The organism is Saccharopolyspora endophytica (assembly GCF_018070075.1).
Lineage (GTDB): Bacteria > Actinomycetota > Actinomycetes > Mycobacteriales > Pseudonocardiaceae > Saccharopolyspora > Saccharopolyspora endophytica.
In genome coordinates this window covers 169,611-227,281 of record NZ_JAGPXE010000012.1, presented here as the reverse complement: position 1 = coordinate 227,281, position 57,671 = coordinate 169,611, and the positions used below count along the sequence as shown (strand labels likewise).

The window sequence follows — 57,671 nt, the reverse complement described above, 5'->3', positions numbered from 1 at the left end:
TTCGTCAACGCCCAGCTGCCCTTCGACGTCATGTGCGTCGAACGCACCCGCGCCTTCTTCGCCGCCTTCGGAGAGCACATCGACTACGCCGAAGCCGAGCGCCGCGAGAGCCGGCGCATGGAAGCCATGCAACGCGCCTGGGGGCTCTTCGACGACGCCCTCGACTGCCTCGACTGGATGCGCGCCAGCGGACTCCGCCTCGCCGCCGTCACCAACGCCCCCAGCGCGTACCAGCGCAAGAAGCTCGCCGCCGTCGGGCTCGCCGACGCCTTCGACGCCGTCGTCATCTCCGGCGAGATCGGCGTCGCCAAGCCGGACCCGCGGATCTTCCACACCGCCTGCGAGCGACTCGGCCTCCAAGCCCACGAAGTCGCCCACGTCGGCGACAGGCTCACCACCGACGCCGAAGGAGCCGCGCGCGCCGGCCTCAGCGGCATCTGGCTCAACCGCGATCAGATCCCCGCACCCCGCGGCACCGCCGAACACGCCGTCGCCACCATCACGAGCCTCCGCGAACTCCCCGAACTGCTCGTCACCGAGATCGCCGCACCCCACTTCGCCGACCTCGTCGGCCAGACCCCCTGAACCGGGTCGCCACCTGCGAGAACATCCAAAGAGGGGGGTGCTGGAAAGGCCCCTCAACGGGTGGTCTAATATATTCACCAACGCGGCGGACAGAAGTCCGGAAGCCGAACTCCCCAGCGGAGATCGGAATTCGGGACAACTGGCCGTTCAGCACCATGGGGTATGGTGTAATCGGCAGCACGACTGATTCTGGTTCAGTTAGTCTAGGTTCGAGTCCTGGTACCCCAGCGAGCAGATCACTCCGGTGATCTCTCAAACGCGGTCCCGTCGTCTAGCGGCCTAGGACGCCGCCCTCTCAAGGCGGTAGCGCGGGTTCAAATCCCGTCGGGACTACAACGCAGAAGGGCCCCGGATGTTCATCCGGGGCCCTTCTCCTTTGGTCAGAGCCTGTTCTGCAGGCCTTCCGCTGCTGCCAGCAGGTCGGCCGCCCAGCGGGCGCCCGGCCTGCGGCCCATGCGGTCGATCGGGCCCGAGACCGAGATCGCCGCGACCACCGCGCCCTGGTTGTCCCGCACCGGCGCCGAGACGCTCGCCACGCCCGCCTCGCGCTCCGCCACGCTCTGCGCCCACCCCCTGCGGCGCACCTCCAGCAACGTGCGCTCCCCGAAAACCGCCTCCGCGAGCACCGCGCGCTGCGTCGCCGGGTCCGCCCACGAAGCCAGGACCTTCGCGCCCGACCCCGCCGTCATCGACAGAGCCGTTCCCACCGGGACCGTGTCCCGCAAACCGCTCGGCGGCTCCGCCGTCGCTATGCACAAGCGCTGCATGCCGTCGCGGCGGTACAGTTGAACGCTTTCACCCGTGACATCCCGGAGTTTGGGCAGCACCGTGGACGCCGCCTCCAACAGCGGATCCACCGCGCCGCCGGCCAGCTCCGCCAACGCCGCGCCAGGCCGCCACCGGCCGTCCGAACCGCGGCGCAACAGGCGATGCGTCTCCAGACCCACCGCCAACCGGTGCGCAGTCGCCCGGGGCAGACCCGTGCGGCCGCACAGTTCCGCCAGGCCGCACGGCTCCTGAGCCACCGCCTGCAGAACGGCCACTGCCTTGTCCAACACTCCGATGCCGCTATGCTGTCCCACGTACCGATACTAACTTCCCGGCATCTGGGAAGTCCACTCTGTGGGAGAGACCCCTTTCCTCGGGTCTCGGCGCGCTCGACTGGGAGCAGTGATGGGAAAAACGCTCGCGGAGAAGGTGTGGGACGCGCACATCGTGCGCCAAGGTGAAGGGCACGAGCCCGACCTGCTCTACATCGATCTCCACCTGGTGCACGAAGTCACCAGCCCGCAGGCCTTCGAAGGGCTCCGGCTGGCCGGCCGCGAAGTGCGGCGCCCCGACCTGACGATCGCCACCGAAGACCACAACGTCCCCACCGTCGGCCTCGATCTGCCGATCGCCGACCCGGTGTCGCGGACCCAGGTCGAAACGCTGCGCAAGAACTGCGCGGAGTTCGGCATCCGGCTGCACCCCATGGGTGACGCCGAGCAGGGCATCGTCCACGTCGTGGGCCCGCAGCTCGGCCTCACCCAGCCCGGCACCACCGTCGTCTGCGGTGACAGCCACACCTCCACGCACGGCGCGTTCGGCGCGCTGGCCTTCGGGATCGGCACCTCCGAGGTGGAGCACGTGCTGGCCACCCAGACGTTGCCGCTGAGGCCGTTCAAGACCATGGCCATCAACATCGAGGGCTCGCTGCGCCCGGGCGTGACGAGCAAGGACGTCATCCTCGCCGTCATCGCCAAGATCGGCACCGGCGGTGGCCAGGGCTACGTGCTGGAGTACCGCGGCGAGGCCGTGCGCCAGCTGTCGATGGAAGCCCGCATGACCATCTGCAACATGTCGATCGAAGCCGGTGCGCGGGCGGGCATGATCGCGCCCGACGACACGACTTTCGACTACCTCCAGGGGCGCCCGCACGCCCCCGAGGGCGCCGACTGGGACGCCGCCGTCGAGTACTGGAAGACGCTGCGCACCGACGACGACGCCACCTTCGACGCGGAAGTCACCCTCAACGCCGACGAACTCACCCCGTTCGTCACCTGGGGCACCAACCCCGGCCAGGGCCTGCCGCTGGGCGAGAACGTGCCCGACCCGGAGGCCATCGTCGACGAGGGCGAGCGCTTCGCCGCCGAAAAGGCGTTGGCCTACATGGGCTTGACCGCGGGCATGCCGCTGCGCGAGGTGCGCGTGGACACCGTCTTCCTGGGCTCCTGCACCAACGGCCGCCTGGAGGACCTGCGGGCCGCCGCTGAGGTCATCAAGGGCCGCAAGGTCGCGGGCGACACCCGGATGCTCGTGGTGCCCGGCTCGATGAAGGTGCGACTGCAGGCCGAGAGCGAAGGGCTGCACGAGGTTTTCACCGCCGCCGGAGCGGAATGGCGTTCGGCCGGTTGTTCGATGTGCCTGGGCATGAACCCGGACCAGCTGGACCCGGGCGAGCGCAGCGCCTCGACCTCCAACCGCAACTTCGAGGGCAGGCAGGGCAAGGGCGGTCGTACCCACCTGGTTTCGCCGCTGGTGGCCGCGGCCACGGCGGTGCGCGGGACGCTCTCCTCGCCCGAGGACCTCGACTGACCACCCCTCCCGAGCTCTCTACCACCAGGAGCAGTGACGATGGAACCGTTCAAGACGCACACCGGGGTCGGCGTCCCGCTGCGCCGGTCCAACGTGGACACCGACCAGATCATCCCCGCCGTGTACCTCAAGCGGGTCTCCCGCACGGGCTTCGAGGACGCGCTGTTCGCCGCCTGGCGCGGTGACGAGGAGTTCATCCTCAATCAGGAACCCTTCTCCTCCGGCAGCGTGCTGGTCGCCGGACCCGACTTCGGCACCGGGTCCTCCCGCGAGCACGCGGTGTGGGCGCTGAAGGACTACGGCTTCCGAGTGGTCATCTCGAGCCGTTTCGCGGACATCTTCCGCGGCAATTCGGGCAAGCAGGGCCTGCTGGCCGCCCAGTGCGAGCAGTCCGATGTGGAGCTGCTCTGGAAGCTGCTGGAGACCGAGCCGGGTACCGCTGTCACGGTGGATCTTCAGGAGCTCACCGTCCAGGCCAAGGACCTCACGGTGCCCTTCAGCATCGATGACTACACCCGCTGGCGGCTGCTGGAAGGGCTCGACGACATCGGTTTGACCCTGCGCCACGCCGAGACGATCGACACTTTTGAGGCTGGGCGCCAGAGTTTCAAGCCCGCCACCCTGCCTGCCCGCAAGGGCTGAGGCTTCCCCCGCGTCGGGACGGGTTTTTCCTTTCACAGCAGGAGAAATCCGTCCCGATCGGGACAACTGAACAGTTGCTCCAAGCACTGCGCGGACCCCGTTGCCCGGACTCGAATGCCCGCGCCCCAACGAAAAAATGGGGCGTGGCGAATGGCATTTGTTGTTCCGGGGCTTTACCGTTGACATTGAGTCGGCCCAACGGGGCCGTTGTTGTGTCCTGGGAGGGACTGAAGTGAACAAGGCCCAACTGATCGAGGCTCTGGCAGAACGCCTCGGAGACAAGAAGACCGCCAGCCAGGCCGTTGAAGACGTCGTCGACATCATCGTTCGCAACGTCAACAAAGGCGAGAAGGTCAACATCACCGGTTTTGGCGTTTTCGAGAAGCGCGCTCGCGCGGCTCGCGTCGCCCGAAACCCGCGTACCGGTGAGAGCGTGAAGGTCAAGAAGACCAACGTTCCCGCGTTCCGCGCCGGCACCCAGTTCAAGGAAGTCGTCGGCGGCCAGCGGAAGCTCCCGCGCGCGACGACCTCCGGCAAGGCTGCCACCACGCGCGGCGTGACCACGCGCACCGCCTCGGCGAGCAAGACCACGACCGCTCGCAAGGCCACCACCACGCGTGCCGCGGCCACCAAGACCGCCACCCGCACCACGGCGAAGGCCGCCCCCGCCAAGGCTTCGACGGCCAAGGCCACCAAGGCGAGCACCGCCAAGGCCGGCACCACGAAGGCTGCGCCGAAGCGGGCCACCACCACCAAGGCCAGCACGGCCAAGGCGACCCCGGCGAAGTCGTCCACCACCAAGCGGGCCAGCACCGCCAAGGCCAGCACGACCAAGGCGGCGCCGAAGTCCACCGCGAAGACGACTCGCCCGGCCACCAAGAAGGCCACGACGACGCGCAAGTCCACCAAGAAGTGATCGCTCGCTTCGACTGCGAGCTTCAGTGGGCCGAGCGGGCGGCGGCATAGCCCCCTTCCCGGGGTCGTGCCGCCGCCCGCTCAATGCTTTGGGAAAAGGCGAAAACCCGCCGCCTCACGCGCGGCGGGTCGCTTTCCTCCTCCGGTCGTTCCCGCGTGCGGGCGCTTCAGAAGCCCGCAGAGCGCCGGAACGCGGTCGGCCGAGCCCCTGCGGCCGAGGCGCCTGCGACGGCGCTGTGCGGCGCGATCAGCGCCCCGCAGGGGTTCTTCGCGCCCGGGCCAGCGGATCCGGAAGGTAGTCCGCCGCCGCGAGGCGCAGTCCGGGCTCCTTGCCGTCATCGGTGCGCTCGTCCGGCCGGAAGGACAACGTCCACACGCTGCCCTTGCGCGAGGCCACCTCGTCCAGCCGCAGCCCGGCCGAATCGGCCAGCCGCGCCACCAGATCCGGGATGACGCCTCCCTGGCTGGACACCACGCTGGTGCCGCCCTCGGCCGCCACCTCCAGCAGCGCCCGCACGCCCGCCTGCGGATCGGCTGAATAGACCTCTTCGGAGAACAGCGGTTCGCTCACGATGTCGATTCCGCCGTCACCGGCCACCGGGGCCACGGTTTGTTCGCAGCGCACGCGCGGAGCCGAATAGATCCGGGAAGGTGCGAACAACGGCAACAGGGAATGCAATGCGTCCCGTTGTTTGCGGCCCGCTTCGCTGAGCGGACGAAGAGCGTCATCTCCGGACCATTCGGATCGTTTGCCCGCTTTCGCGTGGCGAACCAGCAATACTGTCGCGGTTTCCTCGCGGGACTCGTCAAATGCGTCGAGGACTCGCGCATCGTGCGGATAGCTCAACTCCGCACGCGCCTGCTCCAACGGCAGCCAGCGGAGTTCGTCCACTTCGTCGTTGGGCGTGAACTCGCCGGCTCGCAGGCGTGCGGAGAAGTAATCGACGATCTTCGGCGCGGACTCGCCCGAGCGGGTCGGGACCGCGTAGCGCACCTGCGCGAGCGGGCGCCCGAGCGCGGACGAAAACCCGGTCTCCTCGGCGACCTCGCGCACCGCCGCCTGCGCGGGCAGCTCACCGGGGTCGAGCTTTCCCTTGGGCAGCGACCAGTCGTCGTACCGGGGGCGGTGCACCAGCGCCACCTCAGGGCCCTGGTCGCCGGGCCGCCACAGCACAGCTCCCGCCGCGCGCACGAGCGCGGGCACCTCGACCGCTTCGGCAACCGGGATGTTGTCGGTCACGCTCTACTTCCTCAACAAGCCTGGGAACGGTTTTCCTAAGACACCTTGGCGCCGTGGCCGGACAGCATCTCGGTCTGGTGGTCGCGGACCTGCTCGCCGCTGCGCGGAGAGGCTTCCCAGTCTCCCTTGGCGTTGAGCACCCAGCAGCGCGTCGAGGGGTGCAGCGCGGAATCCAGCATCGCGTCCATCTGGGCGGTCAGCTTCGCGTCGGTGACGCGGACCTGGACCTCGATGCGGCGGTCCAGGTTGCGGTGCATCATGTCGGCGCTGCCCAGCCAGTGCTCCTCGATGCCGACGAAGTGGAACACCCGCGAGTGCTCCAGGAACCGCCCGAGGATCGACCGCACCTCGATGTTCTCGCTGAGACCGTCCACGCCCGCCTTGAGGGCGCAGATGCCGCGCACCACGACCTGCACCGGCACACCGGCCAGCGAGGCGCGGTAGAGGGCGTCGATGATCTGCTCGTCGACCAGCGAGTTCACCTTCATCCGGACACCGCAGCTCAAACCCTGCCTGGCGCGCTCGATCTCGGCCTCGACCCGCTCCACGATCCCGTTGCGGATGCCCTGCGGCGACACCAGGATGCGGCGGTAGTCGCCGTGCCGGGCGTAGCCGGTGAGCACGTTGAACAGGTCGGTGAGGTCGGCGCCGATCTCCGGGGACGCCGTCAGCAGGCCCAGGTCCTCGTAGATGCGCGCGGTCTTGGGGTTGTAGTTGCCGGTGCCCAGGTGGCAGTAGCGGCGGATCGTCGAACCCTCCTGGCGCACCACGAGCGAGGTCTTGCAGTGCGTCTTCAGCCCGACCAGGCCGTAGACGACGTGCACGCCCGAGCGCTCCAGGGTGCGCGCCCACTGGATGTTGGCCTGCTCGTCGAAGCGCGCCTTGAGCTCCACCAGGGCCACGACCTGCTTGCCGGCCTCGGCGGCGTCGATGAGCGCGTTGACGATCGGCGAGTCACCCGAGGTGCGGTACAGGGTCTGCTTGATCGCCAGCACGTGCGGGTCGGCCGCCGCCTGCTCGATGAAGCGCTGCACCGAGGTGGAGAACGAGTCGTAGGGGTGGTGCACCAGCACGTCGCCCTCGCGCAGCGTGGAGAAGATGCTCTTGGGCGTCTGGCCCTCGGCGAACGCCGGGTGCGTGGCGGGGACGAACGGGGAGTTCTTGAGGTCCGGCCGTTGCAGCTTGTCCAGCTGGAACAGGCAGGACAGGTCGAGCAGGCCCTTGACCTCCACCACGTCGTGCTGGTCGACCTCCAGCTCGCGCAGCAGGAGTTCGAGCATGTTCTCGCTCATGGTGTCGGTGACTTCCAGGCGCACCGGCGGACCGAAGCGGCGGCGCGCGAGCTCGCGCTCCATCGCCTGCAGCAGGTCCTCGTCGCGGTCCTCCTCGACCTCCAGGTCGGCGTTGCGGGTGACGCGGAAGATGTGGTGCTCGGAGACGCGCATGCCCGGGAACAGCTTGCTCAGGTGCGCGGCGATGAGCTCTTCCAGCGGCAGGAACGTCGCGAGCTCGTTCTCCCGGTCGGCCTCCACCCGGATCAGCCGCGGCACGTTGTCGGGGACCTTCACGCGTGCGAAGCGACGCAAACCGGCATCGGGGTCGGTCACCGTCACCGCGAGGTTCAGCGAAAGCCCGGAGATGTAGGGGAACGGGTGCGCCGGGTCGACCGCCAGCGGTGTGAGCACCGGGAAGATGTGGTCCTCGAAGTAGCGGGTGAGCTTGGCCTGGTCGTCCGAGGCGAGCTCGTCCCAGTCGAGGATGCGGATGCCGTGGGCGTCGAGCTCCGGCAGCAGCTCGTCGACGAAGACCCGGCCGAGCTTCTCCATCAGGTCCTGGTTGCGCGCGGCTATGCGGACCAGCTGCTCGTGCGGGGTGAGCCCGTCGGCGCTGCGCACCGACAGCCCGGTCTCCTCGCGGCGCTTCAGCCCGGCGACGCGCACCATGTAGAACTCGTCCAGGTTGGACGCGAAGATCGCCATGAACTTCGCCCGCTCCAGCACCGGCTGCGACTGGTCCTCGGCGAAGGCCAGCACGCGCGCGTTGAAGTCCAGCCAGGACAGCTCCCGGTTGAGGTACCGGTCCTCGGGCAGGTCCGTCGTGGCCGCAGCCCTGGTCACAGCAGGCGGCGCCGAGGGAACCCGCGCACCGCTGGTGACCGCGGGCAGGGGCCCGGTCGTCTCGTTGCCGGCGGTGTTGCGGCGAGCAGGACGCGGTGCGCGGCTCGCTGCCGCCTTGCCTGCGGACGAGGTGCGTTTGGCGGGCCGCTTCGGCGACCGGTCGCTGTTCGTGCTCACCGAGCCATTGTCACTCAAAAAACCGTTTCAGATCGAGCAACGAGGCCGTTGATCTGATGTTCGTCCGAACACAGCGGAACCTCGTGTGACGTGCGGAAGGGAACTTCTCTGCCACCCGGGTGACCGGAAGGGGCCCTTCCTGCGGGCCGTGGCGGGAGGAGGGGAACTTTCCTGCCACCCGGCGCGAGCGGCTGCTCCGGCGTGCGCAGGGGAACCTTCCTGTCACCGGCGTCGGCGGTGGGCCTGACGTGCGCAGGGGAACCTTCCGCTCACTCGCCCAGGCCGAGCCGAGCGCTGGTGCGGGGGCCGAGTCCGACGGCTTTCGCCGAGGCCAGGTCGGCTTCGGTGTCGACGTCGCGGCGCAGCGACTCCCACGGTCCGGCGAGGGTTTTGGCGCCCGACTCGCCGTGGGCCTCGGCGGAGCCCGGGCCGAAGCGGGGGTCCAGCGGCCGGTCGGGTTCGGCCAGCAGGAGGGTCGTGCCGTCTCCCGAGAGGTCCGGGCAGTACGAGCGGTCGGTTCCCGCGGCGCGCAGGGCCCAGCCGAGTTCGCCGGAGCGCAGCGCGGGCAGGTCCGCCTGCAGCGCGCCGACGCGGAACGTGCCCCGGGCGCGCAGCACCTCGTCGCCGTGGCGCAGCGCGGCGTTGAGCCCGTCGGCCGGGTCGTCGGGCAGCACCTCGACGCCGAGACCGGTGAACGCCGCGGTCAGCGCGGGATCGGAGGAGACCACCACCACGCACGCGACGCCGCGGGCGCGACGTGCTGCGGCGACGGTGTCCATCGCCATCGCCGTGACCAGCTCGAAGTGCCCGGCCGATCCGCGGCCTGCCAGCAGCCGGGATTTGGCGCGAGTCAGCGGCTTGAGCGGTACCAGCAGGTGCACCCCGTCGATGTCGGGCGTGTTCTCGGTGGTCACGGGAACCATCTTGCGTCAACGTCCGCCGATGCGGTGGAGGGCTTCCCAAGTGCCGCCTGGTTGACGAGGCTGTGGCCGGGGCCGGGTAATTTGACTGGCGCTCGAGATCTGGAGGAGAAAGCCGTGGCGGAATCGAGAAACCTCCGACGCCGGCGGAGGACGACCAGCGAGAAGGCACACGGGATGGGCATCTTCTGGCTGGGCCTGGCCCGCTGGGTGTTCTACCCGCTGACGCACTTGCTTGCGCGCGTCCGCGTGCGCGGGGCGCACAACATCCCGGCTGAGGGTGGTGCGCTGCTCGTGCTCAACCACGTTTCCCACCTCGACCCGATCTTCGACGCGGTCACCGTCCACCGCGCGGCCCGGGTGCCGCGCTTCATGGCCAAGAACAGCCTGTGGAACGTGCCGGTGCTCAGGAACGTGCTGGTGGGCGTCGAGCAGATCCCGGTCTACCGGGGCACCGCGGACGCGCAGAGGAGCCTGCGCGACGCGCACGCGGGCCTGGAGAACGGCAAGGTCCTGGTGATCTACCCGGACGGCACGATCACCAAGGACCCCGACGGCTGGCCGATGATGCCGAAGGTGGGTGTGGCCCGGCTGGCGCTGGCCAACGACATCCCCGTCATCCCGGCCGCCCGCTTCGGCACCCGCGAGATCTACGACCACTACAACAAGAAGTTCCGGCCCTTCCCGCGCAAGACCGTGAACTACGTCATCGGTGAGCCGCTGGACCTGTCGGCCTACCGCAGCGAGAACCCCGATGTGGAGACGATCCGCGAGGTCACGAACCTGGCGATGAGCCGGGTTCGGGAGCTTCTCGGCGAGATCCGCGAAGAGCAGCCGCCCGCCGAGTTCTACGCCCCGGCTCGCAAGAAGAAGGGCACCGATGGCGCAGCCTGAGCGGATCGCGGTGCTGGGCGCCGGATCCTGGGGGACCACGTTCGCGAAGGTCCTCGCCGACGCGGGCAACGACGTCTGCCTGTGGGCCCGGCGTCCGCAGGTGGCGGCGGAGATCAACGAGACCCGCTGCAACGACTCCTACCTGCCCGGCATCACCCTGCCGGAGCGGTTGCGCGCCACCGACGACGCCGCCGAGGCGGTGCACGCCGCGGAATTCGTGGTGCTGGCCGTGCCCAGCCAGACGCTGCGCGAGAACCTCGCCGGGTGGCAGCCGCTGCTGCCCCAGGACGTGACGCTGGTGAGCCTGGCCAAGGGCGTCGAGCTGAGCACGCTCAAGCGGATGAGCCAGGTCATCGGCGAGGTCGCCGACGTGCCGATGGAACGGGTCGCGGTGGTGTCCGGGCCGAACCTGGCCAAGGAGATCGCCGCCGGTCAGCCCACCGCGACGGTGGTGGCCTGCTCCGACGAGGAGCGGGCGGTGGCGTTGCAGAAGGCGTGCTTCACGCGGTACTTCCGCCCCTACACCAACACCGACCTGGTGGGCATCGAGATCTCCGGGGCCTGCAAGAACGTCATCGCGCTGGCCTGCGGCATCGCGGCCGGGCTCGGTTTCGGGCACAACACGATGTCGTCGCTGATCACGCGCGGTCTGGCCGAGACGACGCGGCTCGGCGTCGCGCTGGGCGCGGACCCGATGACCTTCGCCGGGCTGGCCGGTCTGGGCGACCTGGTGGCGACCTGCGCGTCCCCGCTGTCGCGCAACCGGACCTTCGGCGAGCGGTTGGGCAGGGGAGAGACGGTGGTCCAAGCGCAGGAGGCTGCCCACGGCCAGGTGTCGGAGGGCGTGAAATCCTGCTCGTCGATCCGTCAGCTGGCAGCCCGGCACGGCGTGGAGATGCCCATCACCGACGTGGTGCACCGGGTGTGCCACGAAGGGCTGGAGCCGGGGCCTGCCGCTGCGGAGTTGTTGGGACGCGAGCGCAAGGCGGAGTGATCCGGTCCGCGCGCTCGCGTCGATCGCGAGTGCGGGAGTGACCACAGTGGATCTTGGGGATTTCGGCGACGGAACGCGCGTGGTGCACGGCGGGCACCCGGAACCGGAGGCGGGAGCGCCGCTGCTGCCCGGACCGGTGTTCGCCGCGCCGTACCACCTCGGGGAGACCGGTCCCAGCGGTGATTTCTACGGCCGCGCGGGCAATCCCACCTGGCGCGGGCTGGAATCGGCGATCGGCGAGCTCGACGGCGGGCACTGCGTGCTGCTGCCCTCGGGCATGGCCGCGATCAGCACCGTGCTGCGTTCGGTGCTGCGGGCCGGCGACAAGCTGGTGCTGCCCTCGGACGGCTACTACGCGTCGCGGCAGCTCGTCAGCGACGAGCTGACCGAGCTGGGCCTGGACGTGCGCGAGATCCCCACGCCCGGCCCGTGGACCGACGACGTCTTCGAGGGCGCTCGGCTGGTGCTGCTGGAAACGCCGTCGAACCCGGGCGGGGACGTCTGCGACATCGCCGAGCTGGCCGAGCGCGCCCACGCGGCCGGCGCGCTGCTGGCGGTCGACAACACGACCGCGACCCCGCTGGGCCAGCGTCCCCTGGATCTGGGCGCGGACATCGTCATCGCCAGCGACACCAAGGCCCTGTCCGGGCACAGCGACATCCTGCTGGGGCACGTGTCGGTCCGCGACGAGGAGCTCTTGAACCGCCTGGTGCGCGCGCGTTCGCTGTCCGGTGCGATCCCCGGGCCGTTCGAGACGTGGCTGGCGCACCGCAGCATGGGAACTCTCGACCTGCGGCTGTCCCGGCAGGCCGAGAACGCCGCCGCGCTCGTCGACGCCCTCGCCGACCACCCGGCGGTGACCGGTCTGCGCTGGCCGGGCTGGTCGCAGGACCCGGCGCACGAGCTGGCGAGCCGGCAGATGCGCCGCTTCGGCGGGGTGTTCCGCTTCGAGCTCGCCGACGCCGACGCGGTCCAGTCCTTCATCGCGAAGAGCCGGTTGGTCGTCGCGGCCACCAGCTTCGGCGGCCTGCACAGCACGGCCGACCGCCGCGCCCAGTGGGGCGACCCGGTCCCGGAGGGCTTCCTCCGCTTCTCAGCAGGCTGCGAGAACCCCGACGACCTGGTCCACGACGTCCTCCAAGCCCTCTCCTGACCGACTCCCGTCCCACTTCCCGCCCCACCCCACCGTCCCGACAACTCCCGTCCCACCGGCACCTCACCCCGGTCGCGGGAGGGACGGATTACTCCGGTATTCCGGGTCCTGATTACGGCGGTATTCCGGGTTCCCGGACCGGACACCGCTGTGATCGGGACCCGGATTACCGCCGTAATCGGGGTGGGGACCCGGATTACCGCCGCAATCGGGTTCCGGAATACGGCCGTAATCGGGTCGCCTCACTCCAACGGGTGTGAAGTGGGTCGCGGGTCGTGGGGGTGGGAGCGGGAGGTGGTTGACGGCGGGGTGGGGGACTGGTTGAGTGCGTGGCGTGTTGAAGCGCGCGTTCATCGGTCGACGGGGTCACATCGACCTGCACCGCGTCGCCAGCGCGCTCTGTTCGTGTTCTTCGTGTTGATCGATCTCATCCGCTTCCCGGGTTGATCGCGGCGTCCTCGCGCGCCTGCGCCCCGGGGTTCGCTCACGATCTCCGAAGGACTTCACCGTGTTCGCCGTTCCGCCCAACACCCTTGCCGCGCCCGCTGACCTGAGCATCGCGCACCCGGCCCGCATCGCCCGCGAGTTCGCCGCCAACCGCGAATCCTGGGCGCACCTGCTGCGCTACGACGCCGAGGAGCGCTGGGCCGGGCTGCTCGCCCGCACCGACGCCTACGAGGCGTGGCTGCTGAGCTGGCTGCCCGGCCAGCACACCGACCTGCACGACCACGGCGGCGCCACCGGCGCTTTCACCGTCGTGCAGGGGAATCTGACCGAACGGGTCGCCCGTCCCGGCAACTCCGAGGTGCTGCACTCGCTGACCACCGGCCAGTCCCGGGTCTTCGGCCCGAACTACGCCCACCAGGTCAGCAACCTCGGCGTCGATCCGGCGGTGACCATCCACGTCTACCGCCCGCAGCGGGCGAACCGCACGATCCGCGGCTGATCCGCTCAGGACCGCCGCAGAACGTGTTCGGGCACGGGCAGTTCCGCGATCAGGTCCGCTGAAGGCACCGGTGCGCCCCAGCTCCGGTGCAGCGGGAGCACGCCAGCCCACGCCTCGTTCGCCTCGACGTCCTCGGCGTCGTCGCCCGGGTCGCCGGTGCGGATCTTCACCGCGGCCTCGGTGAGGTCCAGCGCCAGGACGGCGGTGGCGGCGAGCTCCTTCTTGGTGGGCCGGCGCGCGTAGTCCCACGATCCCGGCGCGAGCTGCTCGGTGATCACCCGCAGCCCTTCCCACCGCTCGTCGGGGTCCTCGACGTGCCGGATGCGTCCGTGGATCACCGCCGACCGGTAGTTGATCGAGTGGTGCATCATCGACCGCGAGTAGACGACGCCGTCCACGTGGGTCACCGACACGCACACCTCACCGGCGTCCCGGAGGCTGCGCGCCCCGGTCGATCCGTGCAGGTAGAGAGTGTCGCCGCGACGCCCGTATCCGGTGGGCAGCACGCGCGGCGCACCGTCGACGACCACCGCCAGGTGGCAGACCAGTCCGGAGTCGAGGGTGGCGTGGAGTTCGCCGCGGTCGGTGCGCGCCCGCTTGGAGCCTCGGCGGATGGTGGATCGTTCGGTGGGGGAGAGCTGCGAAGTCACGTCACCAGCCTCACCTGAGAAGTGGCATCATCGAAGTGCCAATCAGGGAGAATTCCGAAATGCCACATGACGTGCCCGCGGCCAGCTCACCGCTGCTGGAACTGGCCATCGACCTGCACCGGGACGGCGATCTGCCGCTCGCGGTGCAACTGGCCGACGCGTTGCGGCACGCGGCGACCATCGGCCAGCTGCGCGGCGGCGACCGGTTGCCCTCGACGCGCGCGCTGGCCCGGCACCTGGCCGTCAGCCGCACCGTGACCGCCGCCGCCTACGAGCAGCTGCACGCCGAGGGCTGGATCGTCGGGCGGCGCGGCTCGGGCACCTACGTCACCACCAGCCCGCCGGGCGCGCGCAGCGACGCCGTGGCGCCGCAGGTCCTGCAGCGCCCGCACTCCGAACGCCCGATGGTGCAGCTGTTCGCGGGCGTGCCCTGGGCGGACGGGCTCGACCGCGCCGCGTGGCGCCGGGCCTGGCGCGCCGCCGCCGACACCGCCCCGGACCTGCGTCCGCAGCGCGCCGGACTGCTCAGCTACCGCGAGGCCGTCGTGGAACACCTGCTGCGGCACCGCGGTCTGGTCGTCGGCGGCTGGACCGCTGAGAACGTGCTCGCCACCGGCGGCACCAGCACCGCGCTGGGCGAGCTCGCCGCGGCGGTGCTGCCGCGCGGGGCGAAGGTCGCCATCGAGGAACCCGGCTATCAGCGCGCGGTCGGTGCGCTCAAGGCCGCGGGCATCGAGGTCGTGCCCGCGCCCGTCGACCACTCCGGTCTGGTCGTCGAAGACGTCCCGAGCGGGGTCGCGGCCGTCTACTGCTCGCCCGCGCACCAGTTCCCGATCGGCGGGCGGCTGCCCGCGGAACGCCGCATCGCGCTCATCGAGCGCGCCCGGGACGAGGGCTGGCTCATCGTCGAGGACGACTACGACGGCGAACTGCGCTACGACGTCGCCCCGCTGCCGGTCCTGGCCTCGATGGCCCCGGACGTCGTGGTGCACCTGGGCACCACCAGCAAGATCCTCACCCCCACGCTCGGCGTAGGCTGGATGCTGGCGGCCGAGAGGATCACCACCGCCGTCCAGCGGCACCGCGAGCGCATCGGTCAGGGGCCGGCCCTGGCGGGACAGCGGGTGCTGGTGGAACTCGCCCGCCACGGCGATCTCGGCAGGCACCTGAGGCGGCTGCGGCGCGAGCTCTCCCAGCGCCGCGCGATCGTCGTGGACTCCCTGACCGCCGAGGGGATCTCGGTGTTCGGCGACCGCGCGGGCGCGCACGTCGTGGTGCCCCTGCCCGACGCCGAGGCGGAGCAGCGCGTCGTCGACGAAGGCGCCGAGGAAGGTCTCGTGCTCGACGGTCTGCGACGCCACCACGACGGCCCGCAGCGCTGGTGCGGACTGGCGCTCGGCTACGCCGCCTGCACCCGCGACGAGCTCGAATCCGCGCTGCCGGTCGTGGCCAGGTTGTGCCGAAGATCGGACGGCTGATGCCCGATACCGCATCGTGTCGCTAGCGGGAGGGCTTCGTAAAACGACCGGAGCGCAGCCGAGGTATGGTCCGGCGCATGACTTCGCGCAAGACCCGGGTGGCCGTCGTCTTCGGCGGGCGCAGCACCGAGCACGGCATCTCCTGCGTGTCCGGCGGTAGCGTGCTCGCCCACCTGGACCAGGACCGTTTCGAGATCGTGCCGGTCGGCATCACCCAGGAAGGCGCCTGGGTGCTCGGCACCGACGACCCGAAGCAGCTGGAGATCCGGGATCGCAAGGAACCCCAGGTCGTCTCCGGCACCGCGCTTGCCCTGCCGGGCGACCCGACCCGCCAGGAGCTCGTGCTGCTCGAACCCGGGAAGGGCGGCGAGGTCCTCTCCGGCGTCGACGCCGTCTTCCCGGTGCTGCACGGCGCCTTCGGCGAGGACGGCACCATCCAGGGCCTGCTGGAGATGGCCGACGTGCCCTACGTGGGTCCGGGCGTGCTCTCCAGCGCGGTGTCGATGGACAAGGAGTACACCAAGAAGCTGCTCGCGGCCGAAGGCATCGAGGTCGGCACCTACGAGGTGCTGCGCCGGGGCCAGGAGACGCTGACCGAGGCGCAGCGCGACCGGCTGACCCTGCCGGTGTTCGTCAAGCCCGCGCGCGCCGGTTCGTCGCTGGGCATCACCAAGGTCACCGACTGGGCCGACCTGGACGACGCGATCGCCGAAGCCCGCCGCACGGACCCGAAGGTCATCATCGAGACCGGTGTGGTCGGGCGCGAGATCGAGTGCGGCGTCCTGGAGTTCCCCGACGGCCGCGTCGAGGCGTCGCAGCCCGCCGAGCTGCGGGTCACCGGTGAGAGCGACTGGTACGACTACGAGTCGAAGTACCTCGACGACGTCACCGAGTTCGACCTGCCCGCCAAGATCAGCGACGAGCACACCGCCGAGCTGCGCGACATGGCGGTGCGCGCCTTCGCCGCGCTGGAGTGCCAGGGACTCGCCCGCGTCGACTTCTTCCTGTCCGACGAGGGCAAGCTGATCATCAACGAGGTCAACACGATGCCGGGCTTCACCCCGATCTCGCTGTACCCGCGGATGTGGGCGCACAGCGGCATCGACTACCCAGCGCTGCTGACCACGCTGGTCGACACGGCGCTGGCGCGAGGCACCGGCCTGCGCTGAGCCAGACGTGAGAAGGCCGTCCACCACTTCGGTGAGGGACGGCCTTTCTCGTGTCCTGAGCTGGTCCCGAACTTCCACTGAAATCGCGTCACCACCGGGGTCCGGTCCCTGATCTCCACTGAAATCGCGTCACCACCGGGGCCAGGTCCCTGATTTCCACTGAAATCGGGTTCCCGAGTTCCCCTGAAATTGGGTTCCGACCGGGGCGGGTCCCGGACTTCCACTGAAATCGGGGTCCTGATTTCCACTGAAATCCGGGACCAGGCGTGCGGAGGCTGCGGAGCGGTCGGGGTCTGCCTCCCGCTCCGGCGGGTGAGGTCCTACGGGAAGACGGGCTGCTTGGGGAGTTTCCCGCCGATCAGCTTCGACAGGTCCTGCAGCGGGCCCGTTCCGATGTCGGCCGGGGCGCTCAGCGCCACGTAGACCGGCCGGTCCACGGCCAGCCACGAGGAATCGCCGCCCTGGTTGATCTCCAGCCAGCTGACCCCGGAGACGTCCATCAGCTGCGAGGTCGGGGTCAGCTCGGCGGGCGCGTCGATGCCGCAGCGCACGGTCACCGGGTCGTGCTCGGCGTCGCCCCAGGCGACGGTCGCCGCCGGTGCGGGCTCGGCCAGGGGCCTGCGCGGCACCTGGGCACCACCGATCGACAGCTGCGCGGGCAGCGCGGACATCACCGCCGCGCACTCCGGGGACTGCGCCTCGGGTGCCGGGATCGGGGCCGCCGCCAGCGGACCCGTGCGCCGGGCGGCCTCGGCGGCCGCGGTCTCCTGCCGGAGCCGGTGCTCGCCGTACCAGCCGTAGACGCCGACACCGGCCACGCCCACGGCCAGCAGCACGCCGAGCGCGATCGCGATGATCAGAACCGGCCTGGGAACGCCGGAATCCTCGTGCTCAACCACGCCGCCCATCACAGCACCACGCCGCGACCCGGCCCGAACAGGGGTTCCTCAGAGGTGAACCACCGGACACGTCAGCGTGCGCGTGATGCCCTCGACGTTCTGGATCCTCGCGACGACCATCTTGCCGAGCAGGTCGACGTTCTCGGCCTCGGCGCGCACGATGACGTCGTAGGGACCGGTGACGTCCTCGGCGCTGATGACGCCTTCGGACCCTGCGATCTCGCCGGCGACGGCGGCTGCCTTGCCGACCTCTGTCTGGATGAGGATGTATGCCTGTACCACGGCGTGCCCCTTCGTCTAGCCCATGTGCTCGGGGTAGGAAACTGGCAGAAAGCTACCCCATCTGACCGAGCTGATGCTCAAGGAAGGAAGGTCCCAGTTGGGTCCTGACTCGTCCCAGGAACCACAGACCATTTCCCAGGTGGGTGAGTTCAATCTCATCGATCGAGTGACAGCTGGTCGTCATCAGTCGCCGGGCACGCTCCTCGGCCCGGGTGACGACGCCGCCGTGCTGGCCGCTCCCGACGGTCGCGTGGTGGCCAGCACCGATGTGCTGGTGGAACAAGTCCACTTCCGCTTCGACTGGTCCACACCGCACCAGGTGGGCCGCAAAGCGGTCGCGGTGAACCTCTCCGACATCAATGCCATGGGCGCGGTGCCCACGGGTCTGCTGGTCGGCCTCGGCTGCCCGCCCGACACGCCCGCGACCGTGGTCGACGAGCTCGCCGACGGCATGTGGGAAGAGGCGCAGCAGGCCGGGATCGGGATCGTCGGCGGCGACATGGTGTCGTCGCCGTCACTGACGATCTCGATCACAGCCCTCGGCGACCTGCAGGGCAGGGAACCCGTCACCCGCTCCGGCGCGCGTCCGGGGGACGTCGTCGCGGTGGCGGGCAGGCTCGGCTGGTCGGCGGCGGGGTTAGCCGTCCTGGGGCGAGGATTCCGCTCCCCGGTCGCCGTCGTCGGCGCGCACCGCGTGCCCGAACCGCCCTACGGCGCCGGACCGCAGGCCGCCGTCGCCGGGGCCACGTCCATGGTGGACACCTCCGACGGGCTGCTGGCGGACCTGGGCCACATCGCCGCTGCCTCGAAGGTCGCCATCGACCTCCGCCTGGAGCAGGTCGAGATCCCGCAGCGGCTCACCGAGGTCGCCTCCGCGCTGGGGGCCGACGCGCGCCACTGGGTGCTCACCGGCGGTGAGGACCAGGCCCTGATCGCGACCTTCCCCGCCAACCGCCCGCTGCCGCCGGACTTCCGCGAGATCGGCGTGGTCGCGGAGGGTTCGGGCGTGACCATCGACGGCAAGGACTACGAAGGCCCCACCGGCTGGGAGCACTGGCGGTAGGGGCGAAAAAAGGAGGACGCCCCCGGATGAACCAGGGGGCGTCCTCGCATGTGGTGGGTTCGGCGCAGTCAGCTCGCCGGGGCCGCCGCGGGGGCGTCCTGCATCAGCGGCTTCCTCGCGGTCTCCTTCATGAGCAGGATCGGCACCAAGGCGATCAGTGCCGCGCCCATCAGGTAGAAGGCGGGGAAGTAGCTGTTGCCGGTGTTGGTCACGACGGCGTCGTTGACCAGTGGCGCAGTGCCACCGAAGACGGCAGTGGAGATGTTATAGCCGACCGAGAAGGCCGCGTAGCGGACCTTGGTCGGGAACATCGCCGGCAGCGTCGCGGCCAGCGGCCCGATCAGCTGCACGTGACCGACGGCCAGCAGCGCCAGCCCGAGGATGGTGGTCAGCACCGTTCCCTGACCGATCAGCCAGAACGCGGGGATCGGCAGCACCAGGAAGCAGATGGCCGCCGAGATGAACAGCGGTTTCCGGCCGATGCGGTCCGACAGCGCGCCGACGGGCGTGATGATGCACATCATGAACGCGACCGTCAGCAGCAGCGGGACCAGCACCTGGTGCTCCTGCCCGTCGGGCACGTTGAGCGTGTCCGAGAGGTAGGTCTCCATGTAGGTCAGGATCGTGTAGTTGGCGACGTTGATCAGGATCACGATGCCCATGAGGATCAGCAGCTGGCGCCACCACTCGCGGACCAGATCCCGCAGCGGGGACTTGGCGACCTGGTGGGTGTTCTCCAGCTGCTTGAACGCCGGGGTGTCCTCCAGCTTGGACCGCAGGTACAGACCGACGCCGCCGAGCGGACCGGCGATCAGGAACGGAATGCGCCAGCCCCACGTCTCCATGGAAGTGCTGTCCAGCGTGAGGATCAGGATGGTCGGCACCAGCGCGCCGAGTCCGAATCCGACGAGGGTGCCGAATTCGAGCCAGCTGCCCCAGAAGCCGCGCTTGCGGTCGGGGGCGTACTCGGCGATGTAGGTCGCCGCACCTCCGTATTCGCCACCGGTGGAGAAGCCCTGCAACAACCGGCACAGCAGCAACAGCATCGGCGCGAAGATGCCGATGGTGCCGTAGGTCGGCAGCAGACCGATGACGAACGTCGAGCCCGACATCAGCAGAATCGTCACCGCGAGGACCTTCTGCCTGCCGATCCGGTCGCCGAGCGGGCCGAAGAACAGGCTGCCCAGCGGGCGGAACAGGAAGGAGATGGCGAAGACGCCGAACGCGGAGACGGTCTCCCACGGACCGGGGAAGAACTGGTGGCCGACATAGGCGGCCACGTACGCGTAGACGCCGAAGTCGTACCACTCCGTGCAGTTACCGATTGCGGCTGCGCCGACCGCTCGACGCAGCAACGACTTCTGCTCGGACTCTGATTCGGCGGTTTCCTGAGAAGTCATGAGATGCGGCCCACCTCCGGGTGTTGTCTCCACGGCCGTGGTCGTTTTGGAACTTCGCCAGAACCTAGCCGAGTGGCCAGGGGGAGGCCACCAAAAGCGCGACATCGAGCATTCCCACGTTATTTGCTTTATGCGCCACCGCACGTTCGAAGTGCCGAAACCTGCTCCCGGAGTGTCACTGATGTGACGAGTGCATTTCCGCGATGACGGGCGAAAATGGCTCTTTCGGAGTAGTTCCGATTACGCATGTGGGCAAGGTCGCGATCACCGTTACTTCATCGGTATGTGACGTGTGCCACTGACGAGTGGTTGTGGGGCTGTGCGTGAGGCCCACGATGCCGATCGCTAACCTGCTCGGCATGGCAGCACGTCCCCTGCACGAAACCGTTGAAGCCGGCTGGGCGGAGGCGCTCGCGCCGGTCGCGGATCAGATCGCGTCGATGGGCGCCTTCCTGCGTTCCGAGGTCGCCGAGGGCCGCACCTACCTGCCGGCGCCGGAGAACGTGCTGCGCGCTTTCCAGCAGCCGTTCCACGACGTGCGCGTGCTCATCGTCGGCCAGGACCCGTACCCGACGCCCGGTCATCCGGTGGGGCTGAGCTTCTCGGTCGCCCAGGGCGTCGCGCCGCCGCGCAGCCTGGTCAACATCTTCCGCGAGTACAGCGAGGACCTCGGTCACCCGAAGCCCTCCAGCGGGGACCTCACGCCCTGGACCGAGCGCGGCGTGCTGCTGCTCAACCGCGCCCTCACGGTCAGCCCCGGCAAACCCGGCTCGCACCGCGGCAAGGGCTGGGAGCAGGTCACCGCGCAGGCGATCAAGGCCCTGGCCGCTCGCGACGAGCCGCTGGTGGCGATCCTGTGGGGACGCGACGCCCGCGACCTGCGGCCGCTCATGCCCGGCGTGGAGTGCGTCGAGTCGCCCCACCCGAGCCCGATGTCGGCCGACCGCGGGTTCTTCGGATCGAAGCCCTTCAGCCGGACCAACGAGATCCTGCAGCGCAAGGGCTGGGAACCCATCGACTGGAAGCTGCCCTGAGCTCGTCAGTGGTCCTGCTGCTCAGCGGTGCGGGTGGCGGAACCTCAGACGCCTTCTGGCTCCGGGATCCGATGTCCACTACACGGCGCTGCGGCTGTCCTCCCCAGAAGACGTCTGAGAACCCGCGGCGGTGCCGGTTGCTCAGGTGGGGCGCGGATGAAGCGCCTGCGGCGCTTGCCTGACGAGCTCGACTCCTGGCCCGAGCAGCAGAAAGCCCCGAGGTTCTATCACCTCGGGGCTCCTAGCTAGGAACACATCCTCAGCCGCGGGCGACCTTGCCTGCCTTCATGCAGGAGGTGCACACGTTCATGCGCTTGCGCTGGGACAGACCGATCTTGGCGTGCACGGTCTGAATGTTCGGGTTCCACCGGCGCTTGGTCTTCCGGTGGGAGTGCGAGACCGAGTTGCCGAAGCCTGGTCCCTTGCCACAGACGTCGCAGACGGCAGCCACGTCAGACACCCCTTACTTTGCTTGACGGTTACAGCGATGAGAGCTCCGCTGTCGTGCCACGCCGAATCGGAGAGGCATTGCGGGAGCGCTTCCTGCTCACCGCCGTGCGGCGGACTGAGCCCGGAGAACCCGGTTGCCCGGGGTCATCGCCACCCTGGGACCCGATGAGTCTAGCCCACGGCCACCGGCTGCTCCCGAGCCGGGGGCCGATGTGCGGCGGAGCACCGTGAGGGCGCCGCCTGCGGATAGTCTCGGCTGCGACCGATCCTAACGTGCGTGGGAGGTTCCCGGGTGTTGCGGACGCTGAGCGCGGCGACTGCCCGCCGCTGGGCGGACCTGGCCATGTCGGCGCTGTCGGCCGAGCGCGAGGCGATCGACCGGATCAACGTCTACCCGGTCGCCGACGGCGACACCGGGACGAACCTGCTGCAGACCATGCGCGCGGCGGTGCGCACCCTCGACGAGGTCGCCCCGGACACCCTCGGCGGTGTGTTCGCGGCGCTGGCCAAGGGCGCCCTCGGCGGCGCCTGCGGGAACTCCGGGATGCTGTTGTCGCAGGCCATCAGGGGTGTGGCCGAGCAGTTGCGGGACGCCGAGACCGCGGACGGCGTGGCGTGGCGGGAGGCCCTGCGGCGAGCCGACGAGCTGGCCCGGCGGGCCGTCGCCGAGCCGCAGGAGGGAACCGTGCTGTCGGTGCTGCGCGCCGCCGCCCGCGGTGCGCAGCACTCCGAGGACCTCGCCGAGGTGGTGCGCTCCTCGACGCGCGCGGCGATCGACGCGCTGGCCGCCACGCCCGCGCAGCTGCCGGTGCTGTCGGAGGCGGGCGTCGTCGACGCGGGCGGGCGAGGTCTGGTGATCCTGCTCGACGCGCTGCACGCGGTCGTCGTCGACGGCGAGTGGCTGGCCCCGAACTCGCCGGTGCCCGCCGAGTCGGACCTGCTGGAGCACGAGTCGAGCTTCGACTACGAGGTCATGTACCTGCTGGCCGACACCGACGCGGAGCGGGCCGAGTCGCTGCGCGGGCGGCTGGGAGGTCTGGGCGATTGCGTGTCGGTCGTCGGTGACGGGGCCGACGCCTGGGCGGTCCACGTGCACTGCGACGACATCGGGGGAGCGATCGAGGCGGGCGTCGAGACCGGCAGGGTGCACCGGATCAAGGTGACGCGCTTCGCCGATCAGCAGGCCGCCTACGCCCGCGACGTGGCGGTGCTGGCGTGCGTGCCGGGGGACGTGCTCGGCGAGGTCTTCGCCGCTGAGGGCGCCGATGTGCTGGTCACCGGCTCGATCCCGGTCCCGGCGGAGCTGCGGGAGGCGATCGTCGGCACGGGTGCCGGTCACGTGGTCGTGCTGCCCAACGACCTGGACACGGCTCTGGTCGTGGAGCGGGCCGTGGCCGGCCGGTCCGGCGAGGGGCCCGAGGTCGTGGTGGTGCCGACCGCGTCGCCGGTGCAGGGGCTGGCCGCGCTGGCGGTGCACGATCCGCACCGGCGGCGCGCCGACGACCAGGTCGCGATGGCCGAGGCCGCCGCGGCGACCCGTCGCGGTGAGCTCTACGTCGCCGACGCCGAGGCCCTGACCTGGGTCGGTCGGTGCCGTCCCGGCGACATCCTCGGTCTGATCGACGGGGAGGTCGTGCTCATCGGCGAAGACCTGACCACCACCGCGCGGCAGCTGCTGACCCGGATGCTCACCGCCGGTGGCGAGCTGGCCACCGCGCTCATCGGCGACAACACCCCACCCGAGCTGCCCGGGGAGCTGTCGGCTCACCTGCGCCGCGCCCACCCCGAGGTGGAGATGGCCAGCTACCCGGCGGGTGCTCTGGACTCGCTGCTGCTGATCGGCATCGAGTAGTTCCGCTCCGCGTGCGGGGGACCTCCGGGTTCCCCTCGTTCGTCGTGCCCGGTTCTGAGATGAACCGGATGGTGCTAGTGTCATTCGCACCATGTTGCTCACGTTGGACATCGAGGACGGGCGGCCGCTGCACGAGCAGGCCGCCGATGCGATCCGGCGCGCCATCGCCGACGGGGAGGTCGAGCCGGGCGACCGGCTGCCGCCCGCCCGCGACCTGGCCGACGCGATGAGCATCAACGCCAACACCGTGCTGCGAGCGCTGCGCGAACTGCGCGCCGAGGGACTGCTGGAGTTCCGCCGCGGCCGAGGGGTGACCGTGCTGCGGCGTCCCGACCCGGAGACGGGGCTGCGCGCCCAGCTGCGCGACCTGGTGGCCGAGGCGCGGCGCCGGGGCTTCACCACCGCCGACCTGACGCGGTGGATCGAGGAGGAATCGTGAACCACCGCAAGGCATTCCTGGTCCTGTCGATCGCGTGGACGGTGCTGGTGACCGTCGCGCTGGTCCTGCCGATGGTCCTGCTGCGCGGTCGGCTCCCGGACCCGATCGCCACCCACTTCAGCGGCTCCGGCGTTCCCGACGGTTCCACGTCCCTGGCGGCGTTCCCGCTGGTCGTGCTGCCGGGGTGGTTGCTGTTCGCGGTGTTCGCGGTGGTCGTGGGAGCGGTGGGCGAACGCCGGGCGCACCGGGCGGGTTCGGCGGCGTTCCTGGGTGCGGTGGCCGCCTTCTTCGGGGGCATCACGGCCTCGACGCTGTGGACGAACCTCGACCACACCGCCTGGCAGGACACCCGGTTGCCGATGTGGCACGTGCTTCCCGTGCTGGCGGGGGCGGCGGTGGCGGGCTTCGCCGGCTGGCTGGTCGGCAACCGGGGTCCTGACGAGCCCGGAGCCGAATCCGACGAGACCGGGAGCGCCGCCGGGCTCGACCTCGAACCGGGTCGCCGAGCGGTGTGGATCTCCTCGGTGTCCAGCCGGGTCCTCGTCGTCGTCGGAGCCGCCGGGGTGCTGGTGGGCGTGGGGATGCTCGTCCTGACCGGCTGGCAGGTCGCGCTGCCCGCGCTGCTCGCGGGAATCGTCGTGTCAGCGGTGTCGACGGTGCGGATCCGCGTCGACGAGCAGGGCGTGCGCGCCGCGTTCGGCCCGCAGCGCTTCCCGGTGCGCCGGATCCGGCTGGAGCAGATCAGCAGCGCCCGGGTCGCCCACCACCGCGCTCTGGAGGTCGGCGGCTGGGGTTACCGGGTCCTTCCTGCCACCACCGCGATCATGCTGCGCGGCGGCGAATGCCTGGTGCTGCGCCTGAAGTCCGGGCGCGACTTCGTCATCAGCGTGGACAAGCCCGATCGCGGGGCGGATCTGGTCAACGCGCTGCTCGCGGAGCGCTCGGCGATGTGAGCACGCCCGACCTCCCCGTCACGCCCGCGCGTCGTCCCGGGTGGTCGGCGGTGATCACCGGTGGTGCCGCTAACCTCGAACCGAGTCATCAAGTGACGCGGGAGACAGCAGTGCGCATCCGGAGCCGGTACGTGTGGTTGATCGCCGGCTGGACGCTGTCCGTGGCCGTGCTGATGGTCGCCGTGCCGCTGCTGGTGGGCGCGCGGCTGCCCGAGCCCATCGCCGTGGAGTGGACCTCCACCGGATCACCCGAGAGTTCGAGCTCGCTGCGCGACTTCCTGGTCGGCAAGCTGGTGTGGTGGCTGGTGGTCGCCGCGGTGTGGAGCGCGCTGGTGCTGCGCGGGGTGCTGCGCGAGCGCGCCACCGCGCTGGCCGCGGCCGTGATGGCGGTGTTCGGCTGGGTGATGCTGGGGACCGTCGTGCTGACCACGATCGCCAACCTGGACGCGCCGGACTTCCGCGACGCCACCGAACTGTCCGGTGAGGGCTGGCTGCTGCTCGGCGCGCTGCCGGTGGCGTGGGCCGGCTGGCGGGTCGGCGGCCGGGAAACCGTCGGTGCCGCCGAGTAGCTTGCGGTGCCATCCGAGTACGCAGGCGGAGGACTTGCAGTGACCACATTGGACGCGAAGCTCGACCGGTTGTTGGGTGCCAAGACCGGCAAGGCGCTCGAGTCTGCGCTGGGCCTGGTCACCGTCGGGGATCTGCTGCGGCACTACCCCCGCCGCTACGCCGAGCGCGGGGAGCTGACCGCGATCGCCGGGCTGGAGCTCGGCGAGCACGCGACCGTGCTGGCCAAGGTCGAGCGGGTCACCAAGCGCACCATGAAGTCCCGCCGCGGCACGATCGTCGAGGCCCGCATCACCGACGGGCACCGGTCGCTGTCGTGCACGTTCTTCAACCAGGCGTGGCGCGAGCGGGAGCTGATCCCCGGCAAGCGCGGCATGTTCGCGGGCAAGGTCACCGCCTTCCGCGAGCAGCTCCAGCTCGCGCACCCCGAGTACCAGCTGTTCGACTCGGAGGCCACCGACGTCGGGGCCGTCGCCGAGGAGTTCGCGAGCGCGCTGCTGCCGGTCTACCCGTCGGCGCAGGGGTTGCCGTCGTGGTCGATCGCGCGCTGCGTGAAGCAGGTGCTGGACGTGTGGGACGGGACCGACGACCCGCTGCCCACGGAGCTGCGCGAGCGCCTGGGCATGTCGGTGCTGGAGGAAGCGCTGCGCAAGATCCACCTGCCGCAGAACTTCGGCGAGGTCGCCGCGGCGCAGGACCGGCTCAAGTGGGACGAGGCGCTGGCCGTGCAGCTCACGCTGGCGCAGCGGCGCAGCAACACCAAGTCGCATCCGGCGCCGGTGTGCGAGCGCCGCGACGACGGGGTGCGGGTGGCCTTCGACGAGCGGATGCCGTTCGAGCTGACCCGGGGCCAGCAGGAGATCGGCGAGCAGATCGCCACCGACCTCGGCACCGAGCACCCGATGAACCGCCTGGTCCAAGGCGAGGTGGGCAGCGGCAAGACGGTGGTCGCGCTGCGCGCGATGCTGCAGGTGGTCGACGCCGGGCGGCAGGCGGCGATGCTGGCGCCCACCGAGGTCCTGGCCGCGCAGCACGCGCGTTCGCTGCGCGAACTGCTCGGCGACCTGGCCATGGCCGGGGAGCTGGGCGGGGCGGAGAACGCGACGCGGGTGACGCTGCTGACCGGTTCGCTCAACACCGCGCAGCGGCGCAAGGCGATGCTGGAGGCGGCCTCCGGCGAGGCGGGGATCGTCGTCGGCACGCACGCGTTGATCCAGGACAAGGTGTCCTTCGCCGATCTGGGGCTGGTCGTGGTCGACGAGCAGCACCGCTTCGGCGTCGAGCAGCGCGACGCCCTGCGCGCCCGCGCGGGCGAGGAGACCGCGCCCCACGTGCTGGTGATGACGGCGACGCCGATCCCGCGCACGGTGGCGATGACGGTCTACGGCGATCTGGAGACCTCTGCCCTGCGCGAGCTCCCGCAGGGCCGTTCCCCGATCAGCACGAGCGTGGTGCCGGTGGCCGAGAAGCCGGCGTGGCTGGACCGGGCGTGGGCGCGCATCCACGAGGAGGTCGCCGCCGGTCACCAGGTCTACGTGGTGTGCCCGCGCATCGGTGACGACGAGGAGAGCTCGGGCAAGGGCAAGAAGTCCAAGAAGTCCACTGTGGATGACGGTGACGGCGAGGAGCCGCCGCCGGACGACGGTGGTGAGCAGCGGCGCCCGCCGGTCGCGGTGATCGACGTCGCCGAGCAGCTGGCGGCCGGGCCGCTGTCGGGTCTGCGGCTGGGCATCCTGCACGGCAGGCTGGCCGCCGACGACAAGGAAGCGGTGATGCGCGCCTTCGCCGCGGGTGAGCTGGACGTGCTGGTGGCGACCACGGTGATCGAGGTCGGCGTCAACGTTCCCAACGCGACCGTCATGGTGATCATGGATGCGGACCGGTTCGGCGTGTCGCAGCTGCACCAGCTGCGCGGCCGGGTCGGCCGGGGCAGCGCTCCGGGGCTGTGCCTGCTGGTCACCGAGGCCATGGGCGGCACCACGACGCGCGAGCGGCTGGACGCGGTCGCCTCCACCACCGACGGTTTCGAGCTGGCGCGGCTGGACCTGGAGCTGCGCCGGGAGGGCGACATCCTGGGCGCGGCGCAGTCGGGTCGCAAGTCCGGTTTGAAGATGCTGTCGCTGTTGCGCGACGAGGACGTGATCGCGCAGGCGCGCGAGGAGGCGGACCGCTTCGTCGCCGCGGATCCCGAGTTGCGGGAGCACCCGGGGTTGGCCCGGATGGTGGCCGAGGTCGTCGACGACGAGCGCGCGGAGTACCTCGAAAAGTCGTGATCGTCTTCCGGTAGGACGTGAATTTCCCGGATGCTGGGCAGTTTTGCTCTGAACCGACCGGGCAAATGCGACACGCCGTCCGAGCGGTTCGGGTCAGAACCGCCCATTGCTGTCCTCCGGATGGCCGCGAGGTGACCTCCAGGCTTCGAATAGACGATCGAAAGTTCTGCGACAGGAAAGAAGTCATGATTTTCTTTCCGCTACAGCTTGTGCACTTCACGCGTTTGGGCTGGTCATGAGGGGTGCCGAGGTCTTCGTCACCTGACAGGTTCTCCCGTTGAGGGGAATTTTCGCGGTAGTGTCACTCACACCGACCGACGCCTGTTATCCGAGGGAGCCGGCATGTTCCGCAAGGTGCTCGTCGCCAACCGCGGCGAGATCGCGATTCGCGCTTTTCGCGCCGCCTACGAGCTGGGAGCGGGGACCGTCGCGGTCTTCCCGCACGAAGATCGCAACTCGCTGCACCGCCTGAAAGCCGATGAGTCGTACGAGATCGGCGAACCCGGCCACCCGGTCCGGGCCTACCTGTCCGTCGACGAGATCATCCAGGCCGCGCGCCAGGCGGGAGCCGACGCGGTCTACCCGGGCTACGGCTTCCTCTCCGAGAATCCCGAGCTGGCCGGTGCGTGCCACGAAGCAGGCATCACGTTCGTGGGTCCGCGCCAGGAGATCCTGGAGATGACCGGCAACAAGGCCACCGCCGTGGCCGCCGCGCGCGAAGCCGGCGTACCGGTGCTGGACTCCTCGGCGCCGTCCCGGGACATCGACGAACTGCTGGCCGCCTCCGAGCAGATGACCTTCCCGGTCTTCGTCAAGGCCGTCGCCGGTGGTGGCGGTCGCGGCATGCGCCGCGTCGACGACCCCTCCGGGCTGCGCGAGGCGCTCGAAGCCGCCATGCGCGAAGCCGAGTCCGCCTTCGGCGACCCGACGGTGTTCTTGGAGCAGGCCGTGGTCAACCCGCGGCACATCGAGGTCCAGATCCTCGCCGACAGCCACGGCAACGTCGTGCACCTCTTCGAGCGCGACTGCTCGGTGCAGCGGCGCCACCAGAAGGTCATCGAGATCGCCCCGGCACCGAACCTCGACCCGCAGCTGCGGGAGCGGATCTGCGCCGACGCGGTCGCCTTCGCCCGCAAGATCGGCTACGTCAACGCCGGAACCGTCGAGTTCCTCGTCGACGAGCGCGGCAACCACGTCTTCATCGAGATGAACCCGCGCATCCAGGTCGAGCACACGGTCACCGAAGAGGTCACCGACGCCGACCTGGTCCAGTCGCAGCTGCGCATCGCCGGTGGCGAGTCGCTGGAGGACCTGGGCATGACCCAGGACAAGATCCAGCTGCGCGGCGCCGCCCTGCAGTGCCGCATCACCACCGAGGACCCGGCCAACGGGTTCCGGCCCGACACCGGCATGATCAGCGCCTACCGCTCGCCGGGCGGCGCGGGCATCCGCCTCGACGGCGGCACCGCCTTCGCCGGCACCAGCATCAGCGCGCACTTCGACTCGATGCTGGTCAAGCTGTCCTGCCGGGGCCGCGACTTCCAGACCGCCGTGGGTCGCGCCCGCCGCGCCCTCGCCGAGTTCCGGATCCGCGGTGTCTCCACGAACATCCCGTTCCTGCAGGCCGTGCTCGACGACGACGACTTCGCCGAAGGCCGCGTCACCACCTCGTTCATCGACCAGCGCCCGCAGCTGCTCACCGCCCGGCACTCCGCCGACCGCGGCACCCGGCTGCTCAACTACCTCGCCGACGTCACCGTCAACCGGCCCAACGGGGCGCGCCCGAGCGCGGCCGACCCGAGCTTCAAGCTCCCCGAGGTCGACCTGACGGCCACCCCGCTGCCCGGCTCGAAGCAGAAGCTCACCGAGCTCGGCCCGGAGGGCTTCGCGCGCTGGATGCGCGAGGCCAACAACGTCGGCGTCACCGACACCACCTTCCGCGACGCCCACCAGTCGCTGCTGGCCACCCGAGTGCGCAGCAAGGACCTGCTGGCCGTCGCGCCGCACGTGGCGCGGATGACGCCGGACCTGCTGTCGGTGGAGTGCTGGGGCGGCGCCACCTACGACGTCGCGCTGCGGTTCCTCGCCGAGGACCCGTGGGAGCGGTTGGCCAAGCTCCGCGAGGCCATCCCCAACATCTGCCTGCAGATGCTGCTGCGCGGCCGCAACACCGTCGGCTACACGCCGTACCCGACGGAGGTGACCGAGCACTTCGTGCAGGAGGCCACCGACACCGGCATCGACATCTTCCGGATCTTCGACGCGCTCAACGACGTCGAGCAGATGCGCCCGGCCATCGAAGCCGTGCGCAACACCGGCAAGTCCGTCGCCGAGGTCGCGCTGTGCTACACCGCTGATCTGTCCAATCCGGACGAGAAGCTGTACACACTGGACTACTACCTGCGGCTCGCCGAGCAGATCGTCGAGGCGGGCGCGCACGTGCTGGCCATCAAGGACATGGCGGGACTGCTGCGCGCGCCTGCGGCGGCGACGCTGGTCTCCGCGCTGCGCAACGAGTTCGGCCTCCCGGTCCACCTGCACACCCACGACACCGCGGGCGGGCAGCTGGCCACCTACATGGCCGCCATCCAGTCCGGTGTGGACGCCGTGGACGCGGCGACCGCGTCGATGGCCGGAACCACCTCGCAGCCCGCGCTGTCGTCGCTGGTCGCCGCGACCGATTACACCGAGCGCACCACCGGTCTGGACCTGCAGTCCGTGTGCGACCTGGAGCCCTACTGGGAGTCGGTGCGCAAGATCTACCAGCCCTTCGAGGCGGGCCTGGCCTCGCCGACCGGCCGCGTGTACTCCCACGAGATCCCCGGCGGTCAGCTGTCCAACCTGCGCACCCAGGCGGTCGCGCTCGGTCTCGGCGACAAGTTCGAGGAGATCGAGGCCATGTACGCCGCGGCCGACCGGATCCTCGGCCGGCTGGTCAAGGTCACCCCGTCCTCCAAGGTCGTCGGCGACCTCGCCCTGCACCTGGTGGGTTCGGGCGTCGACCCGGCCGACTTCGAGGCCGAGCCGCGCAAGTTCGACATCCCCGACTCGGTGATCGGCTTCCTGCAGGGTGAACTGGGGGACCCGCCGGCCGGCTGGCCGGAGCCGTTCCGGACCCGCGCGCTGGAAGGCCGCACCACCACCCGCAAGATCGCCGAACTGTCGACCGAAGATCGCGACGGGCTGGTCAACGACCGGCGCAACACGCTCAACCGGTTGATGTTCGCCAAGCCCACCAAGGAGTTCCAGGACCACCGCGACGCCTACGGCGACACCTCGCTGCTGCGCAGCAAGGACTTCTTCTACGGCCTCAAGCCGGGGGAGGAGTACTCGGTGGACCTGGAGCCCGGCGTGCGGTTGCTCATCGGGCTGGAGGCGATCAGCGAACCCGACGAGCGCGGTATGCGCACCGTGATGGCGGTGCTCAACGGGCAGCTGCGGCCCATCCAGGTGCGCGACCGCTCGGTGGCCAGCGACCTGCCGGTCGCGGAGAAGGCCGACCGCTCCAACCCGGGCCACGTCCCCGCCCCGTTCGCCGGTGTGGTCACCCTCGCGGTCGCCGAAGGTGACGCCGTCGAGTCGGGCCAGACGGTCGCGACGATCGAGGCGATGAAGATGGAGGCCGCCATCACCGCCCCGCAGGGCGGTCAGGTCAAGCGCCTCGCCATCGGCGCGGTGCAGCAGGTCGAGGGTGGAGACCTCATCATCGAACTCGGCTGACCCCACAACGCCGGACCCCCGCAACGGGCCGCTTCCCCCACGGGAGGCGGCCCGTTCCGTTCACGGCATTCGAATTTCGCGCGAAGTTCGAGCCCGAACTTCGGCGTTCGAATTTCGCGCGAAATTCGAACGGTCGAGGGCGCGCGGGGCCGGAGGTGGAACGTCCTTCATCCGATCTGGTGAATGCGGGGAGGGGTGGCAACTGGATCGCGTTGGGAGTCCGTGTCTTCGGCAGCGGACTACGACGCGATCGAGACAGGGGGACGTCATGCGCGAGCGGGTCATGGCGAGCGCGTGGGCGCTCGTGGCCGCGGGGCTGATCGCCGGGAGCGGTGCGGCTGCGGCTGACGTGCAGCAGGTCGACTGGCACAACGCCGAATTCGAGGTCCCGCAGGTGGGGTCGTGTCCGAGCCAGGTGGTTTCGTTCGCCGACGGAGCCGGTGAAGCCGGAGACCGGGTCTACCGCTTCGCCCCGGACAAGCCGATCGGCTACGCCGACGTCACCGGCGAAGGGGTCGAGGACGCCCTGATCCTGATCGAGTGCGGGCCGCGGGACGCCGAGTACTCCCGGGCGCTGATCGGCATGACCACGGACCCGGGCGGCACCGCGCCGCGCACGCTGGGAACCGTTGTCAGCCCGCCGGTGTGGACCCAGGTGCCGGAGGAGTTCCAAGTGTTCCACCACGACATCGCCGTGTGGATCAACGACTACGACACCGGCCAGGGCCACACCGAGCACTACCGCTGGGCCTCCTCGGCCCAGGCGTTCGTCCGGATCGACGGTCAGTAACCGGCCTCCGACCAGGACGCCAGGATGCCGGTGACCTGTTCGCGCTGCTGCGAGGACAGGCCACCGGCCGGTGGCCGGACCCCCGCGCCGCACAGCCCCTGCTGGGACAGGGCCTCCTTGACCACCGCCACGTTGCAGGCGGTGGCGTCCTCGGCCCGCATCTTCTCGAACGGGGCGATCAGCGACCACAGCCTCCGGATCTCGGCCTGGTCTCCGCTGCGCAGGGCCAACAGGTAGTCCAGCGAGAGCCTCGGTGCGACGTTGACGCCACCCGAGGTGAAACCGGCCGCGCCCAGCGGCCAGAACGACGGCGCCCACCGCTCGGCGAGCCCGCAGGACCAGGCCACCCGGTCGGGGCCGAGGGCGGCGCAGATCTCGCCGAAGCGCAGCGGGTCGGCGACCGCGTACTTGATGCCGACCACGTTGGGGCACGCGTCGAACAGGGAGCCCAGCGCGTCGGCGCCGATGCGGGAATCCTTGACGTAGAGCACGAAACCGAGTCCTGGCGCGGACTGCGCGATCAGCCGGTTGTAGGCCGCCCACCCGGCCACCGACTGGTGCGGGTGCACCGGCTGGTGCAGCATGGCCAGCGGCGCGCCGAGCTGCTGCACCGCCACCGCCATGTCCTGGGCGGTGGCGATGTCGTAGCCGATGCCGGGCATCACCACCGAGTCGCCGGCGGCGGCGATGGTGACCTCGTTGGCCCGCTGCCACTCCTGGCGGGACAGCGCGTAGAACTCGCTGGTGTTGCCGTTGGGCGTGATCACGTGGACCCCGGCCGCACCCATCCGCGCCACGATCGCCTCGTAGCCGGACCAGTCGGGTGCGCCCGTGCCGTCGAACGGGGTCACGGTGATCGCGGTGACCCCGCGCAGCGCGTCGACGCTGGTGGACATCCTCGCCTCCGCTCGCGTCAGTGGATCGCCGGTTCGGGTGCGCCGCCGGTGCCTTCGAGGAAGTCGAAGTCGCAGCCCTTGTCGGCCTGGGTGATGTGCTGGGCGAACAACTTGCCGTAGCCGCGCGAGAAGACCGGCTCCGGCCGCGTCCACCCGGCGCGTCTGCGCTCCAGCTCCTCTGCGTCGACGTGCAGGTCGAGCCGGCGTCCGGGCACGTCGAGCTCGACGACGTCGCCGTCGCGCACCAGCGCCAGCGGCCCGCCCGCGACCGACTCCGGCGCCACGTGCAGCACGCAGGTGCCGTAGCTGGTGCCGCTCATCCGCGCGTCGGAGATCCGGACCATGTCCGAAACCCCTCGTCGCAGCAGCTTCTTCGGGATCGGCAGCATGCCCCACTCCGGCATGCCCGGCCCGCCCAGCGGACCCGCGCCGCGCAGGATCAGCACCGAGTTCGCATCGACGTCGAGGTCCTCGGCGTCGATGCGGGCCTCCATGTCGTCGTAGGAGTCGAACACGATCGCCCTGCCCCGGTGCCGCAGCAGTTCCGGGCTGGCCGCGCTGGTCTTGATCACGCAGCCATCGGGCGCCAGCGAACCGCGCAGCACGGCCAGCCCGCCTTGCTCGGTCAGCGGGGCGTCGCGGCGGCGGATCACGTCGGTGTCGTGGATCTCGGCGCCTTCGAGGTTCTCGCCGAGCGTGCGGCCGTTGACGGTGATCACCTCGCGGTGCAGCAGCTCGCCGAGCTCGGCCATCAGCCCGCGCAGGCCGCCCGCGTCGTAGAAGTCCTCCATCAGGTACTCGCCGGAGGGCCGGATGTTGGCCAGCGCCGGGACCGCGCGGGAGAGGTCGTCGAAGACCTCCAGCGGGAGGTCGACCTCGGCGCGACCCGCCATGGCCACCAGGTGGATCACCGCGTTCGTGGAACCGCCCATCGCCATCACCACCGCGATGGCGTTCTCGAAGGCCTCCCGCGTCAGGACCTCGCGCGGGGTGACGTCCTCCCAGACGAGGTCGACGATCCGGCGTCCGGTGGCCACCGCCAGCTGCGGGTGGTGGGAGAACGCGGCGGGGACCGAGGAACCGCCGGTCAGCGTCAGCCCCAGCGCCTCGGCGGCGGCGGTCATCGTCGACGCGGTGCCCATCGTCATGCAGTGCCCCGGTGACCGGGCGATGCCGTCCTCGATCTCGCCCCACTCCCGCTCGCCGAGGGTCCCCGCGCGGCGCTGCGCCCAGTACTTCCAGGTGTCGGAGCCGCTGCCGAGGGTCACGCCCTTCCACCGCCCCTTGAGCATCGGGCCGGCGGGCAGGAAGATCGAGGGCACGTCGACGCTGGTCGCTCCCATGATCAGGCCCGGTGTGGTCTTGTCGCAGCCGCCCATCAGCACGCAGCCGTCGACGGGGTAGGAGCGCAGCAGCTCCTCGGTCTCCATCGCGAGCATGTTCCGGTAGAGCATCGTGGTCGGCTTCTGGAAGGGCTCCGACAGCGACATCGCCGGCAGCTCCAGCGGGAACCCGCCCGCCTGCAGGACACCGCGCTTGACGTCCTCGGCGCGCTCCCGGAAGTGCGTGTGGCACGGGTTGATGTCGCTCCAGGTGTTGACGATGCCGATCACCGGCTTGCCCGAGTAGTCCTCGGCGTCGAAGCCCATCTGCTTGGCGCGGGACTTGTGCCCGAACGAGCGCATGGTGTCTACGCCGAACCAGCGGTGACTGCGCAGCTGCTCGGCGGTGAGCCTGGGACGGGACATGCCGGCGAGCCCCCTTCCGGTGTCTGGAACTTCGTCGTTCGCGTGACTTGACTGGTCGGTGTCGTGAGCGGGCCGGGTGTTGCGGATGCGGTATATGATATCTCAGATGTCCGACGATGCGAAGGGTCGAACATGGTGGACACCTCGGTCAAGGCTCACGATCCGCTGCCGGAGAGGACCCTGCAGGCGCTGCGCCACGCCAGCACGGCGACCATCACGACGCAGCTGCTCTCACGCGGCCTGCGCAACCAGTTCATGCAGGGCCTGAGGGCGCTGAACCCGGCGCAGGCGAACATGGTCGGCGTCGCGTTCACCCTGCGCTACATCCCGGCGCGGGAGGACGTCGACGTGCTGTCGGTGTTCCAGGACTACGACCACCCGCAGCGCAAGGCCGTCGAATCGGTGGGCAGCGGCGAGGTCCTGGTCATCGACTCGCGCGGGCAGCAGCGCGCCGCTTCGCTCGGTCACATCCTGGCGACCCGGCTGCTGCACCGCGGCTGCGCGGGCGTGGTGACCGACGGCTCGGTGCGCGACTCGGACGGCTTCGCGACGCTGGAGATGCCGACGTTCGCGAGGAACCCGTCCGCCAACACCAACCTGATCCAGCACCACGCGGTGGACATGCAGGTGCCCATCGGCTGCGGCGAGGTCGCCGTCTACCCGGGCGACGTGCTCGTCGGCGACTGCGACGGCGTCGTGTGCCTCCCGCGGCACCTGGCCGAGGAGGTCGCCGAAGCGGCTGCCGCGCAAGAACATCTCGAAGCCTTCGTCCTCTCCAAAGTGGAATCCGGACGTCCGCTGCGCGGCACGTACCCACCGGACGAGGCCACCCGCGCCGAGTACGAGGCGTGGGCCGCCGAAAACCCCTGGCGGTGAACGACTTGCGAGCTGACGCGAGTGCGAGGAGGAGCGAGGTGCGGGTTTCCGCCGAGGCAGTGCGCACGCTGATCGTCGACGTCCTCGCCGCGTGGGGCATGGACCGCGACCTGGCCGAGACCACCGCCGAGGTGATGGCCGAGACGGACCTGGCCGGCATCGACTCGCACGGCGTGTCGATGCTCATGACCTACGAGCAGTTCCGCGCCGAGGGCAGGATCGACCTGCGCGCCAGACCCACCGTCGTGCGCGAGAGCGCCGCATCGGCGCTGGTCGACGCCCACGGCGGCATCGGGCACCCGGCCGGTGAGTTCGCCATGCGCATGGCCATCGACAAGGCGAGGACCGGCACCGTCGGCGTGGTCTCGGTGGTCAACTCGCATCACTTCGGCGCGGCCGGTCACTACGCCGAGATGGCCGCGAGGCAGGGACTGGTCGGACTGGTCACCAGCTCGGCGAACCTGCCCGCCTCGCCGCCCACGGGATCGGTGGTGCCGATGCTGGCCACCAACCCGATCGGCTTCGCCGCGCCCGCCCGGCGCAATCCCCACTTCCTGCTCGACATCGCCACCACCACGGCCGCCGTCAACAAGGTCAAGGTCTACGACTTCCACGGCGAATCCCTCCCCGAGGGCTGGGTGGTCGACGAGGACGCCCAGCCGGTGACCGACGCGCACCGGGCGCTCGGCATCCTCCGCAACGACGACATCGGCGGACTCACCCCGCTCGGTGGAACACCCGAGATGGGTTCGCACAAGGGCTACGGGCTGAGCATGATGGCCCACGTCCTGGCCGCCACGCTGTGCGGCGGCGCGTTCCCGGCGAGTCGGAAACCCGAGGATCCCCACAACATCGGGCACTTCTTCCTCGCGCTCGACCCGAGCGGGTTCCGCCCACCCGGCGAGTTCGAGGACGACCTCGACGACGCCATCGACCGGCTCCACGCGACACCACCGCTGAACCCGGACGAACCCGTTCTGGTGGCGGGAGATCCGCAAGCCGCCTCACGGGAAGTCCGTCGCCGGGACGGGATTCCGATGCCGGACACCCTCGTCGAGCAGCTGCGCGGCGTCGCCCAACGCGCGGGAGTGGAGTCAGCTCTCTAAGAAGTCCGCCAGCCGTGCGTCTGCGGTGAGCACGTCGGGGTCGATGCGCACGTCCAGCACGCACGGCCGGTCCTCGGCCAGCGCGCTCCTGATCGCCGGCTCCAGCTGGTCGCGCGCGTCGACGGTGTGCCCGGCGGCGCCGAGGCTCCGCGCCCAGCCCGCGAAGTCCACCGTTCCGATGTCCACCGCGGACATCGGGCGGTTGCTCTTGACCTGGTGCAGCGCGATCGTGCCGTACAGGCCGTTCTGGAACACCACCACGACCACGGGCGCCTCATGCCGCACGGCCGTTTCGATCTCCTGGCCGGTCATCAGCGCGCCGCCGTCGCCGACCATCGCGAGCACGGTGCGCTCCGGCGCGACGAGCTTCGCCGCCACCGCTGCGGGGACCGCGTAGCCCATCGCCCCGTTGCACGGGCCGAGCTGCGTGCGCGGTTCGGTGAAGCACCAGTAGCGGTGGGCGAATCCGGAGAAGTTGCCTGCGTCGTTGGTGACCACCGCGTCGCGCGGAGCGAGCCGCCGCAGCTCGCGCACCACCTCGGTCGGGTGCGGAGCGGAAGTGGCGTCGAGTTCCGGTGGGGTCATGAACTCGCGCACCGCCGCGTGGGCGGCCGAGAGGTCGCGCCGTCGCCCCGGGGTCTTCGCGCGCAGCTCGGCGAGCGCCGAGGGCGGCAACCGCAGGTGGTCCTGCTCGGGTAGCGGGAACCGGAAACCCTGGCTGGTCACCTCGTCGAGCCGCATTCCCACCGTCAGCACCACGTCGGCGTTCTCCAACGCCTTGAGCTGAGCGTCCGGCACCGACAGGCCGAGGTGGCCGGCGAAGTGCGGGTGGTCCTCGGGGAAGGCGTCCTGCCGCCGGAAACCCGTGTACACCGGGAGTCCGAGCTCCTCGGCGGTCACGACCAGCTCGCGGTGGCTCGCGGGATCACGTGCTCCGGTGATCACCACGGGACTGCGCGCGGCACCGAGCCGTTCGGCCGCGGCGGCGACGTCGGGAGCCTCGGCGGGCGGCGGCTCGGGAACCGGCAGCGGGCCGGGGAAGGGTTCGTCCCAGAAGTCGCTGGGCACCGCCACCACGGCCGGCCCCGGGCGCGGTCCGGTCGCCCGCGCGAGCGCCTCGGCGACCGCGCCCGGGACCTCGGCGGCCGAGGTGGGCTGGCATGCCCAGTTGGCCAGCGGGGCGAACATCGCCGCGAGGTCGACCTCCTGGAAGCTCTCCCGGCCCAGCTTGGTGGAGGGGACCTGCCCGAGCAGCACCACCATCGGGGTGTGGTCCTGCCGGGCGGTGTGCACGCCGATGGACAGGTTCGTCGCGCCGGGGCCCCGACTCGCCATCGCCACGGCGGGGACGCCGCGCAGCTTGCCGCACGCCTCGGCCATGAACGCCGCGCCGCTCTCGTGCCGCGTCGAGACCAGTGTCAGCTCCGGTGCTTCGGCGAACGCGTCGAGCAAGCCCAGGAACGATTCCCCGGGCACGGTGAAGCCGTGTTCGACTCCCGCGTCGGCGAGCACGCGGGCCACGGCCTGGGCGACTGTACGCATGAGTTCCTCGCAGCTGTCCGATCCGTCGGCGATGTTGGTATATCATACATCAAGCTGTGCGGCAGGCGGGGAATCCGCTGGTCGCTCGGGTGTGTCGGAACGGCTTGATATATCATCGGAGGTGTGACACAGCTGGCCAGTGATTCCTCCGGACTGCGTCCCCTCAGCGGGCCCGCCAGCCGCACCGACCTGGTCGCGGACTCCATCCGCAACGCGATCCTGGCCGGTGAGCTGCGCCCGGGCGAGACGCTGGTCGAGCGGCGCCTGTCGGAACTGCTCGGCGTGTCGAAGACGCCCGTGCGCGAGGCCCTGATCGGCATGGCCCACACCGGTCTGGTCACGGTGGTGCCGAACAAGGGCATCACCGTCCGCAAGCTCTCGCTCGAAGACGTCCGCAAGGTCTACGAGGTCCGCAGGCTGCTCGAACCGTGGGCCGCCAAGATGACCACCACCGCCGGTTCACCCGACGTGGTCCACCGCGCGCAGGACGCGCTCAACGAGGCCGCCGGGCTGCTCAGCGCGGGCGACAACCACGCCCTGAGCATGGCCAACCGCCGCTTCCACCGATCGCTGTACTCCGGCTGCGGCAACGGCCTGGTCATCAACCAGCTCGACGACCTGCAGGACCTCACCGCGCTGGGCGTGGTGAACCTGCTGTGGGACCGCTGGCCCACCTGGCGCGAGGAGTTCGTCGAGCACGCCGAGATCCTGGCCGCGGTCAACGACGGCAACGCCGACGAAGCCGAACGCCTCGTGAGCGAGCACGTCCAGCAGTCCCTGACCAACCTCGAATCGGCCGAGAAGGCCGAGTCCTGAGGGCTTTTCCGAGCTGCGTGCGCGGCGGCGCCGTGAACAGGCACCGCCGCGCAGCACGAGTCGCGCTCAGAACATCGGTCTCTGCTCGTCCAAGGGCTTGACCTGCACCACGAAGGCGTAGAAGAACGCGCCCAGCACGCACATCGCCCCGGCGAACACGAGCGGCCACACGTAGGCGAACTGCCCGGTGCCCAGCAGGAAGCCGATCACGATCGGCCCGATGATCCCGCCCAGCTGCGAACCGAAGTTCTGCACGCCGGTCAGCGACGCCACGTTGCGCGGGGTCGGGGCCACGTCCGCCGGGAGCGACAGCAGCGCGCCCGTGGACACCGCCGCGCTGCAGTAGGACAGGGTGAGGAACACCAGCGCCCACGCCGGATTCGGCGCGATCGAGGCCAGCGCGATCGTCGACGCACCGACCATGCCGATCACCAGCGGGATCTTGCGGGCCATCGCCAGCGGAGTCCCGCGCCGCACCAGCCAGTCGGAGAACAACCCGCCCAGCCAGTTCGCCACCATCGCCGCCAGGCCCGGGATCGCCCCGAACAGGCCCAGTTCCAGCAGTGAGAAGCCCTGCTGGTTGACCAGGAAGTCCGGGTACCAGGTGATGAAGAAGTAGATGATCACGCCGCGGCAGGTGTAGCCGGCCACCAGCGCCCAGGTCGTCGAGTAGCGGAACAGGTCGCGCCACTTCATCGGCTGCTTGCCCGCGTCGCCGAGCTCCTTCTCCTCGGTGCGGCCGCCGCCCTGCTCGATGTAGTCGACCTCGGCCTGGTTGGCCCACTTCTGCTTGCGCGGCGAGCGGTAGATCAGCAGCCACGCCACGACCCAGACCAGGCCCAGCGCTCCGGTGACCACGAACGAGCCGCGCCAGCCGACCAGCGCGATCAGCAACGTCACCAGCGGGACCGACAGCGCGCTGCCGAACTCCGAGCCGGTGTCGAAGATGGACGACGCGAAAGCCCGCTCCTTGCGCGGGAACCACTCCGACACCACCCGGGCGTTGGCCGACTGCACCGGGGCCTCGCCGACGCCCAGCACCAGCCGGCACCCGATCACCCCGGCGAAGCCCCTGGTGAGCGCGGTGGCCGCGGTGCCGATCGACCACCACACGACCGCGATCGCGTAGAGCGCTCGCGGGCCGTAGCGGTCGACGAGCCAGCCTCCCGGGAGCTGGAATATCGCGTAGGTCCAGAAGAACGACGACAGCATGACGCCCTTGAGCTCGTCGGAGAACTGGAGCTCCTGCTGCATGGAATCGCTTGCGACGCTGAGGTTCGCGCGGTCGATGTAGGCGATGGCGGTGGCCAGGGCGACCAGGACGACCATCAACCACCGGATCTGGGACCGCTTGCCGGTGGACTGCTTCGGGGCCGCAGTGGACATGGCGGGTTCGTGCATGCAACCACCCCGTCGTGACGCATGATATCTCATATCCCACGCTAGGTGAGCTGCGTTACAGGGTCAACAGGTCGCGAAGGAGAGGTGGCCCGCCACCTCCGGCGGGCCACCTCCGATGTCAGCTGGGCCGGATCGCCGTGAGCAGCTGGGTGGCTCGGCTCAGGGCGACGTACAGCGCCCTCCGGCCGGTGGTCGATTCCGCGGCGAGGCCGTCGGGGTCGACGACCGCCACCGCGTCGTACTCCATGCCCTTGGAATCGAGGCTGCCGACCACCCTGAGCCTGGGATCGTCCACATCGGACAACCAGGCTCGCACCTCGTCCCTGCGGTCCATCGTGGTGATGACGCCGATCGTGCCCTCAGCCCGTTCCAGCAGGTCGCGGGCGGCGTCCCGGGTCGTCGCGGCCAGCTGGTCCGCCGGGACCTCGCGCACGTCCGGCTCGACGCCCGTGGTGCGCACCGCCGTCGGCAGGTCGTCCGGGTCGACCAGGTCGCGGACCGCGTCCGAGGCGTAGTCGAAGATCTCCGCCGAGTTCCGGTAATTGGTGCGCAGCGTGAACTTGCGGTGGGTGCGCTGGGCGCTGAGCGCCTCCTCGCGCGCGGTCGCGGCCTCCGCCGGATCCGGCCAGGAGGACTGCACGGGGTCACCCACGATCGTCCAGCTCGCGTGCCTGCCGCGGCGGCCGACCATCCGCCACTGCATCGGGGAGAGGTCCTGCGCCTCGTCGATCACCACGTGCGCGTACTCGTCGTAGTTGACGGCGCGGCGCGGCTGCTCCGCCTCGGGCTCGGCCCGGCGGGGGCGCTTGGGCGGCGGGCCGATCAGCACCCGCAGCTCGTCGATCAGCGCGATGTCGGCCACCGTCCACTCGGAGACCTCAGCCCACGACTTGGCCAGGACGTCGACCTCCTCGGCTGCCAGCAGCCGCCGGGCCGCGCGGGCCAGCCGTTCCGGGTCGGACAGCCAGCGCAGCACCTGCATCGGGTACAGCGCGGGCCACCAGGCGACCAGGAAGCGGTGAAACTCGATGCGCTCGCCGATCTCGCTGATCAGCTGATCGCGGTCCGGCTGGAAATCGCCGCCGGCCAGGCCCCGGGCCTGCTGCCACAGGGCTTCCAGCAGCGCATCGGCGGCCTTCATCCGGGTCTTGTTCGGCTGGCCGCCCTTGTTGTGCAGGGTGCGGCGGATCCGCTTGAGCTCGTCGGCCTCCAGCTTGAGCACCGTGCCCCGGTAGAACAGCTGCAACGTCTCCGGGGCGTCCGGCGGCGGCAGGCGCAGCGCGCGACGCAGCACCTTGACCATCCGCGACGAGCCCTTGACCTCGGCGGTGCGCGGGTCGTCGACCTTCCCGGCGCTGATGCCGTCCAGGACCTCGCCCAGCGCGCGCAGCTCCACGTTGTGCTCGCCCATCGACGGCAGCACCCGCGAGATGTAGCTCATGAACACCGGGGACGGGCCGATGACCAGCACGCCCGGCCCGCCGAGCCTGCGCTGCTCCCGGTACAGCAGGTAGGCCGCGCGGTGCAGCGCGACGGCCGTCTTGCCGGTGCCGGGACCGCCGGTGATCTCGGTGACGCCGCTCTCCGGAGCCCGGATCGCCTCGTCCTGCTCCTTCTGGATGGTGGCCACGATGTTGCGCATCGTCTCGCCGCGCGAGCGGGTCAGCGCCGCCATCAGCGCGCCGTCACCGATCACCCGCATGTCGGACGGCGCCCGGTCCGGGTCGAGCAGGTCGTCGGAGACGTCGACCACCTGCTCGCGCGAGCAGCGGATCACCCGTCGCCGGATCACGTCCTGCGGGTGCTCGGGAGTGGCCTGGTAGAAGGCGGCGGCCAGCGGGGCGCGCCAGTCCACCAGCAGGTTGTCGAAGCGCTGGTCGCGGATGCCCAGGCGGCCGATGCGCACGGCGTCCCCGGTGCCGAGGTCGAGGCGGCCGAACACCAGGCCCTCGGACTCGGCGTTGAGCGCCTGCAACGTCCGGTTGGCGTGGTGCAGCATCACGTCCCGCTCGTTGAGCGCCTCGGGCGTGGCCTCCCGGCCGTACTCGTAGCTCTTGTCGCGCATCGCCTCGGCTTCGGAGCGCAGCTCGTCGAGCCGGGCGTACACGCGGTCCACGTGATCCTGCTCGACCGCGATCTCGGCCTGCTTTTCGGATGCTTCGGACACCTGTGACTTTCTCCCGGTCTGGCGCGGTGGGCAGACCCAACAGAGTACGCGCGATGCCGCACCGCCCGACGTGTCCCGCCTGCCGTCGGGACCGGTTCGCGGGCGTAAGATGCGCGGTGGCGGCGGACCCGCGAAACACCTGCCCACCAGCGGTGCGCGACGATGTCCGGGTGACGCGGATCGTGGCGGGGAGCGCGGGCGGACGACGCCTGGAAGTGCCCCCGAAGGGAACCAGGCCAACTTCCGAGCGGGTGCGCGAGGCGCTGTTCAACTCGCTGGAGACGATGCTCGACATCGACGGCCTCCGCGTGCTCGACCTCTACGGCGGCTCCGGGGCGCTGGGCCTGGAGGCCCTCTCCCGAGGTGCCGGGCACGCCACCTTCGTCGAATCCGACCGCCGCGCCGCTCAGATCCTCAAGCGCAACGCCACCACCCTGGGGTTCCGCGACGTGCGCGTCGAGCAGGTCAAGGCCGAGGCGCTGACCGCCGCGGCGGCCGCCGAACCGTTCGACGTCGTCTTGGCCGACCCGCCCTACGACCTGCCCGGTGACCTGCTGCAACGCGTGCTGGACGGGCTCGTCGCCCACGGCTGGGTCGGGCCGGGCAGCGTGGTGATCGTCGAACGCGCGGTCCGCAGCGGAGACCCGGACTGGCCCGCCCCGCTGGAGGCGCTGCGCTCCAAGCGCTACGGGGACACGTCGGTGCACTGGGCCGTGATCGAACAGCGGTGAGCCAGGACACGTCGATCTGGGGGGTTGCCGTTCCGGCTGCTAACGTCCCAGCACATGAGGCGTGCGGTATGTCCAGGTTCTTACGACCCCGTCACCAACGGTCATCTGGACATCATCGAGCGAGCGTCCGGCCTGTTCGATGAGGTCGTCGTCGCGGTGCTGATCAACAAGAGCAAGAAGGGCTTGTTCTCCGTTGAGGAGCGCCTCGAAATGCTGCGCGAAGTCACCGCCCAGTGGCCCAACGTGCGCATCGACTCCTGGCACGGCTTGCTGGTCGACTACTGCAAGGCCAACGAGATCGGCGCGATCGTCAAGGGCTTGCGCGCCGTCAGCGACTTCGACTACGAGCTGCAGATGGCGCAGATGAACCAGCAGCTGTCCGGGGTCGAGACCATGTTCATGTCGACCAACCCGCTCTACAGCTTCCTGGCGTCCTCCCTGGTCAAGGAGGTCGCCACCTACGGCGGCGACGTCTCCAACCTGCTCCCGCCGAAGATCGAGCAGCGGCTGCGCGAGCGCATCGCCGAGAACGGTTAACCTCCCGGTCACGCGAACTTCTGTGAATCTTGCGGGGTTTCCTTCGGGTTCCCGCCATTTCCGCAGCGTGACGGCCTGCCGCGGTTAGCGTGATCGACATGATGAAGTCAGTGCAGATCCTGCTGGCCGCCCTGCTCGCCGTGGCGGGGCTCGTCGGCTTCCAGTCCAGCGCCTTCTCCGCCGCCCCCGCCCCGGCCGCCGTCGCGCAGGCCGAGTGCGGCGACACCACCGGGTTCGACCAGGTCACCCTGTCGTCCCTGCCGCCCGAAGCCGCCGAGACGGTCGAGCTCATCAAGGCCGGCGGCCCCTTCCCGTACCCCGAGGACGGGCAGACCTTCGGCAACCGCGAAGGGCTCCTGCCCGACTGCGCGGACGGGTACTACAAGGAGTACACCGTGGAGACCCCGGGCAGCGACGACCGCGGCGCCCGCCGCTTCGTCGTCGGCGAAGCCGGTGAGTTCTTCTGGACACAAGACCACTACGAAACCTTCGCCCTGACCGACATCAACGCTTGATCATTTTGCTGATCGGTGCGGGTAGCGGAACCTGAGACGCCGTCTGGACTGCGGGTGCCACTCCTGATGTATGTCCAATACACGGCGGAGCGGCCGTCCTCGCCAGACGACGTGTCAGAACCCGCGGCGGTGCGAGTTGCTCAGGTGGTGACAGAGGAAGCACCTCCGGTGCTTGCCTGACGTGAACGAGGGAACCTTCCTTCCACTCCTGTGGTCGGGAGGTTCCCTTTTCGTTCGTGCGCGAACGGTGGCTTGACACGCGGATGGCGGATTTCCCCCGCGTACGGGGGTCGCGCAGGCAGACTGTGGAGGGGAACGGCCCGTGATCGGCATCGCGCGGCGTTCTGACATGCTTGAGCGGCGCGGCGCTGAACGACTGCAGGGAGATCATGGTGTACCGGGTGTTCGAGGCCCTCGACGAGCTGGTCACGATCGTCGAAGAGGCGCGTGGCGTCCCCATGACCTCGGGTTGTGTGGTGCCCCGCGGTGACGTGCTGGAGCTGCTCGACGACGTGCGGGACGCGATCCCGCAGGAGCTCGACGACGCCCAGGACGTGCTGGACCACCGCGACGAGGTGGTCACCAAGGCCCAGACCGAGGCCGACAAGTCGGTCGCGGAGTCCCGCAGCGAGGCCGAGCGCACCATCGCCGAGGCCCGGGCCGAAGCGGAGCAGCTGCTCGCCGAGGCCCGCGAGCAGGCCGATCACCTGCTCTCCGACGCGCGCGGCCAGGCCGAGCAGACCGTCACCGCGGGCCGCCGCGAGTACGAGGACTACATCAGCCGCGCGCAGTCCGAGTCCGACCGCATGGTGCAGGCCGGGCGCGCCGCCTACGAGCAGTCGGTGCACGAGGGCAAGGCCGAGCAGGCCCGCCTGGTCACCGACACCGAGGTCGCGCAGGCCGCCAGCGCCGAGGCCAAGCGGATCGCGGAGGAGGCCAACGAGGAGGCCGAGCGGCTGCGCAGCGAGTGCGACGCCTACGTCGACTCCCGCCTGGCCGACTTCGAGGACCTGCTGGGCCGCACGCTGCGCACGGTCGGCAAGGGCCGCCAGCAGCTGCGCAGCCCGATGGGCGCGCCCTTCGACTACGAGGAGTGGCAGCCCTCCGCGGGCGCCAACTGAGCCGCTCCTCACTCCGGCCGCGGAACCGCCTTGAACAGGGGCTGGTGTCGTCCGCGGCTGGACGTCACGTACGCTGGGAGGGCTGACTTGGGGTGCAGTGCCCGATTCGTCGTGGTCCGTTCCCAAGATCCGCCCAATGCCCATTCACCGAGCACCGAAATTCGTGATGTCTCAGAGCCATGAAACGCGCACTGCGCAAGCCGGCCCGTGGGTGATCGACACCCGGGAGATCGGCCACCGGGCCGGTAGCAGCCGTGCCTACACGCGCAAGGCCCCGGCGCCCGCCGGCTTCGGGCTCGACATGATCAAGGTGCCCGAGGGCGAGCCGGTGGAGCTTGATCTGCTGGCCGAGTCCGTGGTGGAGGGCGTGTTGGTGTCGGGCACGGCGTCGGCCCAGCTGACCGGTGAGTGCGTCCGGTGCCTCGACCCGGTCTCCGAGGAGATCGAGATCGAGGTCCGGGAGCTCTTCGCGTACCCGGACAGCGCGACCGACACCAGCACCGATGACGACGAGGTCGAGCGGGTCGTGGACGACCTCATCGATCTCGAACCGGTGGTGCGGGACGCGATGCTGCTGTCGCTTCCCTCGGCGCCGGTGTGCTCGCCGGACTGCCAGGGGCTGTGCTCCGGGTGCGGCGTGAAGTGGGCCGAACTCGCCCCCGAGCACACGCATGAGACCATTGATCCTCGCTGGGCCGCGCTTCAAGAGCGGCTCGGCGGTACCGAAGAGGAGAAGTAGTCGTGGCCGTCCCGAAGCGCAAGATGTCCCGGGCCAACACCCGTCACCGCCGTTCGTCGTGGAAGACCTCGGCGCCGACGCTGGTCGAGTGCTCGAACCGCTCCTGCCGTGAGCAGAAGCTGCCGCACGTCGTCTGCCCGGCCTGCGGTCAGTACGACGGCCGTCAGGTCGTTCAGCCGGCCTGAGCGGCGGTCACGTAGTGGGGGGAAAGCAGTCGAGGGCCCGTCAAGTGGACAGGGCTCCGTTGTTGGCAGCGCTCGGCGTCGAACTGGACGCCGAGCTGCTCACCCTCGCCCTCACCCACCGTTCGTACGCGTACGAGAACGGCGGTCTTCCGCCGAACGAGCGGCTGGAGTTCCTCGGCGACGCGGTGCTCGGACTGGTGATCACCGATCACCTCTACAACGAGCACCCGGACCTGCCGGAGGGGCAGCTCGCGAAGCTGCGCGCCAGCGTGGTCAACATGCACGCGTTGGCCGGGGTGGCCCGCGGGCTCGGTGAGGGCGGGCTCGGCGAGTACCTGCTGCTGGGTCGTGGCGAGGAGCTCACGGGGGGCCGTGACAAGGCGAGCATCCTCGCGGACGGTTTGGAGGCGGTGCTCGGCGCCGTCTACCTGGCCGAAGGCATCGACGTCGCGCGCGGCGTCGTGCACAAGCTCTTCCAGCCGTTGCTGGCCGAGGCTCCGCAGCGCGGAGCCGGTCTGGATTGGAAGACCAGCCTCCAGGAACTGACCGCCTCCGCGGCACTCGGCGTGCCCGAGTACCGCGTCGAGGAAGAAGGCCCTGATCACCGCAAGGAGTTCAGCGCTTTCGTGGCGGTCGGTGGCCAGACCTACGGGCGAGGCGACGGCAGCACCAAGAAGGAAGCCGAGCAGAAAGCGGCCGAAGCGGCATGGCGCCAGCTCAACGAGCAGGTCAACGCCGTTCAGGCCGAGGACTCGGCGGACTCCGCATCGTGAGCCGGTCGGTTCGATCGCGAACCGACCGTGACGAAGGGACATGATCGAGGGCCCCGCCCTGATCATGTCCCTTTTTCACGCCCGCCTCCAGCCGCGTTCCGGGCGTGGGTGAGGATGGGTTCGTGCCTGAGTTGCCCGAGGTCGAGGTGGTCCGCCGCGGTGTTTCCGATCATGCGGTGGGACGGAAGCTCTCCAGCGTCGAAGTGCTGCACCCGCGTGCCGTCCGCCGTCACGTGCCCGGAGCGCAGGACCTCGCGGCCAGGCTCGCCGGGAGGGTGCTGACCGCGGCCCGCCGGCGCGGCAAGTACCTGTGGATCGAACTCGGCGACGGCCCCGACGACACCGACGGCGAAGCGGTGGTCGTGCACCTGGGCATGAGCGGGCAGCTGCTCGTGCAGCCCACCGACGCGCCCGACGAGAAGCACCTGCGGGTGCGGATGCGCTTCGCCGACGGCGGTTCCGAGCTGCGGTTCGTCGACCAGCGCACCTTCGGCGGGCTGCAGCTGGCCGAGCTCGTCGAGGTGGACGGCGTGGCACTGCCCCAACCGGTCGCGCACATCGCGCCCGATCCGCTGGAGCCGGTGTTCGACCTGGCCAGGCTGACCGAGCGGCTGCGCGGCCGCCGCACCGGCATCAAGCGCGCCCTGCTCGACCAGAGCCTGGTCTCCGGCATCGGCAACATCTACGCCGACGAAGCCCTGTGGCGGGCCAAGCTGCACTGGGCCCGCCCGACCGCGACCATGACCCGCCCCAAGGTCCGCGAACTGTTCGAGGCCGTCACCGACGTCATCGGCGAAGCGCTGCACGCGGGCGGCACCTCGTTCGACGCGCTCTACGTCAACGTCAACGGCGAGTCGGGCTACTTCGACCGATCGCTGGCGGTCTACGGCCAGGGCGGGAAGCCCTGCCCGCGGTGCGGAGCCTCGATCCGCCGCGACGCGTGGATGAACCGCTCCTCCTACACCTGCCCGGTCTGCCAGCCGAAACCGCGCAACGCGCACCTGTGAGTCACGCCGCGCCGCGGCAGTCGTGGAGGTGCGTGGTCGAGGTCGTGTCACCGCCGTAGGCGGCGGGGTCGACGATCGCGCAGTGGCGGGCGACCCATGCCATGGAGGCGTCCACCACGGCGGTGTCCACCTCGCCGCCCATGCTCCGCACGCCCGACGACCCGCTGGTCCACACGTAGCGGAGCTCGCCGTCCGCGACGTGCCGCTCCAGCTCCTCGACGGTCGGGGTCGGGTCGTTGCCGTTGTAGCCGCCGACGGCCATCACCGGCTGACCGGTCTCCAGGATCACCGGCGCCGCGACCATGGATCCCACCACCGCCACCAGCCAAGTCTCGTCCTCGTGCTGATCGGTGAGGTAGCGCATCAGCTGCGAGGTGACCTGCTCACCGCTGGACCGCTCGCCCCGTACACCGCGCCCACCGTCGCTCCGGTTCCCGTCGGGCTGGTCGCCGTTGTCGCGCATCCCGCTCGGCTGCATGCGGTTGGACTGCCGGCCGCCGTCGGCCATCGCGCGCCCACCGTCGCGCCCGTCACCCGGTCCGCCCGACCCACCGCTGGGACCTGCGGAGGGGAACGTCGCTTGCACCGGCGTCGACAGCGGGGTCACCGCGTAGGCGGTGGGGCCCGCGAGTGACGCGAGGACTCCCACCAGCGCACCGGCCGCGATGACACGACGCTTCCCGTCACGCCTACCGCGCGGGAGGAGCAGGGGAACCATCATCGCGGCACCGGCGATGAGCGAGACGGCTGCGACAACGGTTCCCATCCACGGCAGGAAGTCCTCGTTCTGGCCGAGCAGGTGGGCGCTCCAGAAGCCGGTCGCGGTGATCGAGACCGGGAGCAGCAGGCCCCACCACTCGGTGTCGCGGGTCAGGCGCCACATCGCGATCACGCCCATGCCGACCAGCGCGGCGAGCGGCGCGGCGAGGGCGACCGTGTAGTACGTGTGCCAGATGCCCGAGGCGAAGGTGAACACTCCTGCCGTGACCAGCAGGGTTCCCGCCCACAGCAGGAAGTCCGCGCGCTGGGTGTCGTGCCGGGGGCGGCGCCACAGGTGCACGACCACCGCGATCGCGCCGAACAGCGCCAGCGGGAACAACCAGCCGACCTGCGGGGCGACCTCGCCGCTGAACAACCGCGTCAGGCTGGAGTCGTCCATCCCGCCGCCACCGGGTCCGCCGCCAGGCGGCATTCCGCTGGGCATGCCCCCGCCGGGAGGTGTCCCGCCACCGGGCATGCCGCCCGGCGACCCGCCACCGGGGCCGCCGCCCATCATCCCGGGCGACATGATCTGGGCCTGTCCCTCGACGCGGCCGAGGCCGTTGTAGCCCAGCAGCAGGTCCAGGACGGTGTTGTTCGTGCTGCCGCCCACGTACGGCCGGGCCGAGCTCGGGACGAGGTCGACCACGAGCAGCCACGCCAGGCTCACCGCCGCCATCGCGACACCTGCCGCGCCCAGGTTGAGCAGCTTGCGCGGCCACGTCGGGCGGGCCGCCACCAGGTAGACCACCGCGATCACCGGCACCACGAAGAACGCCTGCAGCATCTTCGTGTTGAACGCCAGGCCGATCGCGACCGCGCACCACACCAGCGGCATCAGCCTGCCGGAGCGGATGGCGTTGGAGGCCGCCCACAGGGACAGCGCCAGCAGCAAGGTCAGCAGCATGTCCGGGTTGTTGTGGCGGGCCATCACCACCGCGATCGGCGTCACCGCCAGCGCGAGTCCCGCCAGCACGCCGGCGGCGGGACCGAAGCCCCGGCGCACCACGTGCTGCACCACCCACACCGCGATCACGCCCGCGATGGCCTGCGGCAGCAGCAGGCTCCAGTTGTTGAACCCGAAGGCCCGCGCGGACAACGCCTGCAGCCACAACGCCAGCGGAGGTTTGTCGACCGTGATGAACGATCCCGCGTCCATCGCGCCGTAGAAGAACGCCTTCCAGCTGCGCGTCATCCCCAGCACCGCGGCCGAGTAGTAGGTGTTGGCCCACTGGTTGATCGACAGCGCCCACGTGTTGAGGAACGCGGCGAGCACCAGCACCGCACAGCGGGCGGGCGATGACCATCTCGGCTCCCCGGTGCGGGCGAGCGGCAGACGCAGACGTGCGGCCATGCGCGGATTCCTTTCCGGAACGGACTTTCCCGCGTCGAGGGTGGCGGCCCCGGCTGGGAGGACCGTGTGAGTTGGCTGCACATCCGCCGGGGGTGAGCACTCCCAGCCGATTCCCAGCTTCCGTCAACGGCGCTTGCACTTGCGTCGGGCTTGATGGATGCGGAACCGGATGAGAGGTGGTGGAGATGAGTGCCGTGCCGCAGCTCGGCCCCGCGACAACCCAGATCGAGATCGGGGCCGACAGGGCCCAGCGCGCGTCGAGGACCGCAACCGTCGACGTGGTGATCCCGGTCTACAACGAGGAACGTTCCCTTCCGGGGTGCCTGGAAGTGCTGAGCGGATACCTGGGCGAAGGGTTCCCCTTCTCGTGGTCGATCACCGTCGTGGACAACGCGAGCACGGACTCGACGCTGGACGTGGCGCACGGGCTGGCCCGGAAGATCCCCAACGTGCGGGTGCTGCACCTGGACCGCAAGGGGCGTGGCCTGGCGTTGCGCACCGCGTGGGGCTACAGCGACGCCGACGTCGTGGTCTACATGGACGTGGATCTGTCGACCGGGCTGGACGCCCTGCTGCCGCTGGTCGCCCCGCTGGTCAACGGGCACTCCGACCTGGCCATCGGTTCCCGGCTGGCGCCCGGTGCGCGGACCGTGCGCGGCGGGAAGCGGGAGATGATCTCCCGCGGCTACAACAAGATGATCAGGTGGACCCACGGTGCCCGGTTCACCGACGCCCAGTGCGGGTTCAAGGCGGCGCGCACCGACGTCATCCGCCCGCTGCTGCGGCAGGTGCGCGACGACTCGTGGTTCTTCGACACCGAACTGCTGCTGCTGGCCGAGCACAACGGCCTGCGGGTGCACGAGGTGCCGGTGGACTGGGTCGAGGACGTCGACACGCGGGTGAACGTGGTGCGCACCGCCACCGACGACATCGCCGGGCTCGTGCGGGTCGCGCGCGCGAAGATCACCGGCGCCGCGCGGGTTCCGGGGCTGCCGCAACGGCCGGAGCCGCGTGCCGCGCACCCGCAGGCGGTGCTCGCCAAGCGGGAGAACGGGCTGCTGTGGCAGCTGGTCTCGTTCGGCGCGATCGGCCTGGTGTCCACGGTGCTCACCTCGGTGCTGTACGCGATCCTGCGCGGTTGGTGGCCACCACTGCTGGCGAACCTGGTCGCGCTGACGGTCACGACGGTGTGGAACACCGAGGCCAACCGGCGCTACACGTTCCTGCAGCAGCGCGGCTCGTCAGGCCGGGTGCACGCCCAAGGGCTGATCGTGTTCGCGCTGTACTACGTGGTCACCTCCGGTGCGCTGCTCGGGTTGCACGCCTACTCGGCTGATCCGTCGCGCTGGCTGGAGGTCCTGGTCCTCGTTCTGTCCTCTGTGGTCGGTACCGCTCTGCGGTTCGTACTGCTCCGCTCGTGGGTCTTCGCGGCCCCGACCGAGGAAAAGGAAATGTCATGATCGCAGTCGAAGAGGCTGTGCCGCAGCGAACGTCGGGCGGCGGGTCGCCACCGGTGTGGCGGCGGCTCGCACTGGCCGGGACCTGCGTGCTCGCGGCCGTGCTCTACCTCTGGGGCATCGGGAGCTCCTGGGGCAACGGCTACTACACCGCGGCCGTGAAGTCGATGTCGACGAGTTTCGAGACGTTCTTCTTCGGCTCGTTCGACGCCGCCGGAGTCATCACCGTCGACAAGCCGCCGATGGCCCTGTGGTTGCAGGTGCTGTCGGTGAAGGTCTTCGGGTTCAACCAGTTCGCGGTGCTGTTCCCGCAGGTCGTGTGCGGTGTCGCCGCCGTGTTCCTGCTGCACCGCACGGTGCGGCGGTGGGCCGGGGAGAACGCCGCGCTGATCGCCTCGCTCGTGCTGGCGCTGAGCCCCATCACGGTGCTGATCAACCGGGACAACAACCCGGACACGCTGCTGCTGCTGGTGGTGGCCGCCGCCTGGGCGATGACCAGGGCGGTGTCCGATCGCCGCTCGACGAGCTGGATCGCGCTGGCCGCGTTCCTGGTCGGCTGCGGGTTCATGACGAAGATGCTGCAGGCCTGGATGGTGCTGCCTGCGTTCGTCGTCGCCTACCTGGTGGGCAGCCGCAACGGCTGGGGGCGCAAGGCCCTCGACCTCGGTGTGGCGGCCGTGGTGCTGATGGTGAGCTCGTTCTGGTGGGTCGTGGCGACCGAGCTGTGGCCTTCGCCCAAGCCCTACATCGGGGGCAGCACCGACGGCTCGGCGTGGGACCTGATCTTCGGTTACAACGGGTTCGGCCGGATCCTCGGCAACACCGCGGGCAACGGCGGCGGTGGGCCGGGCGGGGGTGGCCCCGGCGGCGGTGGCGGCGGTGGGTTCTCCGGAACCGCCGGTGTGCTGCGGATGTTCAACGAGCAGCTGGCCGGCCAGATCAGCTGGCTGCTGCCGCTGTGCGCGTTGGTGCTGGTCACGATGCTGGTGCTGGGAGTCCGGCATTGGCGCGGTGGGGGCGCCCTCCAGCGCGGGACGACCGCGGGTTGGGTGTTGTGGGGCGGCTGGCTGGTCGTCATCGGCGTGATGTTCAGCTTCGCCCAGGGCACCATGCACCCCTACTACACGACGATGCTGGCGCCCGCGATCGGCGCGGTCGTCGGTGCCGGGCTGGTGCGGTTCTGGCAGTGGTACCGGCAGCCGGGCGGGAAGGCCTGGTTGCTGCTGCCCGCCGGTGTCGCGATCACCGTCGCCTGGGCGATGGCCGTGGTGGCGAGGGACCTGAGCTGGCACCCGTGGACCGGCTACCTGGCCGTGGGGCTGGGAGCGCTGGCGCTGGTGGTGCTGGTGATCGGTCGTCGCGGGCGCGCGGGCCTGGCCGAGGCCGGGTTCGTGCTGGCGGTGACGGCGATGCTCGCCGTGCCCGCGACCTGGTCGGCGATCGGTGCGGTCGGCGGGAGCACCGGGATGGTGGGCGGCACCAACCCGATGGCCGGACCGCAGACGTCGATGGGCGGCCCCGGCGGCGGGTCGCGCGATGGCCGCATGCCGGGCATGAGCGGTCAGGTCCCTCCCGGGATGTCCGGTGACCGAGGCCGCGGTGGCATGGGCGGTGGCCCGGGTGGTGCCTCGCTGAGCGCCGACCAGCAGAAGATCGTCGACCACGTGAGGGCCAACGCGGGTGACGCGCGGATCCCCCTGGCGGTGGAGGGCGGCGCGAACGGCGCGTCGAGCTACATCATCAGCACGGATCTCACGGTGGTGGGCATGGGTGGCTTCATGGGATCCGATGACGCACCGTCGGTCGCCCAGCTCACCGAGTGGAAGCAGAGCGGCCAACTCGCCTTCGTCCTGCTGGGCGGCGGCCCGGGCGACATGATGCGCGCCCACGACGCCCAGTCCGGTCAGGCGCAGCAGGGACAGCGCCAGGGCGGCGATCGGGCCGGTTCCGGGATGCAGATGCCCGGGGGCGGTCGAGGTGGCCAGGCGGCAACGGACCGGGAGAACTGGGTGAAGCGGAACTGCACCCTCGTGGACCCCGTCACCTACGGCGGCTCGACCGACTCCTCCCAGCAGCTCTACCGCTGCGGATGACCCGGATCACCACCGTAATCGGTGAACGGAATACGGGAGTAATCCGGGACCGGATTACGGCGGTAATCCGGGTTGCGGAGAACGGGAGTGATCGGGGACCGGAGCACGGCGGTGATCGGGGGACGGATTACTCCCGTAATCGGGGGACGGAATACGGGAGTAATCCGGGTCTGGTCGCGGGGGTCGGGTGGGACACACGGGTGGGCTTTCAGCGGACGTCCAGGGTTTTCCCAGGGAAGTCGGTGATGCTGGAGGACGTGGTGGAGAGCAGCGGAGCGCGGGTGCTCGTCGTGGACGACGAGCCGAACATCCTGGAACTGCTGGCCGCGGCGTTGCGCCTGAGCGGTTTCGAGGTGCGCGGCGCCGCGACCGGTGCGGACGCGCTGCGCGCGGCGGCCGAGTTCCACCCGGACATCGTCGTGCTGGACGTGATGCTGCCGGACCGCGACGGCTTCTCCGTCGCCACCGAGCTGCGCGGCGGAGGCAGCACCGTCCCGGTGCTGTTCCTGACCGCGCGCGACGCGGTGGAAGACCGCATCGCCGGGCTGACGGCGGGCGGCGACGACTACGTCACCAAGCCGTTCAGCCTGGACGAGGTCGTCCTGCGGCTGCGCGCGATCCTGCGGCGGGTCCGTCCCGAGCCGGACGACAGCGCCACGCTGCGCTACCAGGACCTGGAGCTCGACGAGGACACCTACGAGGTCCGCCGGGCCGGGCAGCTGGTGAGCCTGTCGCCGACCGAGTTCAAGCTGCTGCGCTACCTGCTGATCAACGCCGAGAAGGTGGTCAGCAAGGTGCAGATCCTGGATCGGGTGTGGAACTACGAGTTCGGCGGTGATTCGCGGATCGTGGAGTCCTACATCAGCTACCTGCGGCGCAAGGTCGACTCGGTGTCGCCGCCGCTGATCCACACCATCCGCGGCGTCGGCTACGTGCTGCGGCTCCCTCCGGAGAACCGATGAGGTTCGTGCGCACGCTGCGCGGACGTCTGGTGCTCGTGCTGGTCGGGGCGCTGGTCGTGGGTCTGCTGCTGATGGGGTTCACCAGCGTCGCGCTGCTCCACCGCTCCCTGGTGGAGCGCACCGACGACCGGCTCGCCGAGATGTCGATGCCCTGGGAGGAAGGGCGGATGCCGCCCCCGGACCCGACGCACCGGCATCCCGACGGCCCCGGCCGGGGCGAGCTGCCGACGGACTTCCGGGTGCTGATCTTCGACTCCACCGGCCGCCAGGTGGGGGGAACGCTCGGCGCGACCGAGGGTGAGCCGGGAGGCCCCCTCGTGCTCGACCCGGAGCGCGGGCCGCTGGTCGGCACGGTCCCGGATCGGGCGGGCGGTTCGGATTGGCGGGTGCGGCGCGTTCCCCTGCCCGACGGGCGCACCGTGGTGCTGTCGTTGTCGCTGGGCAACGCCCAAGCGACGGTGCAGCAGCTGGTCGTCATCGAGCTGGTGGTCGGCGGGCTGGTGCTGCTGGTGCTGGCGCTGGCCGCCGCGGGGACGGTCCGGCTCAGCCTGCGCCCGCTGGCGCGGATCGAGGACACCGCGGATGCCATCGCCGCCGGTCAGCTGGATCGCCGGGTGCCGGCTCAGGATCCGCGCACCGAGACCGGCCGGCTCGGCGAGGCGCTGAACACGATGCTGGGCAGGCTGACCGACGCGCTGCAGCAGCGGGAGCGTTCCGAGGACCGGCTGCGCAGGTTCGTCGCCGACGCCTCGCACGAGCTGCGCACGCCGCTGACCTCGATCCGCGGGTTCGCCGAGCTCTACCGGCGCAGCGAGGAGCACCGGCCGGAGGACGTGCGGATGATGATGCGCCGCATCGAGTCCGAGTCGGTGCGGATGGGCGGTCTGGTGGAGGACATGCTGCTGCTGGCGCGGCTCGACCGGGAACGCAGCATCGACCTGGTGGACCTCGACCTGGTCCCGCTGGTCCGCGACGTCGTGCACGACGCCAGGGCGCGCGACCCGGAACGCGCGATCACCCTGCGGAGCCCGGACGAACTGCGAGTTCTCGGGGAGGGAGCCCGGCTGCGGCAGGTGCTCACGAACCTGGTCAACAACGCCCTGGTGCACACCCCGGCCGGTTCGCCGATCGCGGTCGACGTCGCCCACGCCGAGGTGAGCGGCCGGGCCGTCGCCGCGGCGGGGGCGGATGTCCGCCGCGGGACGAGGATGGTCGCGGTCTCGGTCACCGACACCGGTCCGGGGATCGCGCCGGAGCACGCGACGAGGATCTTCGACCGCTTCTACCGCGTCGACGAGGGCCGGACCCGCGCCGCCGGCGGGACCGGGCTGGGGCTGGCGATCACCGCGGCCCTCGCGCAGGCGCATCACGGCCGTCTCGAACTCCACGGAGATCCCGGCGGCGGCAGCACCTTCCGCCTCCTGCTGCCGGTCGTCTGAAAGCGAGGGGGGAGCCGCGACTCGGGTGGGAAGTGCGGCTCCCCTCCTCACGTCTCACGCGGTCAGAGCTTGACCGTGGGGTTGTGGATGTCGAACCAGACCGACAGGTCGAGGGCGCGCTCGAAGGTGTAGCGAGCGGCCATGTCGATGGTGGCCGAGTCCTGCTCGATGGCCTCGGCGATCCACTTCTCGTTCAGCAGCGACAGCGCGGGGCTGTCGGCCTTGACCAGGTCGCGGACCTGGCGCTGCAGGACCGCCGCGTACTGGGGGTCCTGAGTGGACGGGTACGGGCTCTTGACCCGCTCGACCACCGACTGCGGGAGGGTGTCGGCGGTGGCGTGGCGGAGCAGGCTCTTCTCGCGGCCGTCGAAGGTCTTCAGCGACCACGGGGTGTTGAAGACGTACTCGACCAGGCGGTGGTCGCAGAAGGGCACGCGCACCTCCAGGCCGACCGCCATGCTCATCCGGTCCTTGCGGTCGAGCAGGATGCGCACGAAGCGGGTCAGGTGCAGGTAGCAGATCTCCCGCATCCGCCGCTCCAGGTCGCTCTCCCCGTCGAGGGCGGGGACCTCGCCGAGCGCGGTGCGGTAGCCGTCGGCGATGAACGAGGGGATGTCGAGCGCGGCGGCGACTCCGGGGTCGAGCATGTCGAAGCCGGCGCCCTGGCTCTGCACGGCGGCCAGCCAGGGGAAGGTGTCGGCCGCGCGCACGTCCGGGTCGTGGAACCACTTGTAGCCGCCGAAGACCTCGTCCGCGGACTCACCGGACAGCGCCACCGTGGAGTGCTGCCGGATCGCCTTGAACAGCAGGTACAGCGACTGGTCCATGTCGCCCAGGCCCATCGGGAAGTCGCGCGCCTGCACGGTCGCGCGGCGCACCTCCGGGTCGGCGAGGGTGTCGGGGTCCAGCACGATGTCCTGGTGCTGCGAGCCGACGTGCTCGGCGACGTCGCGCACGTAGGGGCCGTCCGGGGTGGCGCGCATGGGGTCGGGGACGAAGTTCTCGGTCTGGCCGAGGAAGTCGACCGCGAAGCTGCGCACCTGCTCACCGCTCTTCGCGAGGTGCAGCCCGGACAGCGCGGTGATGGCGCTGGAGTCGAGGCCGCCGGAGAGCAGCACGCAGCGCGGCACGTCGGAGACCAGCTGGCGCTGCACGATGTCGTCCATCAGCTCGCGCACGTGCGCCACGGACGCCTGCTGGTCGTCGGTGTGCTCGGTGGCCTGCAGCTTCCAGTAGGTCTGCTCGCGCAGGCCCTTGCGGTCGAGGGT

Annotated in this window: 50 protein-coding genes and 2 tRNA genes (2 of these 52 cut by a window edge); 36 read left to right on the top strand and 16 right to left on the bottom strand. The window is 70.4% G+C overall.

The window, feature by feature from the left end:
* The 3 genes from KBO27_RS25625 to KBO27_RS25615 form a co-directional block, all read left to right on the top strand.
* A protein-coding gene (locus KBO27_RS25625; protein WP_210972418.1) for an HAD family hydrolase crosses the window boundary here: on the top strand, nt 1–585 show its 3' portion. Its footprint begins 183 nt before the window's first position; 585 of the gene's 768 nt are visible here — the last part of the coding sequence; its start codon lies off the left edge, out of view; it ends in the stop codon at nt 583–585.
* Nucleotides 586–741: 156 nt separating this feature from the next.
* Nucleotides 742–813, top strand: a tRNA-Gln gene (locus KBO27_RS25620).
* A gap of 32 nt (nt 814–845) precedes the next feature.
* Nucleotides 846–918 (top strand) — tRNA-Glu (locus KBO27_RS25615).
* A gap of 47 nt (nt 919–965) precedes the next feature.
* Here KBO27_RS25615 and KBO27_RS25610 read toward each other — a convergent pair.
* Nucleotides 966–1,667 carry an IclR family transcriptional regulator gene (locus tag KBO27_RS25610; protein WP_165944032.1) on the bottom strand — a complete coding sequence of 234 codons (702 nt, stop codon included), beginning with the start codon at nt 1,665–1,667 and terminating at the stop codon, nt 966–968.
* A 91-nt stretch (nt 1,668–1,758) separates the two neighbouring features.
* Between KBO27_RS25610 and leuC the strand changes: the two genes are divergently transcribed.
* The 3 genes from leuC (at nt 1,759) to KBO27_RS25595 (ending at nt 4,720) form a co-directional block, all read left to right on the top strand.
* Nucleotides 1,759–3,162: a 3-isopropylmalate dehydratase large subunit gene (leuC, locus tag KBO27_RS25605; protein WP_210972417.1), complete on the top strand. Its 1,404-nt coding sequence runs from the start codon at nt 1,759–1,761 to the stop codon at nt 3,160–3,162.
* Between the two features lie 39 nt (nt 3,163–3,201).
* Nucleotides 3,202–3,804, top strand: coding sequence for a 3-isopropylmalate dehydratase small subunit (gene leuD / locus KBO27_RS25600; protein ID WP_132676579.1), 603 nt, complete (start codon nt 3,202–3,204; stop codon nt 3,802–3,804).
* A gap of 232 nt (nt 3,805–4,036) precedes the next feature.
* Nucleotides 4,037–4,720, top strand: a complete 684-nt coding sequence (locus tag KBO27_RS25595; protein WP_210972416.1) for an HU family DNA-binding protein — start codon at nt 4,037–4,039, stop codon at nt 4,718–4,720.
* Between the two features lie 246 nt (nt 4,721–4,966).
* Here the strand turns inward: KBO27_RS25595 and KBO27_RS25590 are convergent, their stop codons facing one another.
* The 3 genes from KBO27_RS25590 to cofC form a co-directional block, all read right to left on the bottom strand.
* Nucleotides 4,967–5,959 carry an NUDIX hydrolase gene (locus tag KBO27_RS25590; RefSeq protein WP_372448879.1) on the bottom strand — a complete coding sequence of 331 codons (993 nt, stop codon included), beginning with the start codon at nt 5,957–5,959 and terminating at the stop codon, nt 4,967–4,969.
* A gap of 35 nt (nt 5,960–5,994) precedes the next feature.
* Nucleotides 5,995–8,253, bottom strand: coding sequence for an RNA degradosome polyphosphate kinase (locus tag KBO27_RS25585; RefSeq protein WP_210972415.1), 2,259 nt, complete (start codon nt 8,251–8,253; stop codon nt 5,995–5,997).
* A 269-nt stretch (nt 8,254–8,522) separates the two neighbouring features.
* Nucleotides 8,523–9,167, bottom strand: a complete 645-nt coding sequence (cofC, locus tag KBO27_RS25580) for a 2-phospho-L-lactate guanylyltransferase (protein ID WP_307870610.1) — start codon at nt 9,165–9,167, stop codon at nt 8,523–8,525.
* 123 nt (nt 9,168–9,290) lie between these two features.
* Here cofC and KBO27_RS25575 point away from each other — a divergent pair, with 123 nt between their 5' ends.
* From KBO27_RS25575 to KBO27_RS25560, 4 genes are all read left to right on the top strand, one after another.
* Complete coding sequence (locus KBO27_RS25575; RefSeq protein WP_307870609.1) at nt 9,291–10,067, top strand: lysophospholipid acyltransferase family protein; 777 nt, start codon at nt 9,291–9,293, stop codon at nt 10,065–10,067.
* Nucleotides 10,054–11,061, top strand: a complete 1,008-nt coding sequence (locus KBO27_RS25570; RefSeq protein WP_210972413.1) for an NAD(P)H-dependent glycerol-3-phosphate dehydrogenase — start codon at nt 10,054–10,056, stop codon at nt 11,059–11,061. Before KBO27_RS25575 ends, KBO27_RS25570 begins: the two co-directional genes overlap by 14 nt.
* Nucleotides 11,062–11,107: 46 nt before the next feature.
* Nucleotides 11,108–12,214 (top strand): cystathionine gamma-lyase, encoded by a 1,107-nt coding sequence (locus tag KBO27_RS25565; RefSeq protein WP_372448878.1) that lies wholly within the window; start codon nt 11,108–11,110, stop codon nt 12,212–12,214.
* Nucleotides 12,215–12,722: 508 nt separating this feature from the next.
* Nucleotides 12,723–13,160 carry a cysteine dioxygenase gene (locus tag KBO27_RS25560; protein WP_210972411.1) on the top strand — a complete coding sequence of 146 codons (438 nt, stop codon included), beginning with the start codon at nt 12,723–12,725 and terminating at the stop codon, nt 13,158–13,160.
* A gap of 5 nt (nt 13,161–13,165) precedes the next feature.
* On the opposite strand, the gene KBO27_RS25555 is transcribed toward KBO27_RS25560, so the two are convergent.
* Nucleotides 13,166–13,810 carry a pyridoxamine 5'-phosphate oxidase family protein gene (locus KBO27_RS25555; protein WP_210972410.1) on the bottom strand — a complete coding sequence of 215 codons (645 nt, stop codon included), beginning with the start codon at nt 13,808–13,810 and terminating at the stop codon, nt 13,166–13,168.
* A gap of 59 nt (nt 13,811–13,869) precedes the next feature.
* On the opposite strand from KBO27_RS25555, the gene pdxR reads away from it, so the two are divergent.
* Both pdxR and KBO27_RS25545 read left to right on the top strand, forming a co-directional pair.
* On the top strand, nt 13,870–15,288 hold the full coding sequence (gene pdxR, locus KBO27_RS25550) for a MocR-like pyridoxine biosynthesis transcription factor PdxR (RefSeq protein WP_210972409.1): 1,419 nt from the start codon (nt 13,870–13,872) through the stop codon (nt 15,286–15,288).
* Nucleotides 15,289–15,365: 77 nt separating this feature from the next.
* A complete protein-coding gene (locus KBO27_RS25545) occupies nt 15,366–16,457 on the top strand; it encodes a D-alanine--D-alanine ligase family protein (RefSeq protein WP_210972408.1) in 1,092 nt (363 codons plus the stop codon).
* 320 nt (nt 16,458–16,777) lie between these two features.
* Here KBO27_RS25545 and KBO27_RS25540 read toward each other — a convergent pair whose 3' ends face one another.
* A complete protein-coding gene (locus KBO27_RS25540) occupies nt 16,778–17,365 on the bottom strand; it encodes a DUF3515 domain-containing protein (RefSeq protein WP_210972407.1) in 588 nt (195 codons plus the stop codon).
* Between the two features lie 39 nt (nt 17,366–17,404).
* A complete protein-coding gene (locus KBO27_RS25535; protein ID WP_132685817.1) occupies nt 17,405–17,638 on the bottom strand; it encodes an Lrp/AsnC ligand binding domain-containing protein in 234 nt (77 codons plus the stop codon).
* Between the two features lie 73 nt (nt 17,639–17,711).
* Here KBO27_RS25535 and KBO27_RS25530 point away from each other — a divergent pair, with 73 nt between their 5' ends.
* A complete protein-coding gene (locus KBO27_RS25530) occupies nt 17,712–18,701 on the top strand; it encodes a thiamine-phosphate kinase (RefSeq protein WP_210972406.1) in 990 nt (329 codons plus the stop codon).
* Nucleotides 18,702–18,769: 68 nt separating this feature from the next.
* On the opposite strand, the gene KBO27_RS25525 is transcribed toward KBO27_RS25530, so the two are convergent.
* Entirely contained in the window at nt 18,770–20,101 is a 1,332-nt protein-coding gene (locus KBO27_RS25525; protein ID WP_210972405.1) for an MFS transporter, read from the bottom strand.
* 359 nt (nt 20,102–20,460) lie between these two features.
* On the opposite strand from KBO27_RS25525, the gene KBO27_RS25520 reads away from it, so the two are divergent.
* Entirely contained in the window at nt 20,461–21,135 is a 675-nt protein-coding gene (locus KBO27_RS25520; RefSeq protein ID WP_210972404.1) for a uracil-DNA glycosylase, read from the top strand.
* A 259-nt stretch (nt 21,136–21,394) separates the two neighbouring features.
* Here KBO27_RS25520 and rpmB read toward each other — a convergent pair whose 3' ends face one another.
* Nucleotides 21,395–21,586, bottom strand: a complete 192-nt coding sequence (gene rpmB / locus KBO27_RS25515; RefSeq protein WP_132625373.1) for a 50S ribosomal protein L28 — start codon at nt 21,584–21,586, stop codon at nt 21,395–21,397.
* Between the two features lie 291 nt (nt 21,587–21,877).
* Here rpmB and KBO27_RS25510 point away from each other — a divergent pair, with 291 nt between their 5' ends.
* The 7 genes from KBO27_RS25510 to KBO27_RS25480 all read left to right on the top strand — a co-directional run bounded on the left by KBO27_RS25510 (nt 21,878) and on the right by KBO27_RS25480 (nt 32,179).
* Nucleotides 21,878–23,437 carry a DAK2 domain-containing protein gene (locus tag KBO27_RS25510; protein WP_210972403.1) on the top strand — a complete coding sequence of 520 codons (1,560 nt, stop codon included), beginning with the start codon at nt 21,878–21,880 and terminating at the stop codon, nt 23,435–23,437.
* Nucleotides 23,438–23,528: 91 nt separating this feature from the next.
* On the top strand, nt 23,529–23,876 hold the full coding sequence (locus KBO27_RS25505) for a GntR family transcriptional regulator (RefSeq protein ID WP_210972402.1): 348 nt from the start codon (nt 23,529–23,531) through the stop codon (nt 23,874–23,876).
* Nucleotides 23,873–24,829: a DUF1648 domain-containing protein gene (locus KBO27_RS25500; RefSeq protein ID WP_210972401.1), complete on the top strand. Its 957-nt coding sequence runs from the start codon at nt 23,873–23,875 to the stop codon at nt 24,827–24,829. Before KBO27_RS25505 ends, KBO27_RS25500 begins: the two co-directional genes overlap by 4 nt.
* A gap of 110 nt (nt 24,830–24,939) precedes the next feature.
* Complete coding sequence (locus KBO27_RS25495) at nt 24,940–25,398, top strand: hypothetical protein (protein ID WP_210972400.1); 459 nt, start codon at nt 24,940–24,942, stop codon at nt 25,396–25,398.
* A gap of 39 nt (nt 25,399–25,437) precedes the next feature.
* A complete protein-coding gene (gene recG, locus KBO27_RS25490) occupies nt 25,438–27,669 on the top strand; it encodes an ATP-dependent DNA helicase RecG (RefSeq protein WP_210972399.1) in 2,232 nt (743 codons plus the stop codon).
* 342 nt (nt 27,670–28,011) lie between these two features.
* Nucleotides 28,012–31,389: a pyruvate carboxylase gene (locus tag KBO27_RS25485; protein WP_210972398.1), complete on the top strand. Its 3,378-nt coding sequence runs from the start codon at nt 28,012–28,014 to the stop codon at nt 31,387–31,389.
* Nucleotides 31,390–31,657: 268 nt separating this feature from the next.
* Nucleotides 31,658–32,179: a hypothetical protein gene (locus tag KBO27_RS25480; protein WP_210972397.1), complete on the top strand. Its 522-nt coding sequence runs from the start codon at nt 31,658–31,660 to the stop codon at nt 32,177–32,179.
* On the opposite strand, the gene KBO27_RS25475 is transcribed toward KBO27_RS25480, so the two are convergent.
* Complete coding sequence (locus KBO27_RS25475; protein WP_210972396.1) at nt 32,173–33,075, bottom strand: dihydrodipicolinate synthase family protein; 903 nt, start codon at nt 33,073–33,075, stop codon at nt 32,173–32,175. The genes KBO27_RS25480 and KBO27_RS25475 overlap by 7 nt on opposite strands.
* Nucleotides 33,076–33,092: 17 nt before the next feature.
* Nucleotides 33,093–34,823 carry an L-arabinonate dehydratase gene (araD, locus tag KBO27_RS25470; RefSeq protein WP_210972395.1) on the bottom strand — a complete coding sequence of 577 codons (1,731 nt, stop codon included), beginning with the start codon at nt 34,821–34,823 and terminating at the stop codon, nt 33,093–33,095.
* A gap of 132 nt (nt 34,824–34,955) precedes the next feature.
* Here araD and KBO27_RS25465 point away from each other — a divergent pair, with 132 nt between their 5' ends.
* Together KBO27_RS25465 and KBO27_RS25460 are read left to right on the top strand one after the other, a co-directional pair.
* Complete coding sequence (locus KBO27_RS25465; RefSeq protein ID WP_210972394.1) at nt 34,956–35,699, top strand: ribonuclease activity regulator RraA; 744 nt, start codon at nt 34,956–34,958, stop codon at nt 35,697–35,699.
* A gap of 38 nt (nt 35,700–35,737) precedes the next feature.
* Entirely contained in the window at nt 35,738–36,805 is a 1,068-nt protein-coding gene (locus KBO27_RS25460; RefSeq protein WP_210972393.1) for an Ldh family oxidoreductase, read from the top strand.
* On the opposite strand, the gene KBO27_RS25455 is transcribed toward KBO27_RS25460, so the two are convergent.
* Nucleotides 36,794–38,347 (bottom strand): thiamine pyrophosphate-binding protein, encoded by a 1,554-nt coding sequence (locus KBO27_RS25455; protein ID WP_210972392.1) that lies wholly within the window; start codon nt 38,345–38,347, stop codon nt 36,794–36,796. The genes KBO27_RS25460 and KBO27_RS25455 overlap by 12 nt on opposite strands.
* A gap of 123 nt (nt 38,348–38,470) precedes the next feature.
* On the opposite strand from KBO27_RS25455, the gene KBO27_RS25450 reads away from it, so the two are divergent.
* Nucleotides 38,471–39,163 carry a GntR family transcriptional regulator gene (locus KBO27_RS25450; protein WP_307870608.1) on the top strand — a complete coding sequence of 231 codons (693 nt, stop codon included), beginning with the start codon at nt 38,471–38,473 and terminating at the stop codon, nt 39,161–39,163.
* Between the two features lie 66 nt (nt 39,164–39,229).
* Here KBO27_RS25450 and KBO27_RS25445 read toward each other — a convergent pair whose 3' ends face one another.
* Together KBO27_RS25445 and KBO27_RS25440 are read right to left on the bottom strand one after the other, a co-directional pair.
* On the bottom strand, nt 39,230–40,564 hold the full coding sequence (locus KBO27_RS25445; RefSeq protein WP_210972391.1) for an MFS transporter: 1,335 nt from the start codon (nt 40,562–40,564) through the stop codon (nt 39,230–39,232).
* 118 nt (nt 40,565–40,682) lie between these two features.
* Nucleotides 40,683–42,731 carry a HelD family protein gene (locus KBO27_RS25440; RefSeq protein ID WP_210972390.1) on the bottom strand — a complete coding sequence of 683 codons (2,049 nt, stop codon included), beginning with the start codon at nt 42,729–42,731 and terminating at the stop codon, nt 40,683–40,685.
* Between the two features lie 170 nt (nt 42,732–42,901).
* On the opposite strand from KBO27_RS25440, the gene rsmD reads away from it, so the two are divergent.
* The 8 genes from rsmD to mutM all read left to right on the top strand — a co-directional run bounded on the left by rsmD (nt 42,902) and on the right by mutM (nt 48,339).
* Entirely contained in the window at nt 42,902–43,462 is a 561-nt protein-coding gene (rsmD, locus tag KBO27_RS25435) for a 16S rRNA (guanine(966)-N(2))-methyltransferase RsmD (RefSeq protein ID WP_210972389.1), read from the top strand.
* Between the two features lie 54 nt (nt 43,463–43,516).
* The gene (coaD, locus tag KBO27_RS25430; RefSeq protein WP_132676528.1) at nt 43,517–43,999 is read left to right on the top strand and encodes a pantetheine-phosphate adenylyltransferase; all 483 of its coding nucleotides are present in this window, start codon (nt 43,517–43,519) and stop codon (nt 43,997–43,999) included.
* 98 nt (nt 44,000–44,097) lie between these two features.
* A complete protein-coding gene (locus tag KBO27_RS25425) occupies nt 44,098–44,514 on the top strand; it encodes a guanyl-specific ribonuclease (protein ID WP_210972388.1) in 417 nt (138 codons plus the stop codon).
* 392 nt (nt 44,515–44,906) lie between these two features.
* The gene (locus tag KBO27_RS25420; protein WP_210972387.1) at nt 44,907–45,635 is read left to right on the top strand and encodes an SPFH domain-containing protein; all 729 of its coding nucleotides are present in this window, start codon (nt 44,907–44,909) and stop codon (nt 45,633–45,635) included.
* Nucleotides 45,636–45,801: 166 nt separating this feature from the next.
* Complete coding sequence (locus tag KBO27_RS25415; RefSeq protein WP_165943995.1) at nt 45,802–46,374, top strand: YceD family protein; 573 nt, start codon at nt 45,802–45,804, stop codon at nt 46,372–46,374.
* Nucleotides 46,375–46,376: 2 nt separating this feature from the next.
* Entirely contained in the window at nt 46,377–46,559 is a 183-nt protein-coding gene (rpmF, locus tag KBO27_RS25410; protein WP_125091036.1) for a 50S ribosomal protein L32, read from the top strand.
* 14 nt (nt 46,560–46,573) lie between these two features.
* Nucleotides 46,574–47,332: a ribonuclease III gene (gene rnc, locus KBO27_RS25405; RefSeq protein WP_132625405.1), complete on the top strand. Its 759-nt coding sequence runs from the start codon at nt 46,574–46,576 to the stop codon at nt 47,330–47,332.
* 122 nt (nt 47,333–47,454) lie between these two features.
* Entirely contained in the window at nt 47,455–48,339 is an 885-nt protein-coding gene (mutM, locus tag KBO27_RS25400; RefSeq protein ID WP_210972386.1) for a bifunctional DNA-formamidopyrimidine glycosylase/DNA-(apurinic or apyrimidinic site) lyase, read from the top strand.
* A gap of 1 nt (nt 48,340) precedes the next feature.
* On the opposite strand, the gene KBO27_RS25395 is transcribed toward mutM, so the two are convergent.
* On the bottom strand, nt 48,341–50,452 hold the full coding sequence (locus tag KBO27_RS25395) for an ArnT family glycosyltransferase (RefSeq protein WP_210972385.1): 2,112 nt from the start codon (nt 50,450–50,452) through the stop codon (nt 48,341–48,343).
* Between the two features lie 185 nt (nt 50,453–50,637).
* On the opposite strand from KBO27_RS25395, the gene KBO27_RS25390 reads away from it, so the two are divergent.
* The 4 genes from KBO27_RS25390 (at nt 50,638) to KBO27_RS25375 (ending at nt 56,403) form a co-directional block, all read left to right on the top strand.
* The gene (locus tag KBO27_RS25390) at nt 50,638–51,912 is read left to right on the top strand and encodes a bifunctional glycosyltransferase family 2/GtrA family protein (protein ID WP_210972384.1); all 1,275 of its coding nucleotides are present in this window, start codon (nt 50,638–50,640) and stop codon (nt 51,910–51,912) included.
* A complete protein-coding gene (locus KBO27_RS25385; protein ID WP_210972383.1) occupies nt 51,909–54,002 on the top strand; it encodes an ArnT family glycosyltransferase in 2,094 nt (697 codons plus the stop codon). Before KBO27_RS25390 ends, KBO27_RS25385 begins: the two co-directional genes overlap by 4 nt.
* A gap of 245 nt (nt 54,003–54,247) precedes the next feature.
* Nucleotides 54,248–54,964 (top strand): response regulator transcription factor, encoded by a 717-nt coding sequence (locus KBO27_RS25380; RefSeq protein WP_210972382.1) that lies wholly within the window; start codon nt 54,248–54,250, stop codon nt 54,962–54,964.
* Nucleotides 54,961–56,403, top strand: a complete 1,443-nt coding sequence (locus KBO27_RS25375; RefSeq protein WP_210972381.1) for a sensor histidine kinase — start codon at nt 54,961–54,963, stop codon at nt 56,401–56,403. The genes KBO27_RS25380 and KBO27_RS25375 overlap by 4 nt, the downstream gene beginning before the upstream one ends.
* Before the next feature lie 62 nt (nt 56,404–56,465).
* Here the strand turns inward: KBO27_RS25375 and asnB are convergent, their stop codons facing one another.
* Nucleotides 56,466–57,671, bottom strand: the 3' portion of a protein-coding gene (gene asnB / locus KBO27_RS25370) for an asparagine synthase (glutamine-hydrolyzing) (RefSeq protein ID WP_210972380.1). Its footprint extends 621 nt past the window's final position; only the last 1,206 of its 1,827 coding nucleotides appear in the window; its start codon lies off the right edge, out of view; the stop codon is at nt 56,466–56,468.

Coding starts and splice junctions, on each gene's coding strand:
- leuC (WP_210972417.1), top strand. CDS start 1,759: ATGGGAAAAACGCTCGCGGAGAAGGTGTGGGACGCGCACATCGTGCGC.
- leuD (WP_132676579.1), top strand. CDS start 3,202: ATGGAACCGTTCAAGACGCACACCGGGGTCGGCGTCCCGCTGCGCCGG.
- KBO27_RS25570 (WP_210972413.1), top strand. CDS start 10,054: ATGGCGCAGCCTGAGCGGATCGCGGTGCTGGGCGCCGGATCCTGGGGG.
- pdxR (WP_210972409.1), top strand. CDS start 13,870: ATGCCACATGACGTGCCCGCGGCCAGCTCACCGCTGCTGGAACTGGCC.
- KBO27_RS25545 (WP_210972408.1), top strand. CDS start 15,366: ATGACTTCGCGCAAGACCCGGGTGGCCGTCGTCTTCGGCGGGCGCAGC.
- KBO27_RS25540 (WP_210972407.1), bottom strand. CDS start 17,365: ATGGGCGGCGTGGTTGAGCACGAGGATTCCGGCGTTCCCAGGCCGGTT.
- KBO27_RS25530 (WP_210972406.1), top strand. CDS start 17,712: ATGCTCAAGGAAGGAAGGTCCCAGTTGGGTCCTGACTCGTCCCAGGAA.
- KBO27_RS25525 (WP_210972405.1), bottom strand. CDS start 20,101: ATGACTTCTCAGGAAACCGCCGAATCAGAGTCCGAGCAGAAGTCGTTG.
- KBO27_RS25520 (WP_210972404.1), top strand. CDS start 20,461: ATGGCAGCACGTCCCCTGCACGAAACCGTTGAAGCCGGCTGGGCGGAG.
- KBO27_RS25505 (WP_210972402.1), top strand. CDS start 23,529: ATGTTGCTCACGTTGGACATCGAGGACGGGCGGCCGCTGCACGAGCAG.
- KBO27_RS25485 (WP_210972398.1), top strand. CDS start 28,012: ATGTTCCGCAAGGTGCTCGTCGCCAACCGCGGCGAGATCGCGATTCGC.
- KBO27_RS25480 (WP_210972397.1), top strand. CDS start 31,658: ATGCGCGAGCGGGTCATGGCGAGCGCGTGGGCGCTCGTGGCCGCGGGG.
- KBO27_RS25475 (WP_210972396.1), bottom strand. CDS start 33,075: ATGTCCACCAGCGTCGACGCGCTGCGCGGGGTCACCGCGATCACCGTG.
- araD (WP_210972395.1), bottom strand. CDS start 34,823: ATGTCCCGTCCCAGGCTCACCGCCGAGCAGCTGCGCAGTCACCGCTGG.
- KBO27_RS25465 (WP_210972394.1), top strand. CDS start 34,956: ATGGTGGACACCTCGGTCAAGGCTCACGATCCGCTGCCGGAGAGGACC.
- KBO27_RS25455 (WP_210972392.1), bottom strand. CDS start 38,347: ATGCGTACAGTCGCCCAGGCCGTGGCCCGCGTGCTCGCCGACGCGGGA.
- KBO27_RS25445 (WP_210972391.1), bottom strand. CDS start 40,564: ATGCACGAACCCGCCATGTCCACTGCGGCCCCGAAGCAGTCCACCGGC.
- coaD (WP_132676528.1), top strand. CDS start 43,517: ATGAGGCGTGCGGTATGTCCAGGTTCTTACGACCCCGTCACCAACGGT.
- KBO27_RS25425 (WP_210972388.1), top strand. CDS start 44,098: ATGATGAAGTCAGTGCAGATCCTGCTGGCCGCCCTGCTCGCCGTGGCG.
- KBO27_RS25415 (WP_165943995.1), top strand. CDS start 45,802: ATGTCTCAGAGCCATGAAACGCGCACTGCGCAAGCCGGCCCGTGGGTG.
- KBO27_RS25395 (WP_210972385.1), bottom strand. CDS start 50,452: ATGGCCGCACGTCTGCGTCTGCCGCTCGCCCGCACCGGGGAGCCGAGA.
- KBO27_RS25390 (WP_210972384.1), top strand. CDS start 50,638: ATGAGTGCCGTGCCGCAGCTCGGCCCCGCGACAACCCAGATCGAGATC.
- KBO27_RS25385 (WP_210972383.1), top strand. CDS start 51,909: ATGATCGCAGTCGAAGAGGCTGTGCCGCAGCGAACGTCGGGCGGCGGG.
- KBO27_RS25380 (WP_210972382.1), top strand. CDS start 54,248: ATGCTGGAGGACGTGGTGGAGAGCAGCGGAGCGCGGGTGCTCGTCGTG.
- KBO27_RS25375 (WP_210972381.1), top strand. CDS start 54,961: ATGAGGTTCGTGCGCACGCTGCGCGGACGTCTGGTGCTCGTGCTGGTC.